Annotated in this window: 33 protein-coding genes and 2 pseudogenes (1 of these 35 cut by a window edge); 18 read left to right on the top strand and 17 right to left on the bottom strand. The window is 33.9% G+C overall.

What is annotated here, in order from left to right; all coding sequences use genetic code 11:
• From GMC_RS0102475 to GMC_RS0102495, 5 genes are all read left to right on the top strand, one after another.
• Positions 1-253 carry the final stretch of a glycosyltransferase family 4 protein gene (locus tag GMC_RS0102475; RefSeq protein ID WP_010520647.1) on the top strand. It extends 833 nt beyond the left edge of the window, so only the last 253 of its 1,086 coding nucleotides appear in the window; the start codon falls outside the window, past its left edge; the stop codon is at positions 251-253.
• Between the two features lie 211 nt (positions 254-464).
• Entirely contained in the window at positions 465-1,184 is a 720-nt protein-coding gene (locus tag GMC_RS0102480) for a WecB/TagA/CpsF family glycosyltransferase (protein ID WP_010520648.1), read from the top strand.
• A gap of 14 nt (positions 1,185-1,198) precedes the next feature.
• Positions 1,199-1,975 (top strand): polysaccharide biosynthesis/export family protein, encoded by a 777-nt coding sequence (locus GMC_RS0102485; protein WP_010520649.1) that lies wholly within the window; start codon positions 1,199-1,201, stop codon positions 1,973-1,975.
• Between the two features lie 11 nt (positions 1,976-1,986).
• On the top strand, positions 1,987-4,341 hold the full coding sequence (locus tag GMC_RS0102490; RefSeq protein ID WP_010520650.1) for a GumC family protein: 2,355 nt from the start codon (positions 1,987-1,989) through the stop codon (positions 4,339-4,341).
• Positions 4,342-4,412: 71 nt separating this feature from the next.
• Positions 4,413-5,000: an outer membrane beta-barrel protein gene (locus GMC_RS0102495; protein ID WP_010520651.1), complete on the top strand. Its 588-nt coding sequence runs from the start codon at positions 4,413-4,415 to the stop codon at positions 4,998-5,000.
• An 80-nt stretch (positions 5,001-5,080) separates the two neighbouring features.
• Here GMC_RS0102495 and GMC_RS0102500 read toward each other — a convergent pair whose 3' ends face one another.
• Entirely contained in the window at positions 5,081-5,833 is a 753-nt protein-coding gene (locus tag GMC_RS0102500; protein ID WP_094766243.1) for a discoidin domain-containing protein, read from the bottom strand.
• On the bottom strand, positions 5,812-6,921 hold the full coding sequence (locus tag GMC_RS0102505) for a hypothetical protein (RefSeq protein WP_010520653.1): 1,110 nt from the start codon (positions 6,919-6,921) through the stop codon (positions 5,812-5,814). The genes GMC_RS0102500 and GMC_RS0102505 overlap by 22 nt, the downstream gene beginning before the upstream one ends.
• A gap of 382 nt (positions 6,922-7,303) precedes the next feature.
• Here GMC_RS0102505 and lacZ point away from each other — a divergent pair, with 382 nt between their 5' ends.
• Entirely contained in the window at positions 7,304-10,444 is a 3,141-nt protein-coding gene (gene lacZ, locus GMC_RS0102510) for a beta-galactosidase, LacZ type (RefSeq protein WP_010520654.1), read from the top strand.
• Between the two features lie 38 nt (positions 10,445-10,482).
• Here the strand turns inward: lacZ and GMC_RS0102515 are convergent, their stop codons facing one another.
• The 5 genes and pseudogenes from GMC_RS0102515 to GMC_RS18775 form a co-directional block, all read right to left on the bottom strand.
• Complete coding sequence (locus tag GMC_RS0102515) at positions 10,483-11,217, bottom strand: DUF3667 domain-containing protein (RefSeq protein ID WP_010520655.1); 735 nt, start codon at positions 11,215-11,217, stop codon at positions 10,483-10,485.
• A gap of 65 nt (positions 11,218-11,282) precedes the next feature.
• Positions 11,283-11,840, bottom strand: a complete 558-nt coding sequence (locus GMC_RS0102520) for a hypothetical protein (RefSeq protein WP_010520656.1) — start codon at positions 11,838-11,840, stop codon at positions 11,283-11,285.
• A gap of 114 nt (positions 11,841-11,954) precedes the next feature.
• Complete coding sequence (gene leuB, locus GMC_RS0102525; RefSeq protein ID WP_010520657.1) at positions 11,955-13,013, bottom strand: 3-isopropylmalate dehydrogenase; 1,059 nt, start codon at positions 13,011-13,013, stop codon at positions 11,955-11,957.
• 170 nt (positions 13,014-13,183) lie between these two features.
• Complete coding sequence (locus GMC_RS0102530; protein ID WP_010520658.1) at positions 13,184-14,035, bottom strand: DUF4249 domain-containing protein; 852 nt, start codon at positions 14,033-14,035, stop codon at positions 13,184-13,186.
• A 3-nt stretch (positions 14,036-14,038) separates the two neighbouring features.
• Positions 14,039-16,404, bottom strand: a pseudogene (locus GMC_RS18775) (TonB-dependent receptor).
• A gap of 747 nt (positions 16,405-17,151) precedes the next feature.
• On the opposite strand from GMC_RS18775, the gene tssD reads away from it, so the two are divergent.
• The 6 genes from tssD to GMC_RS18790 all read left to right on the top strand — a co-directional run bounded on the left by tssD (position 17,152) and on the right by GMC_RS18790 (position 21,958).
• On the top strand, positions 17,152-19,170 hold the full coding sequence (gene tssD / locus GMC_RS20445; protein ID WP_010520661.1) for a type VI secretion system tube protein TssD: 2,019 nt from the start codon (positions 17,152-17,154) through the stop codon (positions 19,168-19,170).
• Positions 19,171-19,174: 4 nt separating this feature from the next.
• The gene (locus tag GMC_RS20450) at positions 19,175-19,777 is read left to right on the top strand and encodes a hypothetical protein (protein WP_010520662.1); all 603 of its coding nucleotides are present in this window, start codon (positions 19,175-19,177) and stop codon (positions 19,775-19,777) included.
• A 130-nt stretch (positions 19,778-19,907) separates the two neighbouring features.
• Positions 19,908-20,117 carry a reprolysin-like metallopeptidase gene (locus GMC_RS0102555; RefSeq protein WP_010520663.1) on the top strand — a complete coding sequence of 70 codons (210 nt, stop codon included), beginning with the start codon at positions 19,908-19,910 and terminating at the stop codon, positions 20,115-20,117.
• A 3-nt stretch (positions 20,118-20,120) separates the two neighbouring features.
• The gene (locus tag GMC_RS0102560; RefSeq protein ID WP_238527902.1) at positions 20,121-20,729 is read left to right on the top strand and encodes a hypothetical protein; all 609 of its coding nucleotides are present in this window, start codon (positions 20,121-20,123) and stop codon (positions 20,727-20,729) included.
• Positions 20,730-20,933: 204 nt separating this feature from the next.
• Positions 20,934-21,356 carry a hypothetical protein gene (locus GMC_RS0102565; RefSeq protein ID WP_010520665.1) on the top strand — a complete coding sequence of 141 codons (423 nt, stop codon included), beginning with the start codon at positions 20,934-20,936 and terminating at the stop codon, positions 21,354-21,356.
• A 95-nt stretch (positions 21,357-21,451) separates the two neighbouring features.
• Entirely contained in the window at positions 21,452-21,958 is a 507-nt protein-coding gene (locus GMC_RS18790) for a hypothetical protein (protein WP_010520666.1), read from the top strand.
• Positions 21,959-22,191: 233 nt separating this feature from the next.
• Here GMC_RS18790 and GMC_RS18795 read toward each other — a convergent pair whose 3' ends face one another.
• Complete coding sequence (locus GMC_RS18795) at positions 22,192-22,500, bottom strand: hypothetical protein (protein WP_010520667.1); 309 nt, start codon at positions 22,498-22,500, stop codon at positions 22,192-22,194.
• A 413-nt stretch (positions 22,501-22,913) separates the two neighbouring features.
• Between GMC_RS18795 and GMC_RS0102585 the strand changes: the two genes are divergently transcribed.
• The gene (locus GMC_RS0102585) at positions 22,914-29,429 is read left to right on the top strand and encodes a glycosyl hydrolase family 8 (protein ID WP_010520668.1); all 6,516 of its coding nucleotides are present in this window, start codon (positions 22,914-22,916) and stop codon (positions 29,427-29,429) included.
• 132 nt (positions 29,430-29,561) lie between these two features.
• Here the strand turns inward: GMC_RS0102585 and GMC_RS0102590 are convergent, their stop codons facing one another.
• The 4 genes from GMC_RS0102590 to mgtE form a co-directional block, all read right to left on the bottom strand.
• Entirely contained in the window at positions 29,562-32,189 is a 2,628-nt protein-coding gene (locus GMC_RS0102590) for a galactose-binding domain-containing protein (protein WP_040472342.1), read from the bottom strand.
• 340 nt (positions 32,190-32,529) lie between these two features.
• On the bottom strand, positions 32,530-34,371 hold the full coding sequence (locus tag GMC_RS18800) for a galactose-binding domain-containing protein (protein ID WP_040472330.1): 1,842 nt from the start codon (positions 34,369-34,371) through the stop codon (positions 32,530-32,532).
• Between the two features lie 25 nt (positions 34,372-34,396).
• Positions 34,397-35,266 (bottom strand): LamG domain-containing protein, encoded by an 870-nt coding sequence (locus tag GMC_RS22050; protein WP_050813283.1) that lies wholly within the window; start codon positions 35,264-35,266, stop codon positions 34,397-34,399.
• 509 nt (positions 35,267-35,775) lie between these two features.
• Entirely contained in the window at positions 35,776-37,125 is a 1,350-nt protein-coding gene (gene mgtE, locus GMC_RS0102605; RefSeq protein WP_010520671.1) for a magnesium transporter, read from the bottom strand.
• Positions 37,126-37,419: 294 nt separating this feature from the next.
• Here mgtE and GMC_RS0102610 point away from each other — a divergent pair, with 294 nt between their 5' ends.
• Positions 37,420-37,974 (top strand): hypothetical protein, encoded by a 555-nt coding sequence (locus GMC_RS0102610; protein WP_010520672.1) that lies wholly within the window; start codon positions 37,420-37,422, stop codon positions 37,972-37,974.
• A 389-nt stretch (positions 37,975-38,363) separates the two neighbouring features.
• Here GMC_RS0102610 and rsmA read toward each other — a convergent pair.
• Positions 38,364-39,209: pseudogene (gene rsmA / locus GMC_RS18810) on the bottom strand (16S rRNA (adenine(1518)-N(6)/adenine(1519)-N(6))-dimethyltransferase RsmA); the annotation flags it as partial.
• A 13-nt stretch (positions 39,210-39,222) separates the two neighbouring features.
• Positions 39,223-39,531, bottom strand: coding sequence for a DUF4286 family protein (locus GMC_RS0102620; RefSeq protein WP_029489563.1), 309 nt, complete (start codon positions 39,529-39,531; stop codon positions 39,223-39,225).
• 153 nt (positions 39,532-39,684) lie between these two features.
• Here GMC_RS0102620 and GMC_RS0102625 point away from each other — a divergent pair, with 153 nt between their 5' ends.
• The 3 genes from GMC_RS0102625 (at position 39,685) to GMC_RS0102635 (ending at position 42,788) form a co-directional block, all read left to right on the top strand.
• The gene (locus GMC_RS0102625) at positions 39,685-40,392 is read left to right on the top strand and encodes a DUF547 domain-containing protein (RefSeq protein WP_010520675.1); all 708 of its coding nucleotides are present in this window, start codon (positions 39,685-39,687) and stop codon (positions 40,390-40,392) included.
• 60 nt (positions 40,393-40,452) lie between these two features.
• Positions 40,453-41,394, top strand: a complete 942-nt coding sequence (locus GMC_RS0102630; protein ID WP_010520676.1) for a hypothetical protein — start codon at positions 40,453-40,455, stop codon at positions 41,392-41,394.
• Between the two features lie 116 nt (positions 41,395-41,510).
• Entirely contained in the window at positions 41,511-42,788 is a 1,278-nt protein-coding gene (locus GMC_RS0102635; RefSeq protein ID WP_010520677.1) for a POTRA domain-containing protein, read from the top strand.
• A gap of 82 nt (positions 42,789-42,870) precedes the next feature.
• Here GMC_RS0102635 and GMC_RS0102640 read toward each other — a convergent pair whose 3' ends face one another.
• Together GMC_RS0102640 and serS are read right to left on the bottom strand one after the other, a co-directional pair.
• On the bottom strand, positions 42,871-44,685 hold the full coding sequence (locus GMC_RS0102640) for a tetratricopeptide repeat protein (protein WP_010520678.1): 1,815 nt from the start codon (positions 44,683-44,685) through the stop codon (positions 42,871-42,873).
• A gap of 27 nt (positions 44,686-44,712) precedes the next feature.
• The gene (serS, locus tag GMC_RS0102645) at positions 44,713-45,984 is read right to left on the bottom strand and encodes a serine--tRNA ligase (protein WP_010520679.1); all 1,272 of its coding nucleotides are present in this window, start codon (positions 45,982-45,984) and stop codon (positions 44,713-44,715) included.
• Positions 45,985-46,349: 365 nt separating this feature from the next.
• Here serS and GMC_RS20455 point away from each other — a divergent pair, with 365 nt between their 5' ends.
• Positions 46,350-46,772, top strand: a complete 423-nt coding sequence (locus GMC_RS20455; RefSeq protein ID WP_138940547.1) for an HYC_CC_PP family protein — start codon at positions 46,350-46,352, stop codon at positions 46,770-46,772.
• 27 nt (positions 46,773-46,799) lie between these two features.
• Here GMC_RS20455 and GMC_RS22055 read toward each other — a convergent pair whose 3' ends face one another.
• On the bottom strand, positions 46,800-46,940 hold the full coding sequence (locus GMC_RS22055; protein WP_238527903.1) for a hypothetical protein: 141 nt from the start codon (positions 46,938-46,940) through the stop codon (positions 46,800-46,802).
• Between the last annotated feature and the right edge of the window lie 253 nt (positions 46,941-47,193).

The following is a 47,193-nucleotide window of genomic DNA, read 5'->3' on the forward strand; positions in this document are numbered from 1 at the left end:
AATGCAATATTCATTACCAGTGGTATCTACTGCGGAGGGTGGTATACCAGATATTGTAGAGGATGGCGAAACAGGTTTTTTAGTGATTCCAAAAGATGTGGAAGGCTTAGCTGATAAAATTGAAATTTTAATAAATAATGATGCGATGAGATTAAAAATGGGTGCTAATGGAAGAAAACGATACGAAGAAAAGTTTACTCTTAAGAAATTTGAAAAAAAGTTTCAATCAATACTAAAAGAAGTTACCTCCTAATTTTAGTAACTGAATTTCGAATTGTTAGCAGCGATTTGTTAAATGATAACATTATTACAACAATATTTCTTATGATTTTTTAGTTAAGAAATTATAAAAATTTTAACGTTTTTTAATTCAAACAATTTAAGCATGATATATGATATTGAATTAATTAAAATCATTATATAAAACAGAATTAGCATATCAATACAGATCAAAAAAACTCGTTATGAATTTATTGGGCTATAATATAGAGGAAAACTACCCTAAGTTTCCTGTAAAAAAGAAAACAATGATTAATACGATTAATCCCCATAGTTATTGTGTTTCTAAAAGCGACAGCGAATTCGAACAAGCGCTAAAAAAGTCGGATGTACTTTTACCAGATGGTATTGGTATAGTTTGGGCAGCCAAAGTGCTACGAAATAAAAAGATTAGTAGAATTACAGGTTTTGATATTTTTAAGTATTCAATGAATTATTTAAATAACATTGATGGGACTTGTTTTTTTCTTGGTGCGTCAGAGGAAACATTAGCTGAAATTGAGCAACGATTAAAAAAGGATTATCCTAATGTAAAAGTTGATTCGTATTCTCCGCCTTACAAGGAGAATTTTACAGCTTCGGATAGTAAAATCATGTGCCAAAAAGTGAATGATTGCAACCCTGATATACTTTTTGTAGGGATGACTGCCCCAAAGCAAGAAAAATGGGCCGCAGAACATTTGGATAAATTGAACGTTAAAGTAGTGTGTTCTATTGGAGCTGTGTTTGATTTTTATTCAGGCAGAGTCAAAAGACCAAGTAAAATATGGCTAGTTTTGGGACTAGAATGGTTGGGAAGATTTATGAAAGAACCAAAAAGGCTAGCTAAAAGAAATTTAATTTCTGCCCCAAAATTCATAGCAGAAGTCATTTCAAATAAATTTACACACAAAGAGTTACTATAATCAATCGATTTTTAATGATAAACCGTTTACTATTTTTATTTATTAGCTTACTATTTTTACTACAGTCATGTGTTACTAAAAAAGAGGTCATTTATTTTCAAGGAGCCAAATATTCCACTTTGGATCCTGTGATTTACGAGAGTGTAAAAATTCAGCCCAATGATATTTTAAATATCTCGGTATCAGCGCTGGTACCCGAAACAGCGATACCCTATAATAAACAAACCACAACTAATAATACCGTAACAAATATTGAACTATTAAAGTTACAAGGTTATTTGGTAAGTCATTCTGGCGCTATTGTTTTTCCTGTTTTAGGCGGAATCAGTGTAGCAGGAAAAACTATGGAATATGTGGAAAAAGAAATTGAAGAAAAATTAGAAAAAGGCGGCCATTTATTACAGCCAATTGTGAGTATCAGGCTATTAAACGCTAAGGTTACTGTGTTAGGTGAAGTCAACAATCCAGGAACGTTTTCATTTTCAGAACAAAATTTGACTCTTCCGCAAGCGTTGGGACTTGCAGGGGATTTAACAATTAATGGAAAAAGAACTGATGTAACTTTAGTGAGGGAAGATGATGGCGAAAGAGTAGTTAAGTTGCTAGATTTGACAGATCCCAAAGTTTTTAATAGTCCTTTTTATAATATTAGACCAAACGATACGATCATTGTAAGTCCCAATACAGCAAAAGTTAAAAGTGCAGGTATTGTAGGAAATATTGGCACGGTGCTTACATTTTTATCTATAATTTTAACTTCTGTAGTTTTAATAACAAATACTAATAATTAGTGCCCTGATTGATGGAGAATTCGGAATATATTCTAGATGCAGAAGAACAACAGCGTAAAATAGATATCAAGGAAATACTTTCAAAATACGCAAAGTATTGGCCGTGGTTTATAGTCACATTTTTATTTTTTATCACCCTTAGTTATGTGTATTCGCGTTACGCCGCTATTACGTATACCACTAAGGCTAAAATAAAAATACTTGATGAATCTAAAGAACTTGAAATTAACTTAGATCCGTCATCTTTATTAGAAGGAACTCCCAAATTAAATATAGATAACGAAGTTGAAATTTTAAAATCGTACCGATTAATCAGTCAAGTGGTTGAAGAGTTGGATTTAGATGTTGAAATTTTTCAAGTCGGAAAAATTAAAAAAACTGAAGTTTGGAATAAGCCTTTTGTCATTACAAATAAATTAAATCAGGATAGTATTCCTGCTAAAATAAGTTACATAGTTGAGGTTGAGGATAATAAGCTAAAAGTTCTTGATCAAAAGAATCGGGAAGTTTATAATCCAAATTTTAAAATTGAGTTAGCGGAAACATTTGATTCTAAAAACTATTTAAGTGCTGAATTTGAGGTTGTTGTAAAATCAAAAAAAGACGCAGTACTTAAATTAATTAAAGATTTAAAAATTAAGCTTACTAATAAAAAAAGTGAGATTATTGAAATTAGTCTTTTAGGGGAAAATTCCGCTAAAAGTGAAGCTATTTTAAATACACTAATTGATAAGTTTAATCAAGATGGAATTTTAGACCGGCAATTAGTGTCCAAAAGAACCCTGGATTTCATTGACAAACGTTTTCTGTTTTTGTCAAATGAATTGGATTCTATTGAGGTTAATAAAAAATCGTACAAGCAATCAAATAATTTAAGTTACATTGAATCTGATGCCAGTACGGCTTTAAAACAAAAGTCGTTGACTGACGAAGAGGTTTTTAATTTAGAAAATCAGCTGTCATTATCAAGATTATTAAAAAAAACTTTAAAGTCCGACAAAAACTTTTCGCTTTTACCCGCTGATATCGGTTTGGCAAGTAATAGTATCAACGTATTAGTTTCCGATTACAATAAAATTGTTTTAGAAAGAGAGAAAATTGCAGAAAGCGCTGGAGCTAGTAATCCGTTATTGCAATCATTGAATGGTCAGCTAAAAAGATTAAGTCGTAATATAAACCAAACTGTAAACGTATATATAAAACAGTTAGAAATATCTTTGAGCCAGCTTCGGTCAAAACAAAGAATATCTGCGGGTAAATTTTCGAAATTGCCTGAAAAAGAAAAAATATTAAGGGCCATTGAGCGGCAACAAAACATTAAAGAAAATCTGTTTATTTTATTACTACAAAAACGAGAAGAAGCAGCAATAAGTTTAGCGGTAACATCACCCACTGTTAAAGTAGTAGATTATGCCTTAACGGGAAGTAAACCAGTAACCCCTAATAAAAAGAAAATATACGGATTGGCATTGTTACTGAGTATTATTTTACCATTACTGTTGTTATCCATACTTTTTATTTTGGATACTAAAGTGAGGAATCGAAAGCAAATTGAAAACGCAAATCCTAAAATTCCAATAATAGCAGAATTTCCTAATTTTGAAGATGAAAAATTATTCTCATTAGAGAAGCGATCAGTACTCGTTGAATCCTACCGTATTTTATGTGCAAATGTGAACTACTTGATTCCTTTAGAAAAAACAAATTCTTGTAAAACCATATTTATTACTTCTGCAGTAGCGGGAGAGGGAAAAACATTAACATCAATTAATTTAGCGTTAGCATATGCAAGTTTAAAAAAGAAGGTGCTGTTGGTAGGAGCAGATTTAAGAAATCCGCAGCTTCATACCTACTTTAATGTTGAAAAAAATACGTTAGGATTGTCAAGTTTACTTCATGATGCTAATATAAAATGGCAGGATTGTATTCAAAAAAATATGAATAAAAATAAGTGCCTGGATGTATGTTTTAGCGGAATGATACCCCCTAATCCTCCAGAATTATTATCAAATAATGCATTTAAAACCTTTGTAAATACTGTAAAAGAGCATTATGAGTATATTATTTTTGATACGGCGCCTACATTGCCAGTATCAGATACACTAAATATATCAAAATATGCCGATGTTACGTTATTTATGGTAAGGGCTAATAAATCAGATAAAGCTTTACTGTCATTTTCAAAAGAATTGCACGAGTCAGGAAAACTAAGTAACATGGCATATATAGTTAATGATGTCGCAGTTGACAATCTTGGATATGGAAGTAAGTACAGCTATGTTTATGGTGAAGAAGCACGTACAATAAATAAAGGGATATTTTCAAAAATTGGGAATATTAAAAATTCTCTTTTAAAAAAGTCTTAAGGTAAATTGAAGATTTTTATCATTTTAAATTTTGGATTGAAATGATAAAGGGAGTAATTAAAATAAATATTATGAAAAAGCTGATGAAGATTTTTTGTTTAATATCGATTGTTTTTTGTGTAAATCTTTATGCTCAAAAGAGTAAAACTCCTTCATGGATTTTGGGAGTTGGATTTAATGCAATTAATGATTCTGGTCTTAGTACTGAAGGCTTATTTAATTTTAGTGAGAATTACAATGTTTCAAGGCCATTTAAAATTTCAGTCGAAAAAAAATTAAATTACCGAAATGGAATTGAACTAAAAGCTTTACTGAATAGATTTAAAACCAACAAAAAATTTAATAGTGGTTTTCCTACTGAGGATATTGATTTTTTTGCCATCGATTTTATGTATAAATACTATTTAATTAAAAATGAAATAGATTATCTAAGTAATAAAAGAGGGATTGCTTTATACGGAACAATGGGGCCAGGGATCAGTTTTTTTAATGATATTAATAATGTAACTATAAATCTGGGTACAGGAATTAATTACCCGATAGCCAAACAATTTGATATTAATTTTCAAGTAACTCCCAAAATATCAGTTTCCAATAAAGCGTTTAGCAACAACTACTTTCAATTTGAATTGGGGGTGATGTTTTATTTGGATAAATGACCAACGCTTCATAATAAATCCTACCCATTTGGCTTAAATAGTTTTATTTAAAATTATGGATTCATATTTCACAATATTGGTCATGGGTTCACAATTGTTTTTTTCATGGTTGTAGTGCCCATTTTTACAATAACGCTATTATAATGCTTAGGCAAATGAGTCGGTTTTAAAATTTTAGTATTCATCCCTTTATTCAATTCAAAATATTTTTTTTGTAAAATATTACCTGTAACATCTAGTATTTCTAATGAAGCTTTTTTATAGTCCTGTGTATTATCAAAGTTTAATACTATTGGATTGTTGTTTACAATTGGATTAGGATAAACAATCAGTGCTTGATTATTATACAATGACTGATTACTAAAGTTATTCAGCCCTAAATTATTGTTGTTTAAAGCTTTGGTTGGTGTGCCAAAAGCCTGTAATTCAATGAGGTGTACGGCAGTATTTGCTGAATTAAATGTCATTTCAACCCTTATAAATCTTACGGGGTCAGCATTATTAAAGATATAAGTGTCTCCCTTTTTTTTAGCAGGATTAGTGTTGTTTTTAGTAACTAGTTTTTTCCAATACCTACCATTTTTCGAAGCCATGATGATATAATGGTAATAACGTTTTCCATCGTAATAGGGAGTTAGTACAATTTTATTTAATTTAAAATGATTTGTAAGATCCACCTGATACCATTGATTTTTTGTGTATGGGTTGGCACCCCACCACCTATTTTTATCAAAATTACCATCTACAGCATACGAACTAGGATGGTTAGTGTCTTTACTTGATGAACTGGAAGGTTTACGTAATGCAATATTCAGAAGCGGATGCGGGTAAATGTAAGGTGCGTATTTGTTTTTTTTAAGGTAAAGTAATCCCTGTTTTTCTGAATTGACAACTCACAATTATTAGCAACGCCGCTATTAGTATAACCTAGTTCGTCATTATTTTGATTATTCCAAATATACAATGCACGTGTTTGATTAATACCAGGGTATTTTCCGCATACGTAACCCTCGTTCCAAAGTTCGATGGTTCTAAATATGTCCTTTGAAAAGTTATTATTAAAAATAACACCGTCACCACCTCTGATTCCAATAGCTGTCCGTGCCATGGTAGTTAAATTAGGGGCAGTTAAAAATTCGTTATTGTAAATTTCGAAACACCTAGCTCCTGTTTTCCAAGATGATTTACCGTGTACGTCAATCATACTAAAATTTTTAGTGCTATTGGTGTGGATTATTTTATTGTATCTAAAAACAAATCGAGCAGCATTATTAGAGGCTACATGGTGCCTGTTTCCTATAAAATAATTGTCTTCAATAAAAACAGCATTTTCATTTCCTAAGCTTAATTTATCCCATATACCACCTCCATAAATAGCAATGCCGTAACCAAAATTACCAATAGCTTCGTAATAATTTTTTTCAAAGGTGTTTGCTGAAATCACTCCTTTTTGAGTGTTGGAGTTACCAATGCAAAGCGCACAATTGGCAAAACCAGAAAATTTGCAACCAGAGATTTGAAAATTTTTACAATCATTTAAAAAACCAACACCCTTTCCGTAAACAGCGTCATTATTGTAATTACCTTCAAATGCTATATTGTAAAGCTTGTTAGGGAGTCCATTACTGCCATCGAAAATGATAAGGTATTCTTTTGTTGACCGTGTTCTTTTAATTATAGTATTTTGTGCACCATTACCTACCAAACTAATACCCCCAGGTACAACTAGCGTTTTTGTTTCCCAATCACTATTGCCCGATGGTAAGAAAACGATGTCTCCACTTGTTGCCAAAGTAACCGCGTTTTTAACATCAGTATAGTTTGTGCTTTTTGCAAAAATTTCTTTAGCATAAGAATCTAAAATAAATAAGAACAAGGGCAATACTGCAATTAATTTTTTTTGAGCTAATACAAAATTCATGAAGTATTTTTTAACGATATTTTACCATTTTTTATTTCATGAAGGTGGTAATGTGCATGTTTCTTTATATATAAAGATAAGACTTTTAAAATATAACTAATTGATGTATAGTTATTTAATGTGTAATTAAGTAAGATTTAATACTGTTAATAGCAATTGACTGCTATCAAATTCAAAATAAAACCATTTATTTTAATGATAAGTATAAAAAAGGTTATGCGCATCAAAAAAGCTTTTTTTCTAAACTAATAAATAAGGCATTTATTTTATAATTAAACTGAATGTGCTACTTGGGCTTTTGTTCAAAATTAAAAATAGAAGCACGACGACACCTTTACAAATACTCATAATTATTGTAAGTTAGTAATTCAAAACACCCGATATGTATAAGTTAAAAGTCATTGTTTTAATACTGTCATTATTGAATATAAATTTAATAGGGCAACACTTAAATGATTGGGAAAACCCCGCGGTTATTGGAATAAACAAATTACCACCGCGCGCTACAATGTATTCTTTTAAAACAGAAAAAGAGGCATTGTTGGAAACAACAACAACAAGTGATCGCGTACAATTATTAAATGGCGATTGGCAATTTAATTTTTCAGCAAGTAATGAAGCCACACCAAATAATTTTTTAAATACCGAATTTAAAGATTGGGATATTATTAATGTACCCTCAAATTGGGAAATGCAAGGCTATGGTGAACGTATTTACACTAATCAAAGGCATTCTTGGGGACACTTAAACTGGCCAAAAATTTCGCCAACTCCAAACCCAGTGGGCATATATAAAAAGGAGTTCACAGTACCATCAGCTTGGCAAAACATGAATATTCGCATTCATTTTGCTGGAGTAACTTCAGCATTTTATGTATGGATTAACGGACAAAAAGTAGGTTACAGCCAAGGGAGTCGTACTCCTGCCGAGTTTGATATTACTGCATATTTAAATAAAGGAAAAAATACCATTATTGCTAAAGTATTTAGGTGGAGTGATGGCTCTTATGTGGAATCTCAGGATCATTGGGATTTATCAGGAATTCATAGGGATGTCATGCTTTTAGCGGAACCCAAAGCAAATATTTCCGATTTTAAAATAACCACCAAATTGGACGAAGCCTACACTGATGCTATATTAAAAATTAGTCCCAAACTTTCGTTTGACAAAAGTTTAAATGCAAATGATTATGAAGTGACGGCTGCACTTTATGATGGAACAAAAAAAATAGTTACACAAACAGAAAAGGCATTTAAAATTGCAAACATTTTTTACGGACAGCGATGGAATCCAAAATATGATGTGTTTAATATTCCTGTGAGCAACCCGCAAAAATGGTCTGCGGAAGCGCCTTACTTATATACTTTAACACTAACATTAAAAACTACTCAGGGAGTAGTCGTTGAAAGTAAATCCTGTAAAGTAGGTTTTAGGAAGTACGAAACTAAAAAGGGTGTCTTTTTAGTTAACGGAAAGCCAGTAAAATTGTACGGAGTTAATAGGCACGATCATAATGCGTATACTGGTAAAACCGTAAGTTTTCAGGATATGAAAAAAGATGTTATGTTATTAAAAGCATACAATTTTAATGCAGTGCGCTGCAGTCATTATCCTAACAACGTAGCGTTTTATGATTTGTGTGATCAGTATGGTATTTACGTTATGGATGAAGCCAATGTAGAGTCACATGGAACTCGTGGATCAGGGGGCGAGCTGGCGAGCAATCCGCAATGGACTACTACTTTTGTTGATAGGGCTATACGTATGTATCAGCGGGATAAAAACCATCCTTGTATTTTTTCATGGTCCTTAGGTAATGAGTCAGGAGCAGGAGCCAATCACTCAGCAATGGCTGGGTATTTAAAGTGGAACGACCCTGAGCGTTTAATTCATTACGAAGGCGCAGAATCTTACGGAGGAATACTATCACCACAATCGCGTAACACACCAAAAGATCCATATGATTTTACGGATATGATTTCGCGTATGTATCCTTCTGTAGAAGAGTTTGCTGAAATGGATGAATCTCAACCTGGCGAAAAAATGGTGATTACTTGCGAATATTCACACGCCATGGGGAATTCCAACGGAGGACTTAAACTATTTTGGGATGTCGCCCGATCGCATCCGCGTATTGCAGGCGGATTTATTTGGGATTGGATGGATCAAGGCATAGCCGTTAAATCCAAAAATGGATGCGAACAATTCGCATATGGAGGATATTTTGGTGATACGTATTCGGATGGTAATTTCTGTTTGAACGGAATAATTAACGCGGATCAAACTGTAAAACCAGTTATGGAAGAGTGTAAACATGTTTTTCAACCTTTTGAGTTTTCACAATTTAATGCAGCAAGTAAGTCTTTCACTATAAAAAACAGAAATGCTTTTACAAATAGTATGGCTTACGATTTTAGTTACCAACTTATAGCAAATGGAACTGTAATTAAGGATCAGGTTTTTGAAGTAAAAAACATATTGCCTGGCGAAAAGCAAAAAGTTGCAATGCCCGATTTGAAAATCACAAAAGATAGCCACTATTTTTTAAATATATATGCCAAACAAAAAAAGCAGACTGCCTGGGCTAAAAAAGGATACGTAGTAGCCTCAGCACAATTTGAGTTTCCGTATGTATATAAACAAAATACTAGCACCGCGGCTACAATAGATCAGGAACTACAACTAATTGAAACTAAAAATAAAATACAAATCAAAGGAAAGGATTTTGAGGTAGAGTTTAATACATTGTCAGGATATTTAACGAACCTAATTACCAAAAAAGAGCGTGTGTTAGCAGCTCCCATTGCGCCAAATTTTTGGCGGGCTACAACAGATAATGATAGGGCAGTAATACAACGTAAGCCTGAAATAAAATTCTGGAAACAAGCAACTCAAAATCAGCAATTATTATCATTTAAAAAAGAGCAAAAAAACAAAATGATTGAGGTGGTTAGTACATATCAACTAGGTGCTAAAGAAGTGTTTTTTAATATTAAATATAGTATTTACCCTACTGGAGAAATTATAATGAAAAACACCTTTACTTGTAAAGAAACATTGGCAAATTTACCAAGAATAGGAGTGCAAACCCAACTTGCAGCACCATTTACTGAAGTGGGATGGCTTGGTAAAGGTCCTCATGAAAATTATGTGGATAGAAATGATGGGGCATTTATTGGTCTTTACAAAAAAAGTTTAGCAAATTTTAGTAAATCTTATGTTTACCCTCAAGCCTATGGGAACAGGACTAATGTAAGCTTTGCAAATTTTATAAGCGAAAAAAGTAAATTAAAAGTAGCATCTGAAAAATTTGAATTTAGTGTTTATCCATATACCACCATGGATTTGGATACATCGACTTATCAGTGTCAATTAACCAAACTAAATGGATACACTTTAAATTTAGACTACAAACAGCAAGGAGTAGCAGGATATAATTCCTGGAGTTTAAAAGCGGCGCCAAGGCCAGAACATAGTATCCCTGCTACAAATTACGAGTTTGATTTTAAGTTTAGCTTCTGACCTTTTTAATACGGGTTCTGATTTAATCGTTCATTTTTTTAGATAGATATAACTTTAATTAATAGCTCTAATCCATTCCCAATTGCCAAAAGCATAAGTATACTTGTTGCTAAACCAAACAAATGACTTAGCACTGCTTTTACGAAATGTAGCTTTTTTTTAGTTTCGAAAAAATTCGCAATACTCCAGCTGGTATAAAGTAAAGATAGATAAAGGCTAAATTGAGAAACATTTATACCTATCGTAGTATCAAATATTCCGCTTAGTGTGTAGATTAAGGTGGAAACACCTGTGATGTAAAAGACTAAAATCAGTATCTCAAAATAGTTGTATACACTTTTTCTAAAGAAAATTTTCACCCAAAAAGCAATAAAAATAGCCATTAAGATATTTGAATACCCATAATTTTCAGCAAACCATTTAAACATTTTTACAGTTACCGAAGGATCAGTAAACTTGTCATTGTAATTTATATAACCCAATTCGTAATTAAAAAAGTATTTACTGATAGTATATAATAAGGAGCAAATAATTAAAAAAACTACAGGCTTAACAAATCTTTTTCTTTCGCCGTTTGTAAATTTTTTTGCCGTTTTTCCAGGACGAATATATACTTCCTTAACCGTATAAAAGAATCCTTTTTTTAGATTTATAATATTGCTGAGTTCCTCAATTATATAGCTTTTATCAATTCGTTGAAACGCTAGTGGGTGTCCGCAATTTGAACAAAATTTATCTGTAGTGGTTTCATCATGAATTTTATTGCGGTCCAAAACTTAGATATTGATATGATTTTAAATCAAATATAGTATTTTGAGGTTGTTTTTGAACCCTGAAATTAAAATAAGGGTTCAACAGCAATGGTGTCTTTTTTTATTTCTTTTTCTCTATTGAGTTCTTTCTTAAAATCATCAGGTAACTTGTATGTAGTTTCGTTGATTTGAGTTAATAAATGATTATAAGCTGTAAGTAATTTATTAACTTTAGTATTTAGTAATAAAGTATCCTTTGAGGTTAAAGTAAGTCTATAGGTTACATCTTTTGAGTAGGTGTACATTTCATTAAGGCGGCTTTGCACGCTTTTATTTCTGTAAGTAATGGGTAGCGTTTCTTTTAACTCTTCAATATTTTCATTAATTGAAATTACTACGGATTTCATGCCCATAAACGATACTCGATTTAAGGTGTCAATATTTTTAGTGAGCGCTTCAAAATTAGCATTGTCTTTGATTTGCTTAGGTATTTGAGCATTGGAATTTATGATCGTAATTCGATCAGTTTTTAGTTGTAAACTATCTAACTGTTGTTTTGTAGTGAAGTCCTTAATTTGTGGTGTTTTATTACAACCTAATAACAGCATAAATAAAAGAAACAAAGTAGAAAAAAGCGTTTTCATAAGTGATAACCGAATAATAAAATGCTATTATAATTAATAATGTATTCAAAAATACTAAAAAAGGTCACCTTCATTACAGAAAGTGACCTTTTTGAATTTATTTTATATGAAGTGTTAGATATTTTTAGCTAACCAATCACCAACTTCACTTGTTTTATAGGCTTTTCCACCTGCAGCTAAATCTTCTGTAACTACTGCTTCGGCTAAAGATTTATTAACCACAGCACGAATAGCTTCAGCTTCTTCTTTTAAATTAAAGGCGTCCTCAAACATCATTGCGGCAGATAAAACAGTCGCTAATGGGTTTGCAATATCTTTACCAGCAGCCTGAGGATATGATCCATGAATAGGTTCGTATAATGATGTTTTTTCGCCCACAGAGGCAGAAGGCATTAAGCCCATTGAACCAGAAATTACTGAAGCTTCATCGGTTAAAATATCACCAAACAAATTTTCGGTAATTAAAACATCATAGCTATTAGGCCACTGAACTAAACGCATAGCTACAGCATCTACAAATTCATAAGAAACCTCCACTTCAGGATAGTCTTTTTCCATTGCTTGAACAGTTTCCCTCCATAATCTTGAAGTTTCAAGTACGTTTGCCTTGTCAACACAACAAAGTTTTTTTGAACGTGTCATTGCCAATTCAAAACCTTTTTTAGCTAATCGTTGTACCTCAGCTCTTGTGTACACACAATTGTCAAAGGCAGTATCTCCACCATCTTTTCTTCCTTTTTCACCAAAATAAATACCACCAGTTAGCTCTCGTAAAAAAACTAAGTCAGTACCTTTAATACGCTCTTCTTTTAAAGGTGATTTGTCAATTAATGAAGGAAATGTAAATGTTGGACGCACGTTAGCAAATAGCCCTAATTTTTTACGCATTTTTAGTAAACCTTGCTCAGGACGTACTTTTGCAGAAGGGTCGTTATCAAAACGCGGGTGTCCAATAGCACCAAAAAGAACCGCATCGGCAGCAACACAAATATCATGAGTTTCATCAGGATATGGCGTTCCAACTGCATCAATTGCAGCTGCACCAGTAAGGGCAGGTGTCCAGCTAATTTCATGGTTAAACTTAGTAGCCACTGCGTCACAAACTTTTACAGCTTGATCAATAACTTCAGGTCCAATACCGTCACCGGCAAGTAGTGCTATATTTAATTTCATTTTATGTTCATTTGAATTTTAATTCGCTGCAAATATACTTTTTTTCTTTCTTTATAAATACTATTAAAAACTGTCTATTTTCTAAAGCGCAGGATTAAATTTTAATAGATCCACTAGTAATACGGGTTCTTAATTCTAATTACTCAAATAATATTTAGTCATATTTTGTTTTATTCATAAGTGTACACTTCGGTATCCACCTCGCCTAATCTAAAATAGCCAAATGGTCTATTTTCAGGGTTGGTAACATTGATACAGTTGCCTATAGCAGCGGCTGGGGCAAGTGCAAATGGACCAGTATTAGGTTCAGCTTGTTGCGTTAAAATTTCAAAATAGTCGTGATACTGCCGGCTAATACCAAATAATTTCAGTTCAATAACATCGCCAGAAGCAAATTCTCTGATTTCGTCTTCATTTTCAGTGCTAGTGAACTCGCTGCTAAGAATAATTTCTATTTCATTTCCATTCTGAAATTCGTCACTACCAAAGCCAAAACTTTTTCTTTCCTGAAAATTGGGTAAGTAATTGACCAAGTAAAAATTATTTGCTTCAGCAGGATCGTCAAAGGTAAAAGCAATTACAGGAATTTCTTCATCTGCAATATCTTCAATACGTTGGCTAACGTCTGTAATCGGAGTAACGGGAATCATTTTTTCTACAGCAGTGTACTCCTCATTTTTATAAGTAATAGAAAGGGTGTAAGTGGCGTCAATTTCAGGGACAAAATCAGAAGTTTGGTAAATGCCAGGCGTATCCGCAGCTTCTGTAAAATTAATGACGGTGCCATTTTCATGCGTAATACTAACTGTAGCATTGGTAGCATTAATTACTTCTTCTTTAAAAAAGGAAGACGATTCGCGTAACACAATTTGCTGTTCGTTACCAGCCGTTCCTTTTTCCCAATTGATCAAAGCTTCAATAACCAGCTTAGGTGCGTCATCTTGTAATTTAATATCCACCACATCATCGCATGCGGTACACAAAGCTAAAAATAATCCAAGGTATATATATAATGACTTCATAGCTTAAAATTTAAAATTATACGTAATTGCAGGAATTACCGATCCAAAAATAGAAGTTCGGCGAGCCTCGTTTAATCCTGTTTCTTGATTTTTCGAAAAATTGATTGAAGAGGCATTTCGGCGTGCATAAAGGTTGTACAAACCAAACACCCATTCACTTTTCCATTTTCGAATTCGTTTTTTTTGCGGGGTCAGTGTTGCTGATATGTCCAAACGGTGGTAATCAGGCAAGCGCTCTTCAAAACGCGAAGTAAAGCTGGGTACCGTAATATCATCAAAAAAATATTGACCAGAAGGATAAGTAGTTGGTCTGCCCGTTTGATAAACAAAATTGACGCCAAAATCCCATTTTTTTGATAAATTATAAAGAGCAGTTATTGATAAATCATGGGTTCGATCAAAAGGCGTATTGTACCAATCGCCGTTATTGATTCCAACTTCGGTAACATTTCGACCTGGAGTGCGTTGTTCCGATTTTGCTAAGGTATATGCAAACCATCCGGTAAGTTTTCCTGTATTTTTTTCAATAATAATTCAATGCCATAAGCACGCATTTCGCCAATTAAAATATCGGTTTCAATTTCATTATTTGCAATAAGGTCCGCTCCGTCAATATAATCAATCCTATTGTCCGTGGATTTAAAGTATACTTCGGTTTCTAATGAAAACGTATTGTCCGCTAAGTTTTTAAAAAAACCTAACGCAAACTGATCCGAAATTTGTGGGTCAATATATTTTCCGCTTGGCGCCCACACATCCAAAGGAGTAGGGGAATTAGTGTTCGAAATCAAATGAATGTACTGATTCATCCGTTGGTAACTTGCCTTAAATGAGGTATTGTCATTTAGCTGATACGATGCTGCAAAACGAGGTTCCAAGCCGTCAAAGGAAGCTATAACATCATTTTTGTCAAAATTTTCAGTACCAATAGCTGTTGCGCTGCTGTACACCTCAGTAATTGGGTTGTATGTAACTGGTAAATCATCCTGATATATATTTAATGGCTGTCCGCCTAAACGGTAAAATAAACTGTACCTCAAACCATATTCCAAAAACAGCTTTGGCGTTACTTTATGGTTTATGCTGAGGTAACCCGCAGGTTCAAATGCTCTTTTTTTATCCAGTTGATCAGCATTAATGGAGGATTCGGAGGTAGTAGGTGTAATTTCGCCTGGATTAAAATTATAGAACAGTCCGTTAAAGCCAAATTTAAATTTCAGTTTGTCATTGTAGTAGTAGCTTAAGTCATATTTCAAATTCGTGTTTTGTATGGAAGATAACCAATCAAAATCTAAAAAATCAAAACCCAATTCATAGTCATACTTACTATAAATAAACGATAAATTGGAAAAAAGCTTGTCCGAAAATAAGTGATTCCAACGTAAATTAAACGTATTATTACCGTAATCATTAGTCAATAAATTGGCAATTTCAAAATTGTCATTTCCAAAATATCCTGACAGGTACAAGCGGTTGTTAGCATTCAATTGATGCGAAATTTTGGCGTTAATATCATAAAAACCAACGCGACTTTCAATATTTGCAAGTTTCAAAAATAAGTTAGCATAGGAAGTCCTACCAGCCAATAAAAATGAACCTTTTTCCTTTACCGTAGGCCCTTCAATTAACAATCGGCTGGAAATAAGTCCTACCCCACCATTAAAATGGAATTCTTTATTATTTCCGTCCTTTTGTCGGGCATCCAAAATAGAAGAAACGCGACCGCCATACTGTGCAGGAATACCCCCTTTGTATAGTTTAATATCCTTTATAGCATCAGCATTAAAAACAGAAAAGAAACCAAACAAATGCGATGTATTGTACAATGGCGCTTCATCCAATAGCACTAAGTTTTGATCCGCTGCGCCACCACGAACGTTAAATCCCGAAGCACCTTCGCCACTATTTGTAACCCCTGGTAGTAATTGAATGATTTTTAAAATATCCACCTCGCCCAAAACCACAGGTGTTTTTTTAATCGTTTTTGCGCTTAATTTGTTAACACTCATTTGCGGCGTGCGAACATTAGTTTTGTTGTTGGAAACCACCACTTCATTTAGCGCAACCGTTTCTTCCTCTAATTCCAGATTAAGCTTGGTGTTTTCATTCAGGTTTACCTGTTTTTCCGTGCTTTTGTAACCCAAATAGCTTATGGAAACAGTATAGTCATTTTGCGGAGCCGTTATGGAATAAAAACCATATTCATTAGTAACCGTTCCCCTATCCGTTCCGTTCAAAATAATGTTTACTCCGTAAAGTGTTTCCCCATTTTTTTGATCTTTAATAGTTCCGCTTAAAGTAAATTGTTGCGCAGTTAAAAAAGAGAATCCACAACAAAAAAATACAAGTAGCAATAGTTTGTGCCTCATAAACGCGATGGTTAAAGTTAATTAGTTATCAAATAGTAAGTTGTCCGTCAAAATTATTCAATGAGTTGGATTGTAATTTTTTTTGACGATGAATATTAACATCATGTCTGTGAAATTAACAGTTTTGTAACAAGAATATTGTACTTTAAGCGCAAAGTTTATGTTATCATTTGGGCGCGCCCTACAGGTCGGGCTTTTCAATACAATTCCTCGCACTTCCTACGTCAGGCTGTGGGATTTCCATTACAATCCCTCGCGCAAAAAAAATCAGATTAAAATATTGAAGTTCAGTTTTTTTTAGATAGTGGAACTGTATAAATTTTATTTTTCAGAATTTTAAGTGTACTGTTTAATAAAGCTGCATTTTAATTCGGTAAATTCATATAGGTAATGGTATTATTGGAGTAAATGCAACGATTGGTTATATCCCACGTCGACGTGAGCGTCACGCTCGTGAACCTAAGCAAAGAACGCAAAAGTAATAAGTGAATAATGTGATAAAAGTTGTTTCAGGGTTAATAATTGATCCAATTGATCATAAATATAGTAGTGCTATAAATTATGGAAATGATGCCCCTATTATTTTAAAAATTGATTTGAATTAGCTTTTAAAGTCACGAGCGAAACGCTCGTGAAAGCAAAGGGGGGATGGCTAATTAAAATTTTGTTCGTTATACTGTTTAATAGTATAGGTTATTATAAATCATAAAATAACCTATATTTGGTTCAAAACTAAGCATTAACCAAATGACGCACGCCTATCTTTATTTAGATGATAAAAAATACCGGCTACTAAATTTTAACTTTAGTTTTAATCAACGTACAGGAATAAATAATAAGCCTACTGGTATAACTACCGGAGGGCAAATAAATATTACTTTAGAAACTTCTAAAGATGTAACTATGTTTGAGTGGACTGCTCATCATAATATGCAAAAAAACGGGCGTATTGAACTCATGAGCCGGGATGGAATGCAAATTGATTTTAAATTGGAATTTGCCAATGCTTATGCAACCTCTGCTACTAATTTTTATACGGCAGACACTTCGCAACCTATGCACCACACGGTGCTAATTACCCCAGGAATACTTCGTTTTAACGGTGATAATGATATTATATTTAAACAAACTTGGGACGATGGTACTGCATTTAATGAGCAACCTAAACCAATTAGCAGTAGGGATAATACAACCCCCGAAATAAAAAGCATACAATGGGTAAACAGCGATACCGAAGAACAGAATATAAAAGAAATCGGCTACAAAGAAAACCTAAGTTTACTCGCTGCAATTAATAACCCCGAAGGCAATAGCGTTACCATTACTTTAGAAAAAGAAGACGGCAGCGAATTCAGCGAAGGTGAAAAAGTACTCACGTTTACAGAAACGCTAGATGATGCTGGTATCGTAGAACTCACCCCAACCGAAATCAAGGAACAGTGGGAAGCTTTTAAAACCAATGATATTGATAAACTGGTTGCCAAAGTTACTCACGCAGAGGCCAGCAAAAAAAGTAGTGCATTGCAACTTAAGCCAAGTCCACAAGTAATTGTAAACTTTAGACCACACAGCGGTTGGCAAGGGGAGTTTGGGTTTGATTGGATGCGGGTAAAAGATACTTTGTTAGGTGGTGATGTAGATTACAAGCAGCATGTAGGGAGTTATGGAGCAATTTCTGCGACCAAACCAGGAGCTGTATTTACCCCTAAAAACTATTCTAAGTTAAAAGCTGAATATACTCCTAACAATTTGAATGGAAGAAAAGACGCTTCGGGTAACGTAATTAAATATTATACGCCTTGGCTTTCTATTTACAGGGAACCAAATATAGCGACACCACCTTTTGCAGAGTTAGAAGTAAATATTGAGGTAACAGCCAAACCTGACGAAGCCTATATTGAATTTTCAAAAAAACATTTTGATATCAAAGGAGCAACTGATTCTCCAAACGATCAAAACTTAAGACAATATAAATTTCCTTCGGCTGCTTTGGCTAAAACTACTCCTGGTAACCCCAATAGTGGAAGTGTTAAATTAGAATGCTTACATACATTTCCTAAAGATGAAGTAATAAAAGTTTGGGCTGTAAATAAAAAAAGCGATGGTACTATGGGTACGCCAATACTATCCGGGTTACTAAACGTTAAGGCGAATAGTAAAGCGAATCGTTATAAGGCGGATATTGTTTTTGTTGAGGTTTGGACTAAATTAGGTGCAAGTGTAAAAAAAGCAAATCCAATTGGAAGAGAAGCCGAATTAGAAAAATACATGAAACAAGCTTTAGCAAAACCTAATTTTGAAACAGTAAGTTTGGATTTATCGTCAGATTCTACTTTCAATAGCCGTTTTAGTTCAAGAGGTAGTATACCAAAAAATGAAGCAAAAAGTGATGCAATCCAAGATTATTTAATTGATGCTCTATACAACCAATACGATCCTTTAAAGAAAAATTATAGAAGACATTATAAAATATTCTTTATAAATGAAAATGCGCATGGTTTATACGGAAGGTCTTATGGAATACCATCTATTAAAAGATCAGTCGTGGTTTATGCTGTTGGTTTTAGAGATAGTACTCTAGCACATGAAAGTTTTCATGCAATGGGATTACATCATAGTTTTGATAATAATAGTAAACATGTTTTTGAATTTCAGAAAACAGATAATATTATGGATTATTCTGATATTGCAACCCCTTCTATATCGGTAATAGCTACATGGAAGTGGCAGTGGCAATCGTTAGTTAATAATTTAGATAAAGAATAAAGTTATGAAAGTTATTTTTCTAATATTAATTTTATTGAATACAGGATGTGTTGGACAAAATAAAAATGGTTCTACTCCAAAAAAAAATCATAATAATATAATGGATACATTTGATATAATTGAATTTAACAAATATAAAGACGAATCTAAAACTTATGAATACTCATTGAAAGATGGTAGAAAAGTTACTCAATTTGGCGATGATAAAGGTGGGTATTACGAATATACAGATATAAAAAATATTCCAAAATTTAAGAAATATAAAGAATTTTATAGTTCTGGAGTCTTAAAAGTAAAAGGGAAAATTTATGAAAATGATTTTGCGTTAGGGGTTTGGGAATATTATGATGAAGATGGTAATTTAGAAAAAAAAGTAAATTACGATAAACCTTTCAAATATAATTGGGGAAATATTCTAGATTTTATTAAAAAGAACAAAATTGACATTTTTAAAAATACTACTCACATATCAAGAAATTCAGAAAATACTCCCCCTATTTGGCAAGTAACTTGGCAATACGACAACACAAGATTAAAGTCAATCACGATTAATGGTATTACGGGAGAAATCATTGAAGAAAAGTTTGATACTATGGAAAAACTTTAATTCATATATTTTAGTTTTCTAATTATTCTTTCTTATTAGAACCAAAAAAATACTTGATAATACTGTAATATAAAAATATTATCAAGGGTATAATGGTGCTGCCAAAACAGTCAATTGTAAAGAAGTCGTATTGTACAACACTCATAATACCTTTACAACAACGCACGAAATTTTACATGCCATGGGGTTAGAGCACAGTTTTAGTAATAAGAGCAAACATACCTTCGAAATTAAAAAAACGGACAACATCATGGATTATTCTCATAATGTAGGGATCAATCGTGTTAGTACCTGGCGTTGGCAATGGAAAAAAATTCAACCTAATGTTACCAAAGAATAAAGTATGAGATTATTACATATTATACTATCCGTGTTTATATGCTTTTCTTGCAGAGGTCAAGAAAGCAGACAGAATAATACAACACAAAAAGACACCACAATGACTACAGAAAAATTTGATATAGCAACATTCGAAAAAAATAAAATTAATACTGAATACAATTTTGTTTTAGATGATGGAACTAAAGTGAGACAAGTTGAAGGAGAAAATGATTATTCCGTTTACGAATACCCAGCACCTCCCGAATTATTTATGACTTTCAAAAGGTTTTATAAGAGCAATAAAAGTTTAGAGCAACATGTGATTAGGTTTCCTAATAGATTTTTAAAAAAAAGATTGGAATATGATAAAGAAGGAAAATTAGTCGAAGCAGTTGATTATGACAAACCCTTTAAATTTTCTTTTGAACAATTATTAGAATTAATCAAAAAAGAAAAAGATACCATTGATCTATTCGATAAAAATACAACTATAGGTAGAGGGAGTGACGAAAAAGGAACTGACTGGTACATAACTTACAAAAAAGTACCCATGCGCCGAGAAGTGATAAAGGTAGATGGTATTACAGGAGAAATTTTAGAACGCAGTCATTACTCACATTTAGACAATTAAGAAGATGTTCAAATGCTTTTTTTTCGTAGTATTTTTGTTGTGCAATGGTTTGGTGCTTACCAGTCAAAACATTACCCATAAAAGCAGGAGCGTACCACACAAAATGACACCACGCGAACCACAGAAAAATTTGATATAAAAACATTTGAAAAAAACAAAATAGATGGGGAGTATAATTTTGTATTAGATGATGGTACTGAAATTATGCAAGAAATTGATAATGAATTTTACAATGAGACAATTAAACCTCCACTTCCAGAGACTTTTATTACAGATAAAAGATATTATCCGTCTGGAAACTTAAAGTCAGAATTAGTTCATTTTCCTAATAGATTTTTGAAAAGTCTAAAAAAATATGACGAAACAGGAAAATTAATAGAAGAAATTAATTATGACAAACCTTTTAAATTTTCTTTTGAGCAATTGATAGAATTGATTAAGAATGAAAAAGATTCAATTTATGTTTTTGACAAAAAAAATACGACTATAAGCAGAAGTAATGATAATTATGGTGCTTTTTGGTACATAACCTACAAAAAAGTTCCTATGCGCAGAGAAGTAATTAAAATAGGTGGTATTACTGGTGAAATCTTAGAACGTAGCCATTATTCTCATTTAGATAATTAAACAAATGTTTAGATATCTGTTCATTGTAGTTTTTTCTTTTTTTAATTGTTTTGTAATTCTAGGTCAAAATAATAAAAAAATAATCACATAAAAACTTGATATGTAAACTTTTAAAAAGGAAGTCAATCAGATTACAGGAAAAAGAATTTCAAAAAAATGGCTTAACTATAATAGAAGAAAGTCAATCTTATGGATTTGTAAGGGAAATATATTACTCCGATAGCAATTTTTCTGAAATTAAGTTATTTTATTCAAGTGGAAATGTAAAAGAAAAGGGGATATATTTTAATAATGGTTCTCAATATGGTATTTGGTATAAATTTGATGAAAAAGGAAAATTAATTCAAGAAATTAATACCGATGAGGGTTATGATTTTGGGTGGAAGGAAATAATCGCTTATTGCGAACAAAAAGAAATTGAATTAACCAAAGTCTACGTGAAAGGAGGGTATCAAACTGAAATTTTGAAGCAAGAAGAAAACGGCAGAAAAGTATGGGTAATTTCGTATTTAGTAAGCCCTGTTTTAATTTGTAAAGAAACTTTAGATGGTGTTACAGGGAAATTACTTAATTCTGAAGAATTGGAGTTTATTAATCATTAAATTCTTGTATGATCTATCTATTTTTATTTTTAATAATTTACTCTTTGGTTAATTAAATTATCCTTGAGTTTGCGAAATGAATAATGTAAAAACTAATTTTTATCAGGGAAATTTGTAATCAGAATCAGTATTCTTTGTGCTCTATAATTGCTTAAAACGGAAAAAAGACAAGCCAATGAGTGAATCGGTATCATTGGCTTGATGTTTAATTATTTTGTTCTTAATTTTTATAACTAAAGATTATTTACAATGCTACTGTAGTCTTCGAAATCAATTTTTCCGCCAAAAAGCTCAGCAGACTTTTTAAGTAATTGTTCGGAACGTTCAGATGAAAATCCTAAACCAATAGCATATTTTTTAATGAGTTTCTTTTCTATTTCATCCATGGTGTGATCGGCATATATGATTTTAAATAAATCATACAAACGCTCTAAACGCTCGCCACTATTATTTGGTGGATTAATCGGATAATGCTTAGGTGTTTTTAAAATTTCTTCAAATTCACTGTCGTCAACATCAAGTTTGCGAGCAAAACGTTTCAATAAATCAAGTTCTTTTTCATTAATTGCTCCGTCAGAAGAAGCTAAAGTTACAATACTGGCAAAGTGGCCTAAGTTTTTTTGTGCTTCCCACTATCGAATAAATCATTAAATGACATAAATATGTTTTTTTAGAAGTACAAATATAGCCAAAGTCAAATAATCTAAATTCACTCCATCTTATTTTATTACGTTGTAATAGGTATTTATAAGATAAAAATGTCAGTCAATTTGTTGTAGTTTTTTTCGCTAACAGTCTTTTGTTTTTCAGATTTTTTATTGGTGTAGTGTTTTGTTTTTGGGATAAAACGCATACTGGCAATTAATGGTTGTTTTTTGAAAATTTTAACAGGTAATTTTTTAAAGTCAACAACGTTACAAAGCATAACTAAACCGCTATTTACACCACTATATCAATGAATAAAATATACTCATGTTTTATTGCGTTTTTTCTTGCAATTGTAAGTTTTTCTCAAGCCCCAACCGCCCCTGAAGTTTTCGTAGATATCAATTCAGGTAATCCTGCGTTTCCTTTTCCTCAATTTTTAGCCTATGAATCAGTAAATCATAAATTAGGAAATTTAGCAACAACAAATGCGCCAGGGGTGACTCATGCCGAAATGGAGGAAACCATACGCGATGCTTGGCAAATTATGGCCAACCGTTTCAAATATTCAGGCGAAAGTCATGATGGAGTAAGGTACATAAGAGCAAATTTAGGATGTCCATATGATTGTTCCGAAGGTGATGGCTATGGGATGTTGGCAGCTGTTGAAATGGCAGATAAAACTACGTTTGATGGAATTTGGTTTAGAACGCATGACCTTAGAATGATCAAGCAGCCGAGGTATTCAGACTGTATTGTACCTGATCCGGCTTACAGATATGGAGAGTTTGCACTTAAAGATAATACGGATTCAGCCGCTGATGGAGATTATGATATTGCGTTGGCTTTATTAGTAGCCTATAAGCAGTGGGGTGATGATTCTGGGTATAAGGATGCCTGTGGCAACGTGATAAGTTATAAAGATGAGGCACTCAAAGTTATAAGAGGAATAGTAGAAAGAGCAGACGGAGATGTTGTAAATAATGATTTTTCATCAGGTTCTATAGGCTATGATGGCTATTTTAAAGGAGGTAATACATGGGTGCAATTGACGGATTTTTTACCTCCAGGAAGTCCAGGTGTTCCTCAATTTGGAGGTTCAGGGCAACAACATATTGATTATGCAGCGCCATCTTATTATCATGCTTTTGCGGACTTTTTAGATAAAAACGGAGAGGCAAGAGATCAAGGTTGGAATATCAGTCAATTTGAAAGAGCAGAAGCTTCATCGGATTGGTTAATGGGCAAAATGTTAGATGATGCCACTACGCTTCCTTTGGCAGGTTGGGTGGAATTGGATGCATCTAATAATCCAACCTATTCTAATTTTTTAGATGGAGAAGATTTTAGAAACCCATGGCGAACGGTGTTAAATTATGTATGGCATGGGGATCCTAAAACATCATGGAATCCAACAACACATCAAGTAGATCCAGGGGGAAACTCATTTGAGCAAAATATAGGAAAACGATTGGCTAGATTTTTAGATAATCCAGGTCAGGCTCCGTGGTCGAATGATTGCGAAGATGTAGGGGGAGGACCTAATTTAACATATAATGGAACTTCACAAGTAAAACAATATTACAACCCTATAACAGGAAAAGAGCAAACTCCTTTTCCCTTAAACTGGTTGGCAGGAACAGGTTCGCCTGCTGCCGTAGCAGCTGAAGATTATGACTTAATGGCAAAACTATACCGTCAATGCGTTATTGAATGGGATACTACTACAGCGGGAGATGGGTATTTAACAAGTATTCCTGGTTATTTTCATGGTTTTTTTAGATTGTTAGGTATGTTAACCCTTTCGGGAAATCACCACTCTCCTGCGGAAGCAGTGTTGGAATCAAACTTAAAGGTGTATCATAGCGTAAATAAAACTTTTGCTTTTACGGGAGATGAAGTTGAGTTTACCATTAGTTACAGAAATTATGCCTCTGTAGATGGGAAAGACGTTAAAATTAGTACGACACTGCCTAAAGGGATGAGCTTTGTTTCTGCAACTGATGGCGGTGTAAATTCAGGCGGAACTGTTACCTGGGATATAGGTACGGTACCAGGTTTTAAATCTACCACAGGAATTCCACCTACGCAAGGGGAAGTCAAGATGATTTTAAAAATTGATAAAGGAACTACAGGGAGGATTTGCACAGAATTTGATATTGAGACTTCAAACGGAAAAGGCTGGACATCTAATGAATTTCCAAACGAGGAAACGGCGGTGATGCAGCGTAATTGTTTTGACGTGGCAGAAAAAGCTTTAGAAATTGAAAAAACAGTGGATAATGCTACAGTTAATCCTGGAGATCAAGTTACATACACCGTAGATTTTGAAAATGCCTCATCAGGCGGATTTTTAAATGGAGGTAGACAAGGTGTAATTCCTGCATATGCGCATAGCGGACACGGAGGTACAACCAATCAAAGCGATGTTAAAATAAGGTTGTATCACGGCGCAGCCGAGCCCTACATTGATTATGGGAATTATCGTATTTCATTATTTTTAAATGATAATGCTGTGGATTGTGTGGCAGGAACACCAGGTTGTACGGGTACAGGTTGGGCATTGGATGCACAAATTTACGAAGGAGGAGATCGATCAAAAGTAAGTATAACCAGTGAAAAGATTATTCCTGGATCCGATGCTAATGGTGCTTGGAACCAACGGGTAATTGTTAAATTTTCAGAACAACTGGCGACAATTACGCCTCATATTTCACGCTACTTTGGTTTAACAGGCGGACGTGTGCACCAGGGAGGAGCAAATCCACTTAGAGCCAAATGGCAAATGCATACTAGTGCATGGGGTGATGTACAGTGGGATGATGACTGGTCGTGGAATCCAGCAGTGAGTGATGGTGATGACGGTTTGTATTATCCAGTGACAAATAATTGGACAGATCCGGATAATCCTGATGTGCCAGTAATGGAATATCATAATGAAGCCTGCGAAACACCTGCTATTACCATTGACAATGTATTGGTTGAGGAATGGGATGGTTTTACTTGGCGTAGAATTTTTGGAAATAGTCCTGTACCAGGGCGAGAAGTTGAAGATGTAGTTTTAACTGATGTTCTGCCTGTAGGATTTACATTTGTTGGTTTTGTAGATGATAAGGGTGCGAATTTAGGGGATTCAGTAACTATTTTGGGCGAACAAGCCACTTATGACAAAGCCACCAGAACAATTACTTGGAAAAAAAGTGCCATGCAGGTTAAGGAAAAAGGATCATTCAGTTATTTGGCAACAGCAAATTTTAGTTCTGGAGTTTGTTCAAGAGCTGATGAAGTTCAAATCAACACGGCTTCAATAGAAGCTAAAAATGAGTCGCCAGTGATTGATACCGCCGAAGTTACTATTACCTGTACTCCGGTAATATTACCTCCGCCGCCTTCGTCAATGACAAAAACGGTTATTCCAAAATCAGCTGTAGTGGGTGATGAGGTAACCTATACTTTAAGTTATAAAAATACCGATGGTTCTCCTTTTGAGGCTGATTTCACTAGGTCATGGACTACCCAAAGTGGACCTGCTATGACGGTGACACCTAATGTGGGTGTTTCAAATGTGTCAAATAGTGTGGCGGTTTCAACACATGATTTTTCGCATGGAACAAACGGAACGATTGAGGCCGAAGTTAATTTTGCAGATAGTCAGGCTTATGGATTTGCCTTACGACATACTGGAGGAGCCATTGATAATGGAATTTATATTATTTTTAAACCTAATTTTGGAGGTGCAAGTTTAGGAGTGGAGGTGTTTGACGGTACTACTTCCTTAAAATCGACAACTGTAACACCTCCAGGAAATCCTGTGAACATAAAATTGCAGTTAGCGGATGATCAGTTGCAATTATGGGTAGGGAATACCGCAAGTCCGACACCTACATGGGTAGTCACCGGTGTACCTGAACGCGCTGGGTATGCGGGAGTGATTAATGGATTGCCAGACGGTTCTTCAACTTCAGGCGTACACCAGTTAACGGCATATAAATCGGGACTGGATTCCGCATTTGATTTGCAAATTACCGATCCAATACCTGCTGAAATTACTTTTGTATCTGCTGCTGATGCTGGTACAAACGTATCAGGAGTGGTTACTTATCCTAAATTAGCAGGTCCCGTATTGGCCGATACCGAGGTTACTTACTTCTGGAAGGGTGAAATTGCTTCATGTCCTGCTACTTCTAAAATTGTTAACTTGGCGTTTACTAACGCCTTAGGTTTGCCTAAAGATTTTATTAGCGCGCAAGCTATAGTGGACTGTAGTGGGGTAGATTTATGTGCTGCTGTTGTGGTTGCAGAACCTATTCAAAATGTGCCTGAATTTTGTATAGGGGATACGTCTGCGGATATAGATACTTATATTACAGCAACTGAAACTATAGTTTGGTATATGGACGCTGTAAGCACTTCTGCTATAGCAAAACCAACAATAGACACCTCGTTAGCAGGAACAACTACATATTATGTGGCACAAAAGACAGCTACAGATTGCGAAAGTGCCCGTATTCCTGTTACTATTGTTGTTAACGCAGGTGGGGCGGCTCAATCAGCCACCAAAACAATACAAAGTGGCGGTACGATAGCTTTTGATATCATTTCGGAAATGGGATTGGAAGCGGGTAGTGTCAGTTGGGAGACAACGGACAATACAAATGTCACTGGCGAGTCTTTGACGGCTACTAGATCAGATATTCTTGATGATGTATTGGTCAACACTTCTAGCATTAGCGAAACTATTACTTATCTCATTACCTCAAACCCAACTACAGGATGTCCGCCAGAACCATCGGAATTGGTGGTTACTGTATTGCCTCCAGTAACAACACTATCGGCATTTATAAGTGATGCAGCTGTAGTTGAAGGTGGTGATTTGGAGTTTGATGTCAAATTAACAGAGGTGGCAATAACAGATGTTGAGGTTACTTTTGCCATATCCGATATTTCCACACTGCCTGCAGATTATAGGGTAACAGTTGCTAGCATTACTATTTTATCAGGTGATGATGAAGGTGTTTTTGTATTGCCTACTGAGGATGATACTGAAGTAGAAATTACCGAAGAGGTGGAAGTAACTATTGTTAATGTAAATGGGTTACCTAATTCTATTACTTCCGCAGCTGTTGGTGAAATAGAGGATAATGACATAGCTTGCCCCGTGGTAGATAATCCTGTAGTGGCAAGTACTACGTTTTGCGTAGGAGAAACTGTTTTAGACATTGAAACATTTGTCACCGCAACAGAACCATTAGTTTGGTATGCCGATGCCTTGGGAACAACACCTATAAGTGTACCCAATATTGATACGTCAGTTTCAGGCGCTATGTTTTATTATGTGGCTCAGCAAACTTCAGCAGGATGCGAGAGTGAACGTGTGCCTGTAGCTGTAAATGTGGTAGGTGGAGATTCAGGAAAACTAGCTACTATGACTATTGTTAACGGTGCTACTGTTAATTTTGATATTGTAGCTGAAATGAGTTTGGAAGCTGGTAACATCAATTGGAAGGCCTCCGATAATAGTGACACAATTGGAGAAACATTAACTAGCACAAATTCGGATACCATTTTTGACACAATTACAAATACTTCGGAAAATCCGCAGCTTGTCGTTTACACTATAGCATCAACACCATCTTCAGGCTGTATTCCTGAGCTGTCGGAATTACAAGTTACCGTACTTCCTGATGCGTCAGTACTAACAGCCGTTATTAGTAAAGGTGATGCTGTTGTAGAAGGTGAAAAATTAGTGTTTCCAATTGCTTTAACAGAAGTAGCTACTAAGGATATTGAGGTGACTTTGGCAATTACAAACATCACTGCATTGCCTCGGGATTACATAAGTGGAACTTTAAGTGTAATTATACCTAGTGGAGGGAGTACTGCAAATTTTGAATTAGAAACATTGGATGATTTTATTGAAGAAGAAGCTGAAACTTTGCAGTTAGAAATTGTAAATGTTGATGGTGTGCCAAATTCGATTTTTCAAACAGCAATTGGTACTATTGAAGATAATGATGGTCCGGAGCCTTGTATGGCATTGTCAGCTCCATTAGTGACTGATGCTATCTTTTGTTTTGGCATGCCTCCAGTAGATATTGAAACATTTGTTTCCGCAACAGAATCCTTGGTTTGGTACACTAGTGCATTGACAATAATGCAGAGTTCAAAGCCGATTATTGATACTAGTATAGCTTCTGAAACAACCTATTTTGTTGCTCAAAAAGATGATGCTGATTGCGAGAGTGTGCGTTCATCATTCACAATTACTGTTACTCCTGAAAAAACATCGCAAGTGGATGCAATAGTTATTGAAAGTGGAGCTGTTGTTAATTATGATTTAGTTTTTGATATGGGATTACTTCCCAATACATTTGAATGGAAGGCAAGTGGAGATTCGGACTTAATAGATGGAGCGTCTACAGTTGTATCAACCAATGGTTTTATTTCAGATGTATTAATTAACACTACAGATCAGGTACAACAGATAATTTATGAAATAAATGAAGTAAGTGGCGAATGTCCTTCCGAATTGACTTCAACTTTAACAGTGAGTGTCAATCCTCCTAGAGACAGGGCATATCCTTTATTTTTTACTCCAGATGGTGATGCAAATAATGATTATTGGCAAGTAAGTACAAAAGCCATGAACCTTATTGAATATATTGAAATTTATGATCGCTACGGCAGGTTGTTAGCAAGCTTTAGGCCAACAGATCGTTGGAATGGTACGTATAATGATTTGCATATGCCCGCTGATGATTATTGGTTTGTTTCTAAATTAATTGATGGTAAACAAGAAACTGGTCATTTTAGTTTGATAAGATAATATCATTTTTAACGTGAAATTACCCGTTTAAAATTGGTTTTTTTGATACTTACAAAAATAAAAAATAAGCGTAGCTAAGGCTACGCTTATTTTTTGTTTGAATAATCTAAAATCAGCACCAGTGTTACAAGTCTATTTTACAACAAGCTTCTTTACTTTTTTATTGATTTCAATAAAATAAATACCACTAGATAAATTAATAGTTTCTGCAGTTGTTTGTTGATCTTGAGTGTTTATTTTAGTAATTAATCTTCCTGAGACATCAAAAATTGAAAGTGCACCGCCTGCTGTAGTATTTTCAATGGTAACCGCGTTTCCACTAGCAACCGGATTAGGGTAAAGATTCAATGGTGCTAAGGAATCATTTAAACTTAATACTTTAGCACCAGAAACTGGTGTGCCAAATACTTCAATTTCAGCAATATTGAGTATTCCTATGCCAGTTAATTGTACTCTAACATAACGCCCTGTAAAATTCATGCCTACACTGGTAGGTCTTTCCGCAACATCACTCTGGAAAAATACGCCCACACCTGTTTGGTTTGCAGTAGTAACAATGTCAGTTGAAATAAAGGGTTGATCAGAAATAAATAATTGATATTCACTTAACCTTTCAGCACAGCAGTCCTCTCTATTCCAAATATTAACTTGATTTATTGAAAAACGACCACCTAAATCTATTTCAACCCAGGTATTTCCATTTTCAGCAGTATGAGAAAAATTATTTCGATTGCCATCAACAGCAAAAGACGCTTCAAGTTCAAAAAGAGTACTTGATTGGGTGGCAGTTTTATTTAATGCAATATTTGTTACAGGTGTTGGTGGGGCAGGATTTGCTACATTTATTGTAATGGTTTGTGAGCTTTCAACGCCATCATTATCCGTAGCAATTGCTTGCAAAGTATGCGAACCAGCAGTTACATTGTTTAATAAATTATCATTACTATTGCCATTATCGATACCCCAGTTGTAAGGCGATATATTTTCTTGCCTTACTAAAGTACCATCATAAAATAACCTTACGTTTGAAATAGTGCCATCAGTATCGCTTGCATTTACCGTTACGCCAATACTAGCTTCTTGAGTAAAATTAGTTCCGTTGCTAGGATTTGTAAAACTAATTTGTGGAGGTAAGTTATCTGCAGGTGGTGTTGGTGGTGCGGGGTTTGATATGTTATAAGTAATAAGGGTATTATCGTCAGCAAAACCAGTATCATTATTTACTGACATGAATACCAAAAGTAAAATTTGATGTCCTGCATCTAAATTTGCTGATGATGGTATAGGATTAGTACCAGCCTCATCAAAACTTGCAGGTATGGTGTATGAAAAATTTGTTGTACCAGTATTTGCGGCACTACCCGGGATAGCTACGGTAAATGGGCTTGTAGCTACTTCATTACCTGATTCATCCAATTCTCTTATTTGAACAGCTACGTAATTTAGGTCTTCTTCATTTCCATTTGAAATGCCTGTGGCATAACTCAAATTAAGGTTTACGTTTTGTCCAGGTTGAAATTGAGGAGTGGCACTCCCTGCAGGAGCAAATGAACTACTATTGTTAAACGTTACTGAACGTGTTCTGTTTGTAGTTCCAACAGGAGGATTACCGCCACCACTAGCACTAACGGGTTTGTAAACACGTATCCAGTCAACTCGCATGGTATGATCAGCTCTTCGGCTTATTTCAGTATCCGTTGGGGACCTACCAGCGTCAGCCTGAAAACTTTGATCTTCAACATTGATAATGATATCCATATCTTTAGAAAATTGCCTACCATTATTTAAATGATTAAATGGATCAATTACACTTACGTTGGAAGCTGCTTGAGCAGCTTGTAAATTTGGAGCAGTAATCATTTGTTGGAATCCAGCTCTGGCACCAGTTTCAAAAAGTAATTGTCCTCCTGGTTGATCGCTTGTAACTCCCGCAGGGTAAGTAGCTTCAAATTGACCATTAATTAACCTGCTTTGCAATGCGTTGTTGTCAACAATACGCTGTAATTGTCCGTCAATATAATACTCCAATCTTGTTGGTGAAACCCAGTATACGCCAATATTTACGGTTCTACCGCCCCATTCTGAAATACCTTGTCTTCTCCAAAAACTGTTAAAATCGCGTGGTTGGTAATCTGTAAAAGGTTGACGTATAAATACATGATGACTTAAATGGATGCGTTCAGCAAAAAAAGCATTCCGGCCATCATCGCCTGAGCCTCCGTAGGCTTCAATAATATCAATTTCTTCAGTATCATCAGGGCTTAATAACCAAACATCGCTGGCCAGCATCGAATTCATTATTTGAATTCGAGTTTCTACAAAAACAGGATATTTAACTCGGTTTAAGTTTGTCATACAACCTGATCTGGTAGCAAAGTTGTATAATTGTTCCCCACTAAAACCTCTTTTTACTTCGCCAGGAACTCTGGAGGCTATAATATTTAAAAACCCGCCTTGAACAGAAATTTGGTTAGGAGTCCAAATAGTTGGTCCAGGCCCTTGGAAAGTGTTTGGAGCGCCGTTGGGTTGATCGTGGTAAGTATTGTACCATTTTGGTGGTTGTCCAGGAGGGCCAAAATTTACACGAGTATTGCTGGTATTAAATGTGTAATTAAAATCATCGGAAGGGGCTTCTTGCAACTGCCAAGTATTTCCGGCACCAGGATTGGCAGGTATGGGTACGTTATCCCAATCTCGTTGAGCGAATAAACTACATGTTGAATAAAATAGTAAGAGCGAAAATAATTTAATTTTTTTCATTTTTTTGTGTTTAATTTTATGAAATTGTTTCATACCATTTCTGACTTTAAATTTCTCATGCAAAATGTTTTTTTCTTGTCAGAAGAAAAAAATCCTAGTTTGTATTTGAGAACTTTATTGTCAGCTCTAGTATTAGATAAAATAAACGATAAAAAATGTTGTTTTGTTAGATTGTATCTGCAAACGCTAATACTTTATTATCAATTTTTGAATTTAAATGTTAAGTTTTTATTATATAATAAAATAGCACAAAAAAACCGAAGTTCAAAAGGGCTTCGGTTTTTTGAAAATTAGCGAATTTAGTTTTAAGAATTAGTGTTTAGAAAAACAAACTATTAGTTTAGTTAACAATCAATTTTTTTATTTGATTGTTTAAAGAGATAAAATAAAGTCCGCTTGATAGTGCTGAAACATCTATAGTGGTATGATTTTGTTGCATAGTTGTGTTAATTAATAATCTTCCTGCAAAATCTATCCCTTTAATAGTATTGCCTTCCAAAGTGTTTTCAACAGTTATATGGTTTCCTTTACTTACAGGATTTGGATAAAAATTTAGCTTTTCAACTGAATTACTTAAATTATCAGTAGTTAAAATTTTTGCACTAGTAGTCACAGAAGTTCCAAATACCTCAATTTCAGCAGGGTGAAGAATATCTGTGCCTATTAATTGAATACGTACATAGCGTCCTATAAAATTCATACCAACGCTTGTAGGTCTTTCGGCAACATCATTTTGGAAAAATACGCCCACACCTGTTTGGTTGGCAGTAGTAACAATATCTGTTGAAGAAAAAGGCTGATCTGAAATAAATAATTGGTATTCGCTTAATCGATCCTCACAACAATCTTCTCTATTCCAAATATTTACTTGGCTAATGTTGTATCGTTCTCCAAGGTCTATTTCAATCCAAGCATTGGCATCTTCATCAGTATGTGAAAAGTTTTCGGTGTCACCATCGTTTGCAAAAGAAGCTGTTAACCCAAAAAGTGTACCGGATTGCGTAGCTGTTTTGTTTAAAGCAACATTGGTAACCGATGCTATTGATGCTCCAGGATTTGGAGCAGGAGCAGGAGTAGGATTCGTTGGTGCTGTTGCTGTTGGGTTTGTTACACTGATAGTGATAGTTTCAGTAGTGATGTTTCCATCATTATCTATTGCAACGGCAGTTAATGTATGATTTCCTGCAGTTAAATTATTTAGTAAATTATCATTGCTGCCTGGATTATCTGCACCCCAGTTGTAAGGAGTTATATTTTCTTGACGGATAAAAGTTCCGTCAAATGATAAGCGTACATTGCTAATATTGCCATCAATATCAGTAGCATTTACTGTTACTCCTAGATTTTCACCAACACTAAAATTGCTCCCATTACCTAGATTGGTAAAGGATACTTGTGGATTGCTATTGGTTGCCACAGGATTTGGACTTGGTGCAGGTGCTACAGGCGCAGGAGCAGCTGGTGTTGCATTTGTACTGCCATTATTGATGTAAGTAATTGTTGTTGAGGTATCGGCAAAAGCAGTATAGTTATCAACTGACATAAACAAAATCATTAATAATTGGTGGCCATCTTCTAGTTCGTCTGATGACGGTATTGGGAGATTACCTTCTTCATCAAAAGTTGTGGGAATGGTGTAGGCAAAATTAGCAATACCTTGATTGGCTAAATCTGGAGTTCTGTCAATGTCTACAACAGCGGTAAAAGGACTAGAGGCTACTTCCTCACCATCTTCATCTATTTCTCTTATAAGAACGGCTACATAATTAATTGCTTCTTCTTCACCATTTTCGCTACCCGTAGCATAATTTAAACTTAAGCTTACTTCTTCACCAGCTGTAAATTCTGGATCAATAGCGCCGCTAGGAGCAAATAAATTTCTGTTAGTAAACTCTAAAGAACGATCTCTATCAGTGTTTACAGGGATATTTTGAGGACCATTTACTGATACAGGTTTGTACACTCGAATCCAGTCTACTCTCATGATATTGTCTTGAGGTCTGCCTATTTCATCATCAGTGGGAGTGCGTCCTGCGTCAGCTTGAAAACTTTGATCTTCAACATTGATAATGATATCCATTTCTTTTGAAAACTGTCTTCCGTTTTGCAAATGGTTAAAAGGATCAATTACACTTACGTTTGATAAACGTTTTGCTTCAGCTAAACTAGGCGCAGTATTCATCAATTGGAAGCCACGTAAATTTGGATCAAAAAGTAATTCGCCTGTTCGCCCCAGTGCTGGTTACGCCAGCAGGATAAGTGGCTTGGAAAGTTTCGTCAATAAGTCTTGATTCTACAGCATTGTTATGCACAATACGCTGTAACTGACCATCTATATAATATTCTAATCTTGTAGGAGGTACCCAGTAAACTCCAATATTTACTGTTCTGCCACCCCACTGGCTTACAGCACGTCTTCTCCAAAAACTATTGATGTTTCTTGGTTGATAATCTCTAAAAGGTTGTCTAATGAACACGTGGTGACTTAAATGAATGCGTTCAGCAAAAAATTGATTACGCCCATCATCTCGAGTACCTCCGTAGGCCTCAATAATGTCAATTTCTTGAGTATCATCAGGACTAAGAAGCCATACATCAGATGCAAGCATGGAGTTCATTATTTGTACTCTGGCTTCAGCATATACGGGATAAATTACTCTATTTAAGCTAGTCATGCAACCACTACGTGAAGCAGCATCATAAGTTTGTACATTGTTTACTATTTTGGCTTCTCCCCGAATACGTGATGCAATGATATTTAAAGTTCCACCACTTACTGAAACATGATCTCTGGTCCAAATTGTTGGCCCAGGTCCAGGGAACGTATTCGGTCTGCCATCGGGCTGATCATGGTATTGATTGTACCATTTTGCAGCTTGGCCAGGAGGGCCAAAATTTGCTCGGTTCATGGTAGCTTCAAAAGTATAATTAAAATCGTCAGAAACTGCCTCTTGTAATTCCCAAACTCTGCCCGAACCAGCATTAGGTGCTATAGGTACATTGTCCCAATCGCGCTGGGCAGTTAATGTAAGAGATAATGGAAATAAAAATAATAGTAAAAATCTTAAATTGATCATAGCACGATTTTAGTTAATGAAAATGTTTTCGTAAGTGTGTTTGTGTTAAGTTTGTATTTAGGTCATAAAAAAACATAAAAAATGACGTAATTATTAATTTTAAGGATTTATATTTGGTTAAATCATAATAAACTATGCTTTTACTAAAAGTGATATACTGTATAAATTTTTGGTTTTGAATGCCTTAATTGAAGTGAAATTGATAAACCTAAAAATGTTAATTGTATAAAAGTAGTACAACTGACGGGGCTTCAGCTGTAGGAAGCTCTAGGTAATTTTATGAAATTGCAGTCCATTTTTTATGTAATTAGACACTGAAAAAGCATCAAATTGTGTAAAATGAATCGTAGTTGCTAATTTATAATGAGTTTTTGACTCGTTAAGGAAGCTTTAAAAAAGGATATTTTGTAGGTGATTTCCTAAAATTTGAGTTAGAATACTACTCTATTAAAGTTCGATTTATTTAATAAAATTTGACAGTAATGGCATTTTTTTGGATAGGAAGGCAATTAAAACCCGAGTATTACTTTTGAAATATAAAAGAATAAAAAAATACCAAAAATATCATTACTGGTTGTTATAAATGGTCCCGTAGCTATGGCAGGGTCAACACCTCTTTTATCAAGAATTATGGGAACAAAAGTTCCAATTAGTGATGCTATTATGATTACGGATAGCATTGAAATAGCAATAGTAAAACTCACTAAAGGTTGTTGACCAACCAAAAAGCCAAATAAAATAACAAGTAGGCCTAAGGCAATACCGTTGATCAAACTTAAACTAACTTCCTTAAATAGTCTATTTAATAAACTCCCCTTTACATTATCGTTGGCAAGACCTTGAACTATTATGGCACTAGATTGTACACCAACATTCCCTGCCATGGCTGCAATTAATGGAGTAAAAAAGAAAAGCACCGGAAAGCTTTCTAAGGCATTTTCAAAACCTTTCATAATATATACACTCCCTAACCCTCCAAATAAACCCAAAACTAACCAAGGTAAACGGGCTCTTGTTAAGTCAAGTATATTGTCATCAGCTTCAACATCGCTGGAAATACCCGCGGCTAGTTGGTAGTCTTTTTCAGCTTCGTCTTTAATAAAATCAACAATGTCATCAATGGTAATTCGCCCTACTAATCTTCCAATTTCATCAATAACTGGAATAGCTTCCAGGTCGTATTTTTGCATGATTCTTGCTACTTCTTCATTTTCGGTAGTAACCGAAACAAAATCGACCTTTGGGATGTATACCTGAGCAATATTATAATTTGATGGAGCCACCATTAAATCCTTTAAAGATAAGCGACCTTTTAATTTTTCAGAATTGTCTACCACATAAATAGAATGCACACGAGTCACATTTTCCGCCTGCGATCTAATTTCATTTAAACAACGGGTAACAGACCAGTTTTCATTTACGCTAACCAATTCTTTAGCCATTAGTCCACCAGCGGTATCATCTTCATACCTGAGTAGGTCTACAATATTTTCGGCATGATCTTCGTCTTCAATTTCGGCAATTACATTTTCAATACGATCAACAGGAAGTTCATTTATAATATCTGCGGCATCATCGGTGTCAAGTTCTTCAAGTTCTTCGGCAATTTCTTTTGCTGAAAGTTTTTTTAAAATATCCTCCCTAAAGTCTTCCTCTACTTCCATTAAAGCTTCTGAAGTTTTTTCGGCATCCAGAATTTTTACTAAATAAGTAGCTTCATCACTGGTTAAGGTTTGAAAAATCTCCGCCAAGTCAGCAAAATGGAAATCATTGTATAAACTCCTTAAGCGTGATTCGTTCTCATTTTTAATGAATTCTTTGATTTCATCAGTAAGTTCTTTTGTAAGTTCAAAAGCCATAGCTTATCCGATTAGTAGATTGGTAATTTGTCAGTAAAGATACTTACTTATCATTGAGTGGGAAGTTTTTTTTCAGCAAAAAAATATTAAGAAATTTAAATCAATAAGTTCGTTTTATTAAAGTATCAGCATAACTTATGGTAAATGACTATTTTAAGCGCGTTCATTTAACATAAATTAATAATTTATTTAATTATATATCGATTTGTTAAAGGTGTTAAACTTGCTTAAAAAGCTGAAATTAAGCTACTATAACAGTGTATGTTTAAATCAAATTAATAAAACAACTAAATTATGAAAAACAAAATTTTGGCCTGTGGCAGTTTGGCTATAGCACTATTAGGATTCGTATCATGCGAAAAAGACAATGAATCATTGGATAATGTAACCATTGAAAATGTACAACAATCGAGTGCCAAAGCACTTAAATTGAATACAGCTATAGAAGTTGCAATTAATAAATTTAATTATAACTTGATTACATTTTTTCCTGGTTTGACTGAACCAGCAGGCGGAACAGATACTGTTTCTGTAAAAGGAAATGAGTTGGTTTGGGAACAAGATTCATTTCCTAAAAGAAATGCAGAAAGCTTAAAAGAAAATGCAGTTAAAAAGGTAGTTATTAACGGTAGCGAAGTAAGCTTTACATTAAATTTAATACAGCCAGAAACTGCCGAAGCAACTGAAATTGTAAAGCTTGGGAATTTTGTAGATAAGGTTACAGGAAAATCAATTACAACACCAATTGAAAGTTTTACTATTGATTACCGCCAAAGACATGATTATGTATTTACAGTTGGATTTTCAAAAAGAAGGTTTGTAGGTTCAAAAAAACTTGCAAATTTCTAAATAGTTTTAAAGGATGATGTTGCTATTAGATTACTAGATCAAGAACAATTTTTTTATGCAGAAAAAAGTAAATGTTTAGATTGAGTTTGAACGTTGTTTTTTAAAGTATAATAAATTTTTCTTTTGGGTAATTTATACCGATTCTGATTTTAAATGACTCAAATAAAAATTCAGTATTTTTTGTTTAGATAAGAAGAAAAAAACAAAAGCGTAACTAAGGCTACGATGGCATTTTATTTTGAAGTGTCAAGCAAAAAAGAACTATTTTAAATGGAATATGTAACTTCAAAAGTAATATAATAGGACATATTTGATTGACGTGTGTAAACAAAAGCACTATTCAAAATTAATTTTGAATAGTGCTTTTACATTTATAGTAAAGTTTAAAATTACTCAGAAACCTGTATAATTTGTGTTAATTTTATAAAATCGGTTACGGCCAATTGTTCGGGTCTTTTTTGTAGTAAATCATTTGCTGCCTGTTCTAAGGGAATCTCAAAAGATTTTAAACTATTTCGCAGGGTTTTTCTGCGCTGATTAAAAGCTTGCTTAACCACGGATTTAAATAACTTTTCGTCGCAGGGTAGGGTGTAGTTTTGTTTTCTAATCAATCTAAGTATGCCACTATCTACTTTAGGAGGGGGGTTAAATACTTCAGGGTCAACCGTAAATAAATATTCTGCGTCAAAATAAGCTTGGGTGATAACGGAAAGTATACCATAGGTTTTACTACCTTCTTTTTCGCAGATACGTTTAGCAACTTCTTTTTGAAACATCCCAGTAAATTCGGGGATCAAATGCCTATATTCAATAGCTTTAAAAACAATTTGTGATGAAATGTTATAAGGAAAATTTCCAGTAATGGCAAAGGGGGCTCCATTAAACAAGGAGGTTAAATCAAACTTTAAAAAGTCGGCTTCAACAACTTTAAAAGAAGCAGTGTTATTAATTTTTTCGGCATGCTCAATAGCAAAATGAGTATTTAAATAGGTAATAGATTCAGTATCTAAATCCATAGCAATTAAATTAATGCCATTACTTAAAATATATTTGGTAAGCACTCCTGTACCAGGGCCTATTTCAACAATATTTTCATATCCATTTAAGGTAAGTGTTTTGCCAATTTTTAGTGCCACTGATTCATCGGTTAAAAAATGCTGACCTAAATGTTTTTTAGCCCTTACGGGAGAAGTACTCCCTTTTTTTAAATCATCCTTATGGTATTTTTTTTCTTTTTAGGTGAATTTTTCATTGCTCGCTAATCACTTTTAATGTCGTGCTAAAATCTACGTATTGCCCTCTGAATTTAGTGTGTTTTTGAAGGATGCTGGGTTGATCTTCTTCAAAAAAACGATCTAATAAAGTTTTACTATGAGTAAAGTACTGCGTGCTGTAAGTAATACCTCCCATTTCTTCGTCAACTTCAACTTGAGTCATAATTGCCTTATGAAATTTGTTTGTAGCAATCATGTTCGGAATAAAGGTGTCGTTCATCCATAAAAGCCAATCTTTTTCAATTTCTTCAGAAATGTTTGTGGTTATATTAAAAATATACATAAGAGCTAATTTTGAAGGCAAAGGTAAGCATTTGCTAAGCGGTAACATATGAAATAAAATCAATGGTATTTTTACGAAATGTAAAAACTAATGTAAGTAACAGATGTGCAATTCGTACTAAAGGTTGTGAATAAAATATTAAACAAAAAAATAATGAAAAAGATATCCATACTAATTGTATTTTTTATAACAAGCTTAGGATTTGCACAAAACAATACCGCATTTTTTGAAAAAGCAGATGCATTTTTTAAAGCCTATGTTACAAATGGACGTGTACATTACGATAAAATAAAAGCTGATAGTACTACTTTAAATGAGCTTTTGGCTATGATAGCAGGCGCTAAAGTTTCAAAGGCTAATAAAAATGATTTTCAAGCCTTTTACATAAATGCATACAACATATCAGTTATAAAAGGTATTGTAGACAAGTATCCAACAAAGTCGCCATTAAACATTGGAGGTTTTTTTGACAATAAAAATTATACAGTAGCTGGTCAAAAAGTAAGTTTAAATGGAATTGAAAAAGGAATTTTGTTTAAAGCTTATCCCAACGAGGCACGATTTCATTTTGTGCTAGTATGTGCAGGTTTAGGATGTCCTCCAATAATTTCAAAAGCTTATAAGGCAAGTACACTGGAAGCACAATTAACTAAACAAACTAAACTGGCATTAAACGACCCTAACTTTATTAGAGTTGATGGTAAAAAAACGAAAATATCTCAAATTTTCGAATGGTATGCTAAAGACTTTAAAGTACATGGCTCCGTTAAAGAGTTCATCAACAAATACCGTGATACAAAATTACCTGAAGATACTAAATTGTCATTTTATACTTATGATTGGGCTTTAAATAAAGCGTAAACCAAGTAAATAGATACAAATTACAACCCACCCCCTTAGTAAAATTTAAAAATATAAATTATGAAGCTAACATTAAAAATGCTGGCAGTGGCAAGTATTTCCCTAATTTCAACAACAATTACAGCGCAGGAAGAGGAGCAAGAGGCTTCAAATATTCAAACCTTTACACCTTCAAAATTATTGAGAAAAGGACAATGGGATATTAAGTTTTTTAATAGCATTTACACGCAAACAAAACAAACCGATGCAGGTTCAAAAAAGGTGGATATACCAAGACAAACTTTTTTTACCAACACCACTGAAATTTTTACTGGAGTTAGTGAAAGTTCACGAATAAACGTAGGTTTTATTTTTCAAGTGCGATCAAATGCACTTAATGGACAATCAGCCTTAGATGTATTTAGTTTTGAAGACAATGGTAATGACCGAAGATCAGGTTTGTCAACTATTGCACCATCAATAAGAGTGCAGCCTTTTAGAAATATAGGTAACTTCTCATTTACAAGTTCATTTTTTATTCCAGTCTTTGAAGATAAAGCAGATACCGTACCAACTGATGATGTATTCTCTTTTTTAGATCAACGTAGTTTTGCTTGGGATACTAAATTCTTTTACGATCGCACGTTTGGAGCAAATAAATGGCAGTTATTTACTGAATTGGATTTTAAATTTAATTTTGGAGAAAGTTCTGCAGATGCAGCGACAGATCCAGACAAAAATCAAAGCGAACGCTTTGCTAATAATAGTTTGTTTTTGCCAGCTAGCATATTTTTAAGTTATTTTCCAACATCTAAGTCAACAGTTTTTATAAATGCCCAACAATCTTTTTTAATTGATTTAGGTAATGAGTTTGCACAAAACGGAACTCAACTAGGTATTGGTGCCAAATATCAAGTAACAAGAGTAATTAATCTTGAAGGTTCTTACGGAAGGTTTGTAAGGGGTGAAAATTTTCAAGGTCTTGGAAATACTTTCAGTGTAGGTTTGAGAGCTTTATTCTAGAATTGCCCAATCAAACAATAACTTGTAGGCATTTTTGTATAATCTATTATTGATTATTACAAGAATGTCTGCTTTAGTTTTGAAATTCTTAAATTGACCAAAAAGTAAAAGTGCTTATGTTTCTAAAAAAAAAAGTAACTGTTATTTTTGCATTGTTTTTTTGTCTTTTAGCACAATCACAAACAGCGTTAGTATCAGGGGTAGAGTTTATAGGAAATAAACGTACAAAATCAACCGCTTTAAAAAAAGTAATACATACTAAAGTAAATGGAAAGTTTGATAAACAACAAATCGAACTAGATAAAAAACGATTAATTCGCCTGCCAGCTATAGCTAATGTTGATTATAAAATTGAAAAAGGGACTGCTGGGTATAATGTGTTTTTTACTGTAGAAGAAAACTTCACCTTAATTCCTGGTGCTAATGTATATACTACTGACGAAGATGAATTTGCTTTTAGGTTAAGCTTATTTGAGTTTAACTTATTTGGTCAAAATATAACTGCAGGTGGTTGGTATCAACGTGATATTTATGATTCTTTTGGAGCTAGTTTTAAGGCTCCATTTTTGTTTAGTAATAAGTTAGGTTTGGCGTTAAATTACAGTAATTTAACTACGCAAGAACCTGTTTTTTTGGATAATGGAACTGCCCAATATAAGTACAACAATACCTCGTATGAAGTTTTAGGATTGTACCAATTCAATTTTTTTAATAGAATTGAGCTTGGGGTCAATTTTTTTAACGAGGATTACTTATTTAAAAGTAAAGAGGGGGTGGGAGAGCTTCCGGATGATGTGCCGACTGATTTTAATGTGGATAAACTTTTGTACAAGTTGGTTTATGAGTACAATGACTTGGCTTTTCATTTTTACTTTGTGTCAGGATTTAAAAGTTTATTAAATTTTCAGTACGTACGTAGTAGTGATGGTGTATTGCCTAGTTTTATTATCGGTTGGAATGATTTTACGTATTATAAAAGGATACGCGAAAATGGTAATTGGGCAACCAGATTACGAATGGGACTAGCTACTAATAGTGATTCTCCTTTTGCTCCGTTTGCCGTTGACAACAATATTAATGTACGTGGAGTAGGAAATACAATTGACCGCGGAACGGGCGTAATTGTATTAAACACGGAGTATCGTCATACGCTTTACGAAAAAAAATCATTTGTATTGCAAAGTAATGTGTTTTTAGATGCAGGAAGCTGGAGAAATCCTCAGGGAGATTTTAGTGATTTTACAGATTCAGATAATTTCAGAATTTATCCAGGAGCAGGCATTCGATTTATACATAAAAAAATCTTCAACGCTATTTTTAGGATTGATTATGGTTACGGAATCTCTAAAGATGCTACCAGTGGTTTTGTGTTTGGAATTGGGCAATATTTTTAGAAAATATTTCTAAAAAAATGTTAAACTTATTTTCAATTGATATTTCTTAAAAAATGTCGTCGCCCATCGTTTCACGTGTTATTTAATTCACAATAGCGTCGCCTCGTAATTTGCGGTATTTTTTTCGTGCATCTACGTAATAAATGCTGTCCGCATGGTCAAAAATTATTTTTTCAAATAGGTTTTTAGCCTCCATAGTTTTTTCTTGCTCGGTGTATAAATTTCCTAAGGCAAAGTAGGTGTCATCAATAAGTAAGCTAGTAGGGAAAAACTGGATAATCTTTTCAAAATTAACAATAGCTTTTTCGGGCATTTCCATTTTTAAATAAAGCATGGCTTGATTGAACAGCGTCTCATCTTCAATTTCATTTCCTTTAAAGTTATCAATAATTTGTTGGTAGGTGGTAATCGCTTTTTTGTGCTGTTCCTGAAAAGTCAATAATTCGCCTTTAGCAAATAATTTTAAGGCAGCAATAGCAGTGGAATCGTCTTCTTTAGTATTGTCATCAATGGTAAGCGCCAATTGCATAGCATCATTAGCAATCAGTTGCGTTGTTGAGGCTTTTAACACATTAAGCTGCGTTTTTGCCCAATCAAAATCCCCTTTGTAATAGCTAGCTTTAGCAATCTTAAATCGCGCTTCTTGCGCAAGCAAATCCCCTTTTACTCTTTTTTCAGCTTTAGTGTAGTATATTAAAGCCTGGTTAAATTTATTGCTCAGCACCAATACATCGGCCAATAATATTTCAGTTTCAGCCTTTTCAATATTAGGTAATTTTCGTTTTAATAATTTTTTTAAAAAACTAATCGCTTCATTTTTTTTATCCTGTTTAAAACCTAAAAATCGGGCATAATCTAATAAAATACCCATATTAAATCTACCGTTGCCATAAAGTTCAATCAGTTGAAGGTATTTTTTATTTATTCCGGCATAGTTTGAGGGTGTACTAGTTTCTGTTTTAATTTGCATGATTGCTCTATGCGCATTTACTTTAAAGGATTCTATTTCGGTATTGTCAATAACAAAATTTAAAATTTCTTCTGACACATCATAGGCCTTTTCTTTTCTGGTGGTATACGCTAAATTAATCAGTTGTGGGATGCCATCATCGGTTTTTTTGTAGATTGCTTTTTCTTGTAAAAAGGCTTTCCTAAATTGTTTTTCTTGTACAAAAAGCCAGCTAAGCAATTCATTATATAATATGTCAGGCTCGGTTTGGTTTTTCTTTAGGAGTGTCTTTCTGAAAATGACATTTGTTTCATTTTCAGGATCCTCGGTAATAAATTCGTCCATACGGCGCTTAATCAATCCAGTATAATTTGGTTTTTTAAGCATATAATCTAAGTAGCTGGAAAACATATTGCCAAAATCACCCAATTCGCCGTACATACGACCAATTTCCAAATCGTATACAAAATTAGGATTGTATTCCATGGCAATTTTATAACACGTAATAGCAGGTTTTAATAAATTATATTGTTGTAACGCATTACCAATATAGCTTCCGTTATTAGGCTTTTCTTGGAGCAATAAAACTAATGTATCAAAGGTTTCTTCTGCCTTTTCTGTCTGTTTATTTAAATTATACGTTACTCCTAACTCTACCAAATAAATTAATTGCTCAGGATTATCGCGTTGACTTTTCTTTAAAATTTCAACAGCATCATTAGACTTATTTAGTTGGCGGTAACATTTAGCTAAGCCTACAACTGCCTGTGAATTTGTAGGATTCCTTTTGTAAATAGATTCAAAACTAATTAGGGCCTTTTCAAATTTCCCTTGCTCGTAGTAGCTACGTGCAATTTGAATGTTTTGAGTAAAACCCAATTGAATACCAAAAAAGAAGATAAAAGCAAAAAAAATACGCATAAAGCTAAGATAGCAAAATGCGTACATTTTTTAACTCTTTATAACATACAATACTTACTCAATAGTGTCAAAACCACAATAAGGAATTAATACTTCAGGTATTTTAATATTATTTTCCGTTTGGTAATTTTCTAAAATACCAGCCAATACCCGTGGTAACGCTAATGAACTTCCGTTTAGGGTGTGCGCCAATTTGTTTTTGCCATCAGTGTCTTTAAAGCGTAGCTTAAGTCGATTTGCCTGATAAGTTTCAAAATTTGAAGCGGAACTAATTTCCAACCAACGATCCTGGGCGGTTGAAAATAATTCAAAATCATAAGTAATCGCAGCGGTAAATCCTAAATCACCACCACATAATCGTAAAAGGCGGTATGGTAATTTAAGTTCGCGTAAAATATCCTTAATATGTTCCACCATGCCATTAAGAGCAGCATATGAATTTTCAGGTTTTTCAACCCGTACAATTTCTACTTTATCAAATTGGTGCAAACGATTTAAACCTCGTACGTGAGCACCATAGGATCCAGCTTCTCTCCTAAAACAAGGCGTGTACCCCGTATAGGTAATTGGCAAATCACCTTCCTTAACTAATTCACCACGTAGCATATTAGTTATGGGCACTTCGGCAGTAGGAATTAAGTATAAATCATCGCCAGTAACATGATACATTTGTCCTTCTTTATCAGGTAATTGTCCCGTACCGTAGCCGCTAGCTTCATTAACTAAATGAGGTACTTGTACCTCTTTATAACCTGCTGCTGTATTTTTATCTAAAAAATAATTTATTAAGGCACGTTGTAAGCGCGCGCCCTTTCCTTTGTATACCGGAAATCCAGCGCCAGTAATTTTAACACCTAATTCAAAATCAATTAAATCGTATTTTTTAGCAAGTTCCCAGTGTGGTAATGCATTTTTAGGCAAAGTGGGCACAGTGCCTTCGGAAAAAATTTCTTCATTGTCCTCGTCAGAATTTCCTGTAGGAACTAGTGTGTTTGGAATATTAGGAATCGTGTAAAGTAAACCATTCAACTCCTCCTGAATAGCATTCAGTTGATCTCCTAAATTTTTGGTAGCTTGCTTCAACTGTCCAGTCTTTTCTTTTAAAATGTTGGCTTTTTGTTGTTCGCCACTTTTAAACAACATGCCAATTTCTTTGGAAAGTTTATTGGATTCCGCCAGTTTTTCATCCATACTCGCCTGAGTACTTCTGCGATTTTCATCCAAAGAGATCACTTTTTCAAGCAATGTTTTGGCGTCAATATTTCGTTTTTGAAGCGCAGCGCTGTAGGCTTCAAAATTTTCTTTAATTAGTGCTACTTGCAACATGGTGCTATTATATTTGGGCGTACCCCTCTGGGTCGGGTCTTCCGCTGTATCTTTTTTTGTTAATTCCTTCACTACGTTACAGAAAAAACAAAAAAAGGATGCCGCTGCAACCCCTTACGCAATGTGAAGCAAATTTAAACAAACCAACCAAAAAACGATAAATAGTATTTGTCAATTTTAAAAAAATGTAAATGAAGATCTTTTGGTAATATATAATCTTATAAATAGGTTATTTTAAGATTTATTGGGTGCCAGTAAAAGGGTTACTATAATTGTCATTTAAAACTAGAAAATTAGAACAGTTACACTATTTAGGTATTAGTAAACAAGAAAAACCTATTCTTTTTTTGTATTTTTACCTTATAATGAAAAAAGTATTCCAAAAAATAAGTGCGCTAGTATTAACTATGCTAGTTGTGTTTGCGACAAGTTCGTTAAGCATAAGTACCCATTTTTGTGGAACACGATTAGTTACCTATAGTTTTACTGAATCACTTAAAACTTGTGGAGGGGATGTAACTTCAAAAGCAACTCCGTATTCTTTTTCGCTTAAAAGAAAATCTTGTTGTACTAATAAGCATATTTCAAAAAAAGGACAGCAGGAATTATTTCAAAAAAAACAGGTAGAAGCTTTAGAAAAGATTTCTTTAAATACAGCAAATCAGCTTTTTCATAAAAACTATTTACTGTTTCAATTTGCCTTAAACAAACAAACGTATTTTGATAAATACGCTCCTCCAATTATTTTTATGGATAGGAACGTGCGCTTTCAGCAGTTTATCATTTGATTTTGTCACTTCGTACTAATGTGTAATTTACTTTTTTACAGGTTGTATTGAATTTTTTTTCAGTATATCTGCACATTGTTTTTCTAAATTAAACCATCTGTTTGATGCAAAAGTTTTGAATAATGTTGTTGCAAAAACCTGTTTGGTTTTACTTGGTACGGTCTTCATAATTCTTGTTTTTGCAACGCACAAAATCAAGATTTTTTATAATCAATCCTTATTAAGTTTCTGACAGTTTTAGAAGGTGCAACTTACTTATTACTTCCCAAAAAGGTAGTTATTCTATTGTTTCAAAAAGTAAAATAAGTCAATCTTTTCCAAAAGTCAATTATAATACCATTACCTATGTGAATTTACCGAATTAAAATGTGCTTTTAGAAATTATACGTCAACACAAAAAAGAACTGTAGCACATATAATG

The organism is Aquimarina agarivorans, assembly GCF_000218485.1.
GTDB lineage: Bacteria > Bacteroidota > Bacteroidia > Flavobacteriales > Flavobacteriaceae > Aquimarina > Aquimarina agarivorans.

Bases quoted from the DNA above. Each gene is read 5' to 3' on its own strand.
- GMC_RS0102480 (WP_010520648.1), top strand. From the start codon at position 465: ATGAATTTATTGGGCTATAATATAGAGGAAAACTACCCTAAGTTTCCT.
- GMC_RS0102485 (WP_010520649.1), top strand. From the start codon at position 1,199: ATGATAAACCGTTTACTATTTTTATTTATTAGCTTACTATTTTTACTA.
- GMC_RS0102490 (WP_010520650.1), top strand. From the start codon at position 1,987: ATGGAGAATTCGGAATATATTCTAGATGCAGAAGAACAACAGCGTAAA.
- GMC_RS0102495 (WP_010520651.1), top strand. From the start codon at position 4,413: ATGAAAAAGCTGATGAAGATTTTTTGTTTAATATCGATTGTTTTTTGT.
- GMC_RS0102505 (WP_010520653.1), bottom strand. From the start codon at position 6,921: ATGAATTTTGTATTAGCTCAAAAAAAATTAATTGCAGTATTGCCCTTG.
- lacZ (WP_010520654.1), top strand. From the start codon at position 7,304: ATGTATAAGTTAAAAGTCATTGTTTTAATACTGTCATTATTGAATATA.
- GMC_RS0102520 (WP_010520656.1), bottom strand. From the start codon at position 11,840: ATGAAAACGCTTTTTTCTACTTTGTTTCTTTTATTTATGCTGTTATTA.
- leuB (WP_010520657.1), bottom strand. From the start codon at position 13,013: ATGAAATTAAATATAGCACTACTTGCCGGTGACGGTATTGGACCTGAA.
- GMC_RS0102530 (WP_010520658.1), bottom strand. From the start codon at position 14,035: ATGAAGTCATTATATATATACCTTGGATTATTTTTAGCTTTGTGTACC.
- tssD (WP_010520661.1), top strand. From the start codon at position 17,152: ATGACGCACGCCTATCTTTATTTAGATGATAAAAAATACCGGCTACTA.
- GMC_RS20450 (WP_010520662.1), top strand. From the start codon at position 19,175: ATGAAAGTTATTTTTCTAATATTAATTTTATTGAATACAGGATGTGTT.
- GMC_RS0102560 (WP_238527902.1), top strand. From the start codon at position 20,121: ATGAGATTATTACATATTATACTATCCGTGTTTATATGCTTTTCTTGC.
- GMC_RS0102565 (WP_010520665.1), top strand. From the start codon at position 20,934: ATGCAAGAAATTGATAATGAATTTTACAATGAGACAATTAAACCTCCA.
- GMC_RS0102585 (WP_010520668.1), top strand. From the start codon at position 22,914: ATGAATAAAATATACTCATGTTTTATTGCGTTTTTTCTTGCAATTGTA.
- GMC_RS0102590 (WP_040472342.1), bottom strand. From the start codon at position 32,189: ATGAAAAAAATTAAATTATTTTCGCTCTTACTATTTTATTCAACATGT.
- GMC_RS18800 (WP_040472330.1), bottom strand. From the start codon at position 34,371: ATGAATACTGCGCCTAGTTTAGCTGAAGCAAAACGTTTATCAAACGTA.
- GMC_RS22050 (WP_050813283.1), bottom strand. From the start codon at position 35,266: ATGATCAATTTAAGATTTTTACTATTATTTTTATTTCCATTATCTCTT.
- mgtE (WP_010520671.1), bottom strand. From the start codon at position 37,125: ATGGCTTTTGAACTTACAAAAGAACTTACTGATGAAATCAAAGAATTC.
- GMC_RS0102610 (WP_010520672.1), top strand. From the start codon at position 37,420: ATGAAAAACAAAATTTTGGCCTGTGGCAGTTTGGCTATAGCACTATTA.
- GMC_RS0102620 (WP_029489563.1), bottom strand. From the start codon at position 39,531: ATGTATATTTTTAATATAACCACAAACATTTCTGAAGAAATTGAAAAA.
- GMC_RS0102625 (WP_010520675.1), top strand. From the start codon at position 39,685: ATGAAAAAGATATCCATACTAATTGTATTTTTTATAACAAGCTTAGGA.
- GMC_RS0102630 (WP_010520676.1), top strand. From the start codon at position 40,453: ATGAAGCTAACATTAAAAATGCTGGCAGTGGCAAGTATTTCCCTAATT.
- GMC_RS0102635 (WP_010520677.1), top strand. From the start codon at position 41,511: ATGTTTCTAAAAAAAAAAGTAACTGTTATTTTTGCATTGTTTTTTTGT.
- GMC_RS0102640 (WP_010520678.1), bottom strand. From the start codon at position 44,685: ATGTACGCATTTTGCTATCTTAGCTTTATGCGTATTTTTTTTGCTTTT.
- serS (WP_010520679.1), bottom strand. From the start codon at position 45,984: ATGTTGCAAGTAGCACTAATTAAAGAAAATTTTGAAGCCTACAGCGCT.
- GMC_RS20455 (WP_138940547.1), top strand. From the start codon at position 46,350: ATGAAAAAAGTATTCCAAAAAATAAGTGCGCTAGTATTAACTATGCTA.
- GMC_RS22055 (WP_238527903.1), bottom strand. From the start codon at position 46,940: ATGAAGACCGTACCAAGTAAAACCAAACAGGTTTTTGCAACAACATTA.